The following is a 57,671-nucleotide window of genomic DNA, read 5'->3' on the forward strand; positions in this document are numbered from 1 at the left end:
CGACAACGGCGACCTGATCGTCAACGGCCGGCGCATCCGCCTGCTTAGCGAGCCGGACCCTACCCGGCTTCCCTGGCGCGAGCTCGACGTGGACCTGGTGGTGGAGTGTTCGGGCAGCTTCAAGGACCGCGCCACCGCTATGCAGCACATCGACGCCGGGGCCAAACAGCTGCTGTTTTCCCAGCCGGCGGAAAGCGACGTCGACGCAACCGTGGTATGGGGGATCAACCAGGACTCGCTGACGCTTGACCAGCCGGTGATCTCCGCCGCCTCCTGCACCACCAACTGCCTGGTGCCGCTTTTGACGGTGCTTAACGAAGCGCTGGGCGTAGAGCACGGCGTGACCACCACGATTCACTCGGCGATGAACGACCAGCCGGTGATCGACGCCTACCACCAGACCGACCTGCGCCTGACGCGCTCGGCGATGCAGTCCATTGTCCCCGTGGATACCGGCCTGGCCCGGGGCATCAGCCGGCTGATGCCGGACCTTGCCGGGCGCTTTGAGTGCCTGCACGTGCGGGTGCCCACCATCAACGTGTCGGCCATGGACCTGGCGCTGACGGTCAGCCGCAACACCCATGCCGCAGCGGTCAACGAACTGCTGCAAACGGCCGTGGCCAGCCGGCTCGGCGGCGTGCTGGGCTATACCGAGGAGCCCACCGCCTCCAGCGACTTCAACCACGACCCGCGCTCGGGGGTCATCGACGCCACCCAGACCCGGGTCGCCGGTGCACGGCTGGTCAAGCTTTTATGCTGGTTCGACAACGAATGGGGCTTTGCCAACCGCATGCTGGATATCACCCAACACCTGGCCCGGCTGCGCGGCGAAGCCCCGACTTTTCATGCCCAACGGCCCCACAGAAACGAGGACGCTTTGCCATGAGCGCGCACCCCCCGAATCTGCAAACCCCGAACGTACAAACCATGGAGGATCTTCCGCTTCACGGCCGGCGCGTCCTGATCCGTGAAGACCTGAACGTACCCATCCGCGAGGGACGGGTGGCAAGCGATGCCCGCCTGCGCGCGGTGCTGCCCACCATCCGCGCAGCCGCCGATGCCGGCGCCCAGGTGCTGCTGATGAGCCATCTGGGACGCCCGGTCGAGGGCGAGCCGGAAGACGAATTCTCCCTGGCCCCGGTGGCCACGCGCCTGGGCGAGCTGCTCGAGCGCCCGATTACGCTGGTCACCGACTACCTGGAAACCGCGCCCAGGCTTGGCAACGGCGAGATCGCCCTGCTGGAGAACGTGCGTTTCAACGCCGGCGAGAAGAAGGACGACGAAACGCTTGCCCGCCGCTACGCCGCGCTGTGCGACGTCTTTGTCATGGACGCCTTCGGCACCGCCCACCGCGCTCAGGCCTCTACCCACGGCGTCGCGCAGTTCGCCCCGAGCGCCTGCGCCGGCCCCTTGCTCGCCGCCGAGCTTGCCGCGCTGGAAACCGCGCTTGCCGCGCCCAGGCGTCCCATGGCGGCCATCGTCGGCGGCGCCAAGGTCTCGACCAAGCTCGAAGTCCTGACGGCACTGGCCGACAAGTGCGACCAGCTGATCGTCGGCGGCGGCATCGCCAACACCTTCATTGCCGCCGCCGGCCATAACGTCGGCCAGTCGCTTTACGAGGCGGCGCTTGTCGACCAGGCCCGCGCACTGATGGAAAAAGTCGACATCCCGCTGCCCACCGACGTCGTGGTGGCCACCGAGGTGTCCAAGGCCGCCACGGCCACGGTCAAGCCGGTGGAGCAAGTCGCCGACGACGAGATGATCCTCGACATCGGCCCGGCAAGCGCCGAGCACCTTGCCGACCTGCTCAAAAAGGCCGGCACCGTGCTGTGGAACGGTCCCGTGGGGGTTTTTGAAATCGACCAGTTTGGCGAAGGCACCCGGCGCCTGGCCCGGGCCATTGCCGACAGCGACGCTTTCTCGATCGCCGGCGGCGGTGATACCTTGGCCGCCATCGATAAGTACGCCATGGCCGACCGGGTGTCGTATATCTCCACTGGCGGCGGCGCCTTTCTGGAATACGTCGAAGGCAAAACGCTGCCTGCCGTCAGCGCGCTGGAAGCGGCAGCGAGATAGGCCGGCGCTTGTAACAGGCGTCTTGTTGAGACATGATCTCAACCAGCGCCAACAACACCGAGCTTTGCCGCCCTGCCTGGCAAAGCTCGGTGTCCACTTTATCTCCGCTACCGATATTAAGGTGACTTCATGGCATTAATCAGCATGCGCCAGATGCTGGATCACGCCGCCGAACACGGCTACGGCATCCCCGCCTTCAACGTCAACAACCTCGAGCAAATGCGCGCCATCATGGAAGCCGCCGATCGGACCGACTCGCCGGTGATCATCCAGGCGTCCGCCGGCGCGCGCAAATACGCCGGCGCGCCCTTTCTGCGCCATCTGATCCTGGCGGCGGTCGAAGAGTTTCCGCATATTCCGGTGGCCATGCACCAGGATCACGGCACCAGCCCCGCGGTGTGCCAGCGCTCCATTCAGCTGGGCTTTTCCTCGGTGATGATGGACGGCTCCCTGGGCGAAGACGGCAAAACGCCGATGGACTATGACTACAACGTCGACGTCACCCGGCGCACCGTGGAAATGGCCCACGCCTGCGGCGTATCCGTGGAAGGCGAGCTGGGCTGTTTGGGCAGCCTGGAAACCGGCATGGCCGGCGAGGAAGACGGCGTTGGCGCCGAGGGCAAGCTCGACCGCGAGCAGCTGCTGACCGACCCCGAAGAGGCGGCCGAATTCGTCAAGGCCACCCACGTGGACGCTCTGGCCATTGCCATCGGCACCAGCCACGGCGCCTACAAGTTCACCCGGCCGCCCACCGGCGATACGCTCTCCATCCAGCGTATCAAGGAAATCCACGCGCGCATCCCGGATACCCACCTGGTGATGCACGGCTCCTCCTCGGTTCCCCAGGAGTGGCTCGACGTGATCAACCAGTACGGCGGGGAGATTCCCGAAACCTACGGCGTGCCGGTTTCAGAAATCGTCGAAGGCATCAAGCACGGCGTGCGCAAGGTCAACGTCGATACCGACCTGCGTCTGGCCTCCACCGGTGCGGTGCGCCGCTTTCTGGCGCAGAACCCGGCCGAGTTCGATCCGCGCAAGTTCCTCAAGGAAACCGTCAGCGCCATGCGCGACGTGTGCATCAACCGCTACGAATCCTTTGGCGCCGCGGGCAACGCCAGCAAGATCAAGCCGATTAGCCTGGAAGACATGTACCAGCGCTACGAGCGCGGCGAGATGGCGCCCAAGGTCAAATAAGCATGGACCCGGCGCGTCCTCAGCCGGGCAGGCAACGTGAATACCACAGGCGGCCCCGGGCCGCCTTTTTCATGCCCCGGCGCCGCGGCATCGGCGTGGCCCCGGACGGGACCTAAGCCAGTAGCCGGGTCAGGGGCTTTGTGACACACTGAGGCGTCATCCGCTGCAAGGAATCGCCATGTTTCTGCCCCTTCTGCTGTTTGATTGCGACGGTACCCTGGTCGATAGCGAACCGCTGCTGGCAGAAGAAATGGCCGCGGGGCTCAACGCGGTAGGCCTGCCGTTTGACACCGCGACCTATCTGACCGAGTTCCGCGGCGTACGCTTTCGCCATATCGCCCAACGGCTGCAGAAGCGGCACGGCCAGGTGCCTGCCCACAGGCTCAAGCGTATGGAAAACGCCATGCGCGCCAATCTGGCCAAACGCCTCGCCACCGAGCTTGTGCCCCTGGCCGGCGCCCGGGAGGCGCTTGAGCAGCTCATCGCCTACCCCCGGGCGGTGGTCTCCAACGGCGCGGCGGCAAAAATTCGCACGGCCCTTGCCACCACCCGGCTTGACGGCTATTTCCAAACCGCCCTGTTCAGCGGCTATAGCGTCAACTGCTGGAAGCCCGAACCCTGCCTGCACCTTCATGCCGCGCGCGCCATGGGGTTTGCCCCCGGCGACTGCATCGCCATCGACGATGCCCTGGTCGGCGTAGAGGCCGCGCTTGCCGCCGGCATGACGGTGATTCACCTCAATCGCTTTCCCGACACCGAGACGACGCCGGAAAATGCCATTATGATACGCCACATGGGAGAGCTTCCCCGCGTGGTGGCGAAGCTCTCCCGGGGGCGCGAACCTGCTCCCACAGCCGGTGGAACGCCCGCAACGCCAACACCTCAGGCATCCACAGGAGGACGCTAATGGCATCGCTGCGCGACCAGCTCGGCGGACTGGTCTACTCAACGGAACAGGGCGACACCTGCCCTCACTGCCGCGAAGCCCTGGATCAGTGCCGCTGCGAGGCAATCGCCGAAGAACAGCGCCTCGCGGCGCTGGACGGCACCGTGCGCATCCGCCGTGAGACCAGCGGGCGCAAAGGCAAGGGGGTTACGACGCTTGCCGGTATCAAGCTGCCCGCCGATGAGCTGAAACAGCTGGCCAAGCGGCTGAAAAAGCGCTGCGGTACCGGCGGGGCGGTGAAAAACGGCGTCATCGAAATCCAGGGCGACCACCGCGATACGCTTTACCAGGCGCTGGTCGAGCTGGGCTATACGGTCAAACACGCCGGCGGCTAAGCTACGGGCAAGCCGCAGCGCCTTACAAAATCACGGCAAGGGACCCCCATGGTCTGGCTGGAATATCTGTTACCGCTCATCTTTCTCTTTCCCATGGCCGCCCTCGGCGCCGTGGTGCTGGCCCTGCGCAGTCTTCACGACGCCAGCGTGCGCTCGCCGTTTGATGCCGGCCTGCTGCGCGGGCCCGGCCAGGCGCTGCGCACGCGGCTGGACCAGGCCTTTTCCACGCTCTTTCTCAACGGCTCGCTGGGCCCGCTGGCAAGCCTCGCGCCGCTGGTCTACGGTATGGGCCGCATGCTCTTTGCCCAGCGGCAGTTCTGGGTCGAGTGGGCGCTTTACGGCCTGCTGAGCACCGTACTGGTGCTGATTTTTTCCCTGCTGCTGGTGCGCGACTACCAGCGTATCCGCCGCCTCAAGCTGGGCCTTGCCTGCGAGCTTGCCGTCGGTCAGGAGCTGGGGCGGCTGATCCACCCCGAAGCACACCCCTACGCCGTCTTCCATGACGTGCCTGCCGGGCGCTTTACCATTGACCACGTGGTCGTCACGCCAAACGGCGTTTTCGTTGTGGAAACCCGCGCTCGGGCTCTGGGCGTCGACAGCCGCGCGCTGAATCGGGTGTATGTAGAGCACGAGCGGCTGCGCTTTCCCCACTGGCAGGAGCGCCGGCCGCTGTATAAAACTCGCCAGGCCGTCAGCTGGCTGGATGAGTGGCTGGAGCGCCAATGCGGCGTGGCGGTCCCCGTACGCGGTGTTCTGGTGCTCCCCGGCTGGGAGATCGATACCCGGGAAGCCGCCAGCGACATCACGGTTGTCAGCGGCGAAAGGCTGGCCGCCGGGCTAACCGACATGGCCCCTGGCGAACTCGACAAGGCCGTTCACGACAAGGTGATCTCCCTGCTGCTAAAGCGCTCACAGCAGTCGGACAAACACCTGCGGCAGCCCTCGGCCTGATTCAGCCGTCGCCCCTGAGCCTGCCGCCCATCTCCTGGGCCAGGTCCACCGCGTAGTGATCGGTCATGCCCCCGATAAAATCCAGCATCCGTCGATAGCTATCGTATAGCGGCCAGTCCTGGCGGGGCGTATTCTCGCCGATCAGCGCGAGTACCCGCTGGTGCTTGAACGACAGCTCGCCGTAGTGGTGCAGCTCGTGGGCCGCGCCGATAAACGCCTCCAGCAGGATACCCAGCGTCGTATAGGCGCCGATCTCAAGCTTGGCCTTGCGCTCGTTCTGGAAAATGCGTTCCCGGGCAAGCGCCTTGGCCGCGCTCACCCCGCCGCTCAGGTCCGCATGGCAAAGGGACAGCAGATCCTGCTGCTGGCGTCCGCTCAGCAGAGCCGTTTCATGACGTACAAACACCTCGCCCACTTCGTTCACCGCGCGCTCCATGGCGGCCCCTCGCAGCAGGGCAATGCGGCGGCGCTGGGAAGCGCCGCGCCGCTGCATATCGGCATATTCCGGCGGCGTCTCACCGGCGATGCGCCGCAAAATATCCGCCACTTCTGCGTAACCCAGAATGCCCATTTCCAGGCCGTCTTCCAGATCCAGCAGGGCATAGCAGATATCGTCGGCGGCCTCCACCAGCCACGCCAGCGGATGGCGACACCAGCGATCTTTTCCCTGGGCGAGCAAGCCCAGACTTTCCGCCACTTCGCGCAGCAGGGGAAGCTCCGACTGATAGGCGCCGAACTTGCCGTCTGTACCTTTGTGGGTCACCGCCCAGGGATATTTGAGCAGCGTACCCAGCGTCGCCGCCGTCATGCGCATGCCGCCGTTAAACTGGTTGTATTCGATCTGGGTAATCACTCGAAAGCCCTGGGCGTTGCCCTCGTAGGTGAGCAAGTCATTGCGCTCGGCGGCGGTCAGGCCGTCGAGCAAACCGGCCTTGGCCGCCCGCTTGAACCAGTCGCGTATGGCATACTCCCCGGCGTGGCCAAAAGGCGGATTGCCGATGTCATGGCCGAGACAAGCGGTTTGTACGATCACCCCCAGATCTGCCGGGGCGATGCTGTCCGGCAGCCGATCCTGTAGCAGCTCGCCTACGATCATACCCAGCGAACGGCCCACGCAGCCCACCTCCAGCGAGTGTGTCAAGCGGGTGTGGATGTGGTCGTTTTCCGTGAGCGGATGCACCTGTGTCTTGCGACCCAGGCGGCGAAAGGAGCCGGAGAAGACAATCCGGTCGTGGTCCTTGTGGAACGGCGTGCGCCCGATTTCGTGAGAAATATCGAGACGCTTGTCGTGCAAACGCCGGGGGGACAGCAGCCGCTCCCAGCTCATCATCGTCATTGAGTTCGTCTCCGTGAACGCCGCGTATGGCGAAGGTAAGCCCCTGATACAGCCCATACTACATCAACTGCCCGCCTGCGAGCCGAGCGCCGATAGCAGGCAGCCCAAGGCGCCCATTGATATGGCAGGGTGTTCGTAGGAGGCCGGCTACGCCGGGCGAAAGCAGGCCGCAGGCCTGCCGGGGTTGGGTGGGCGTGCCCGTGCAGTGCCAACAGCAGACAAATCCGGGCGCCTGGCGGCACCGGGTTCGCCACTGCGCCCGCTATCGTGTCATCACGAGCGCAAGCGAAGTGATCTCCTTGCCTTGCCGTCGCCAGCAACCCCGAGATGGCGTCGCTGCGCTCGCCATGACGCAGTGGCGGTGGGCCGGCACGTTCTTTCTACGTGGTGGGAGCGCCTGTTAATGTCTTCAAATTCCGCGCACACAAAAAACCCGGCGCGGGGCCGGGTTCTCTGTGTATCAGTGCCTGACGATGTCCTACTCTCGCATGGGGAGGCCCCACACTACCATCGGCGCTGAGCGGTTTCACTGCTGAGTTCGGCATGGGATCAGGTGGTTCCCGCTCGCTATGGCCGTCAGGCGTAACCGGTGACATATCATGCCGAGGGTGATCGTCTCGTGTCGTATCCGACGACTTTACTGTCTCATCGTTGTCGCGACCCGACCCCTTGGGCGTTATAGGGTCAAGCCTCACGGGCGCATTAGTACCGGTTAGCTCAACGCCTTGCAGCGCTTCCACACCCGGCCTATCAACCAGCTCGTCTTGCTGGGCCCTTCAGGAGGCTCACGGCCTCGGGGATGTCTCATCTTGAAGGGGGCTTCCCGCTTAGATGCTTTCAGCGGTTATCCCGTCCGCACTTAGCTACCCGGCAGTGCCACTGGCGTGACAACCGGAACACCAGAGGTGCGTCCACTCCGGTCCTCTCGTACTAGGAGCAGCCCTTCTCAAACATCCGACGCCCACGGCAGATAGGGACCGAACTGTCTCACGACGTTCTAAACCCAGCTCGCGTACCACTTTAAATGGCGAACAGCCATACCCTTGGGACCGACTTCAGCCCCAGGATGTGATGAGCCGACATCGAGGTGCCAAACACCGCCGTCGATGTGAACTCTTGGGCGGTATCAGCCTGTTATCCCCGGAGTACCTTTTATCCGTTGAGCGATGGCCCTTCCATACAGAACCACCGGATCACTAGAACCTGCTTTCGCACCTGCTCGACGTGTCTGTCTCGCAGTCAAGCACCCTTGTGCTCTTGCACTCACTGCACGATGTCCAACCGTGCTGAGGGTACCTTCGTGCTCCTCCGTTACACTTTGGGAGGAGACCGCCCCAGTCAAACTACCCACCACACACGGTCCTCGATCCGGATCACGGATCGGAGTGAGAACGCCAATGATGCCAGGCTGGTATTTCAAGGGTGGCTCCCCCCGGTCTGGCGACCGGGGTTCCAGGCCTCCCAGCTATCCTACACAAGCAACATCGGCGTCCAGTGTGAAGCTATAGTAAAGGTTCACGGGGTCTTTCCGTCTGGCCGCGGGTACACCGCATCTTCACGGCGATTTCAATTTCACTGAGTCTCGGGTGGAGACAGCGTGGCCATCATTACGCCATTCGTGCAGGTCGGAACTTACCCGACAAGGAATTTCGCTACCTTAGGACCGTTATAGTTACGGCCGCCGTTTACCGGGGCTTCGATCAAGCGCTTCGCCGGAGCTAACGCCATCACTTAACCTTCCGGCACCGGGCAGGCGTCACACCCTATACGTCCGCTTGCGCGTTGGCAGAGTGCTGTGTTTTTAGTAAACAGTTGTAGCCACCTGGTATCTTCGACCGCCTTCCGCTCCGTCCGCGAGGGACTTCACGTACCGGCGGCGTGCCTTCTCCCGAAGTTACGGCACCATTTTGCCTAGTTCCTTCACCCGAGTTTTCTCAAGCGCCTGGGGATTCTCACCCTGACCACCTGTGTTGGTTTGGGGTACGGTCCCACCGTATCTGAGGCTTAGAGGCTTTTCCTGGAAGCGTGGCATCGATGACTTCCAGCCCGTGGGCTGTTCGTCTCGTCTCTCGGCCTTGAACCACCGGATTTCCCTGATGGTTCGGCCTACGGACTTTCACCGGGACGACCGTCGCCCGGCTCACCTAGCCTTCTTCGTCCCCCCGTCGCAATACTGTGAGGTACGGGAATATTGACCCGTTTCCCATCGACTACGCCTTTCGGCCTCGCCTTAGGGGCCGACTCACTCTGCTCCGATTAGCGTCGAACAGAAACCCTTGGTCTTCCGGCGAGGGCGTTTTTCACGCCCTTTATCGTTACTCATGTCAGCATTCGCACTCGTGATACCTCCAGCAAGCCTTTCGACTCACCTTCATCGGCTTACACGACGCTCCTCTACCACGTCTCCCGAAGGATACGTCCGTAGCTTCGGTACCTGATTTAGCCCCGTTACATCTTCCGCGCAGGCCGATTCGACCAGTGAGCTATTACGCTTTCTTTCAAGGATGGCTGCTTCTAAGCCAACCTCCTGGCTGTCTAAACCTTCCCACATCGTTTCCCACTCAATCAGGATTTGGGGACCTTAGCTGACGGTCTGGGTTGTTGCCCTTTCCACAATGGACGTTAGCACCCACTGTGTGTCTCCCACGCTGGCACTCACCGGTATTCGGAGTTTGCCTCGGGTTGGTAAGTCGGGATGACCCCCTAGCCGAAACAGTGCTCTACCCCCGGTGGCGATACGTGAGGCGCTACCTAAATAGCTTTCGAGGAGAACCAGCTATCTCCGGGCTTGATTAGCCTTTCACTCCGACCCACAGCTCATCCCCGCATTTTTCAACATACGTGGGTTCGAGCCTCCAGTTGATGTTACTCAACCTTCACTCTGGCCATGGGTAGATCGCCCGGTTTCGGGTCTATTCCCCGCAACTTGTCGCCCGGTTAAGACTCGCTTTCGCTACGCCTCCCCTAATCGGTTAAGCTCGCTACGGAAAATAAGTCGCTGACCCATTATACAAAAGGTACGCGGTCACCGAACGAGTCGGCTCCCACTGCTTGTACGCACACGGTTTCAGGATCTGTTTCACTCCCCTCACTGGGGTTCTTTTCGCCTTTCCCTCACGGTACTGGTTCACTATCGGTCAGCCAGGAGTATTTAGCCTTGGAGGATGGTCCCCCCGTCTTCAGTCAGGGTTACACGTGCCCCGACCTACTCGATTTCACGCGATCGGACTTTCGACTACGGGGCTGTCACCCACTATGGCGGCCCTTCCCAGGGCCTTCGTCTAGTCGTTCACGCGCTTAAGGGCTGCTCCCCGTTCGCTCGCCGCTACTGGGGGAATCTCGGTTGATGTCTGTTCCTCGGGGTACTGAGATGTTTCAGTTCCCCCGGTTCGCCTCGTCTCCCTATGGATTCAGGAGACGATACTCACCTTGTGGTGAGTGGGTTTCCCCATTCAGAGATCGCCGGGTCAAAGGTTGTTTGCCACCTCGCCGACGCTTATCGCAGGCTGCCACGTCTTTCGTCGCCTCTGGCTGCCAAGGCATCCACCGTGTGCGCTTCATTGCTTGACCCTATAACCCCAAGGGGTCGGTGTCGCAATGACAACGATTGCCGGATACGCTTGAGACGTATCACATGATCTTCTTGCGAAGATCGTTTTGTCAGCATGATATATCTTGTTAAAGAGCACTGCCTGAAAGCAGTCATAAGCGTCGTGACGGTTCACGGGGCTTATGACTGCTCAGGGGCACAGCGATCAGGCAATTCATTGTGGGCACTTGCCGGGCGGATGACGCATCGGTTAAGGAGGTGATCCAGCCGCAGGTTCCCCTACGGCTACCTTGTTACGACTTCACCCCAGTCATGAACCACACCGTGGTGATCGCCTTCCGAAGTTAGGCTAACCACTTCTGGTGCAGTCCACTTCCATGGTGTGACGGGCGGTGTGTACAAGGCCCGGGAACGTATTCACCGTGCCATTCTGATGCACGATTACTAGCGATTCCGACTTCACGGAGTCGAGTTGCAGACTCCGATCCGGACTGAGACCGGCTTTACGGGATTCGCTGACTCTCGCGAGCTCGCCGCCCTTTGTGCCGGCCATTGTAGCACGTGTGTAGCCCTACCCGTGAGGGCCATGATGACTTGACGTCGTCCCCACCTTCCTCCGGTTTGTCACCGGCAGTCTCCCTGGAGTTCCCGACCGAATCGCTGGCAAAGAGGGACGAGGGTTTCGCTCGTTACGGGACTTAACCCAACATTTCACAACACGAGCTGACGACAGCCATGCAGCACCTGTCACTGCGTTCCCGAAGGCACCCCGAGATCTCTCTCGGGTTCGCAGGATGTCAAGGGTAGGTAAGGTTCTTCGCGTTGCATCGAATTAAACCACATGCTCCACCGCTTGTGCGGGCCCCCGTCAATTCATTTGAGTTTTAACCTTGCGGCCGTACTCCCCAGGCGGTCGACTTATCGCGTTAACTTCGCCACAAGGGTCTCAAGGACCCCAACGGCTGGTCGACATCGTTTACGGCATGGACTACCAGGGTATCTAATCCTGTTTGCTACCCATGCTTTCGCCCCTCAGCGTCAGTGTCAGTCCAGAAGGCCGCCTTCGCCACTGGTATTCCTCCCGATATCTACGCATTTCACCGCTACACCGGGAATTCCACCTTCCTCTCCTGCACTCTAGCGCGACAGTTCCGGATGCCATTCCCAGGTTGAGCCCGGGGCTTTCACAACCGGCTGATCGCGCCGCCTACGCGCGCTTTACGCCCAGTAATTCCGATTAACGCTTGCACCCTCCGTATTACCGCGGCTGCTGGCACGGAGTTAGCCGGTGCTTCTTCTGTGAGTGATGTCGTTCCTGGCGGGTATTAGCCGCCAGGCCTTCTTCCTCACTGAAAGTGCTTTACAACCCGAGGGCCTTCTTCACACACGCGGCATGGCTGGATCAGGCTTTCGCCCATTGTCCAATATTCCCCACTGCTGCCTCCCGTAGGAGTCCGGGCCGTGTCTCAGTCCCGGTGTGGCTGATCATCCTCTCAAACCAGCTACGGATCGTCGCCCTGGTGAGCCGTTACCCCACCAGCTGGCTAATCCGACATAGGCTCATCCGATGGCGGGAGCCTGAGCCCCCTTTCTCCCGTAGGACGTATGCGGTATTAGCCCGAGTTTCCCCGGGTTATCCCCCACCACCGGGCAGATTCCTATGCGTTACTCACCCGTCCGCCGCTCGACGCCCAGGAGCAAGCTCCTGTCGTTTCCGCTCGACTTGCATGTGTTAAGCCTGCCGCCAGCGTTCAATCTGAGCCATGATCAAACTCTTCGGTTTCAATCATATAGTCCGTTGAGCGGACCAAACTTGGCTCAAGGTATCAAACGTCTCAAACGAGACCCGAAGGTCTCTGACGAGTCGCTTGCCTTGATGATTGGTGATTTGTCACCCACCCAGGCAAGCGCCCACATGAATTACCTGATCAACTTGTTAAAGAGCGTCTCGCGTTTTGCTGCGAGGAGGGCGTATTCTACACGCCTTTGAGCGGCTGTCAACGGCGATTGTTTCGAATCGCGTAACTCGCTGAAACCACCGGCCTTTTGGGGCCTTTCGCCGCCGGTGACGGCTTGGCGTCGTCGGCAGCGGATGCGTACTGTACGGCCTGAAAAGCGTTTACGCAAGGGACCGCGAGAAATAAATCGTGAGCTTTTCATCGACGAGAAGCGAAAAGCCTGTCGGCTTGGGGGATGCTTGCGAGTAAACTGGGCCCGCCGCTCACTCATACATATGCGCAGGCCCGCTCGGGGCTAGCGTCTGCCTTAGGGAGTCCCCTGATGAACCCGCACCTGCTTTCCATTGACTCGCTGGACCGGGGCCGCGTCGACCACCTGCTGCACGTGGCCGGCCGCATGGAGCCCATTGCCAGCCGCCGCCAGGTCACCCGGATACTGGAAGGGGCGGTACTTGGCAACCTGTTTTTCGAGGCCAGCACCCGCACCCGCGTCAGCTTCAACGCCGCCTTCTGCCGCCTGGGCGGCAGCGTCTGCGACACCACCGGCTTTACCTTCTCCTCCATGGCCAAGGGCGAGTCGCTTTACGACACCAGCCGGGTCATGAGCGGCTACTGCGATGCCATCGTCATGCGCCACCCCGAGCAGGGCTCGGTGGCCGAGTTTGCCAACGCCACCAACGTGCCCGTGGTCAACGGCGGCGACGGGGCGGGCGAGCACCCCAGCCAGGCGCTTCTGGACCTTTATACCATTGACAAGGAGTTTACCCGGCGAGGAAAAACGCTGCCCGGCGCGCATATTCTGCTCACCGGGGACCTCCTCCACGGCCGCACGGTGCATTCGCTGATCAAGCTGTTGTCGCTGTATCCGCCGATGCGCATCACCCTGGTTGCCCCGCCCGGGCTTGCCATGCCCCCGGCGCTGGTGGAGCTGGTGGCCTCTCGCGGGCATCACGTGGAGCAGCGCGACAGCCTGGCCAGCGACTTTGGCGACCTGGACGTGGTGTATACCACGCGCATCCAAAAGGAGCGCTTTACCAGCGAGCTGAGCGAAACCTTCAACGGCGTATCTGCCGACTTTTTGGTCAACAAGGGCTTCATGGATCGGCGCTGCACCGCGGACACCATCGTGATGCATCCGCTGCCCCGGGACAGCCGCCCCGACGCCAACGATCTGGACGTGGATCTGAACGGCGACCCCAGGCTGGCGATCTTCCGCCAGACCGACAACGGCATCCCCATGCGCATGGCGATTTTTGCCACGCTGCTGCAGGTGGAAGACCTGGTGGAAAAGGACATGCGCCCGGTGCGCTGGTTTGTGCCCGAGCGGCTGGGTACCCGGGACGACTGAGGCTGCCTGCAGCGGCCAGGTATCAGCCGGAATCGCGCCCGCCGGGCAGACCTTCCCGGTGGGCAAACCAGCCTTCCAGAATCAGCACGGCGGCAATGCCGTCGACGCTGTCGTGACGATAGTCGCCCTTGTGACCGGCGTCCCGGGCAATCCGCTTGGCCTCCCGGGTGGAGCCGCGCTCGTCCACCATCCGGCACGGCTTGCCGTAGCGCCCGTGAAGGCGATTGCCGAACTTGCGCGCCCGCACGCTCATCTCGGATTCGCTGCCGTCCATGTGCAGCGGCAGGCCCACCACCAGCAGGTCGGGCTGCCACTCATCGAGCAGCCGGGATACCTGATGCCAGTCGGGAATGCCGTCCCGGGCGGCAAGCGGCTCCAGTTCGCGTGCGCTTTGCAGCATCTCATGGCCGACCGCCACGCCGATCCGCCGGGCGCCAAAATCAAACGCCAGCACCAGCCGCCGGCCTTCAGCGGCCATCAGGCGTGCCCGGCATCGGGGGTCATGAGGTTAAGATCAACGCCGAGGATGCCGGCGGCGGCCCCCAGGCGTTCGGCCGGCGGCGTTTCAAACAGTACGCTGGGCTCCCCTTCGACGATCAGCCAGGCGTTGTCCTTGATCTCGTCTTCCAGCTGGCCCACGTCCCAGCCGGAACAGCCCAGGCAGACGATGAAGCGCTCGGGGCCTTCGTTGTTGGCCAGCGCCTGCAGCATGTCCATGGAAGTCGTCAGCGCCAGCTCGTCGGTTACCTGAACGCTCGAGTCCCAGTCGTCGCTTTTGCCGTGGTGCAGGATGAAGCCGCGATCCTTGTGCATGGGGCCGCCGTAGTATACCGGCGCGCTGCGGTGCAGGCTCTGACCGCCGCCCAGCTCCAGCTGCTCGAAAAGCGCGTCGAGGGTAATGTCCAGCGGCCGGTTGGCGATGACTCCCATGCTGCCGTTGTCGTCGTGGTCGCAGAGATATACCAGACTGCCGGCGAAGTGGGACTCGTCCATATGCGGCATGGCCAACAGGAAATGATTCTTCAGGCTTTGCATGGGTCTCCTAGTGCCGCCGGGCGCGCCGGCGGCTAATCGTTTGTCGATGGCCGGGCGATAGGCTCAGCGCAGCGCGTCCAGACGCCTGGCGACTGCGTCCAGCAGCTGGTCGGCGATGCGGGTGCCGCGCTGATCGTCGATTTCGCGCACGCAGGTGGGGCTGGTGACGTTGATTTCGGTGATGTAGTCGCCGATGACGTCGAGGCCGACAAACAGCAGCCCCAGCTTTTTAATCGTGGGTTTGACTTGTTCGACCAGCCAGCGGTCGCGGTCGGTCAGCTCACGGCTTTCACCGCGCCCGCCGGCGGCCAGGTTGCCCCGGGTTTCCCCTGCCAGGGGCAGGCGCGCCAGGCCATAGGGCACCGGCTCGCCGTCGACCAGCAGAATGCGCGTGTCGCCGTCCCTGATCGCGGGCAGGTAGCGCTGGGCCATGACCTGGCGCGTGCCGTCCAGGGTCAGCTGCTCGATCACCGAGCCCAGGTTACGGCCGTCCGGGGCGATATGAAAAATCCCGCTGCCGCCCATGCCGTCGAGCGGCTTGAAGATGACGTCTCCGTGCTCGGCGTGGAAGGCCCGCAGGACGTTGTCCCGGGCGGAAACCAGCGTCGGCGCGCAGCACTGGGGAAACTGCTGGGCAAACAACTTCTCGTTGCAGGTCAAAACCGCCTGGGTGGGATTGACCACCACCACGCCCTCGCGCTCGGCAAAGCCCAGCAGATGTACCGCGTGGGTGAAATCGGCGTCGACCGGCGGATCCTTGCGCATGAAAATGACGTCGAGCTCGGCCAGCGGCCGGGAGTCGGCTTCGCCCAGGTCAAACCAGTGGTCGGGGTCGCGATACACCGTCAGCGGACGCATCCGCGCATAGGCCTGCCCGGCGTTGAGAAACAGGTCTTCCTGCTCCATGTAGTGAAGCTGATAACCACGGTCCTGAGCGGCCCACAGAATGGCCATGGTGGTATCTTTCTTGTAGGCAACGTCGATGATGGGATCCATCACCACACCCAGATGCAGGTTTGACTGGCTCATCGCAACCACCGTTCGGAATGGAGCGCGCCGGGTCCGGCGCGCCCGGGGAAAAATAACAGGCCTGCAGTATGCCTGACGCCGCGCGCGGCACCAAGCCAGCCCGGATCAGTCCAGCGCGCCGGGGACCAGGCGTACGGCGTGGGGTTCAAGGGTGATCAGCTGGCGCTTGTACAGCCGGCCAATGGCCTGCTTGTAGGCGCTTTTGCTCACGCCCAGCCGCGCCTTGATGTCCGCAGCGGCGCTTTTATCGCCCAGCGGCAGGTAGCCGCCGCTTTCGCGCAGCGCCTTTAGCACCCTGTCGCCGACCACGTCCAGCCGCGCGCTGCCCGGCGGCAGCAGGGAAATATCCACCCGGCCGTCGTCCCGGCGCTGCTTGACGAAGCCGGGCAGCGTCTGCCCCCGGCGCAGGGGCTGGCTGATGTCGTCGGCGTAGATCAGCCCCCAGTAGCGGTGGTTGACCACCACCTTCATGCCCAGGTCGGTGCGCTCGGCGACCACCAGGGTCACCGCCTCGCCGCTCTGAAGCGCCCAGGCGTCGTCGCTCAGAAAGTGCTCGAGGCGCATGGACGCCACCGGCCGCCCCTGGTCATCCTCATACAGCATGACCAGCACGCGCTTGCCCGGATCAGGGCGGAACAGCTGCTCGCTAAACGGCAGCAGCACGTCCTTGGGCTGCCCCCAGCGCAAAAACGCACCCACCTGAGTGACCGCCGTTACCGGCAGATAGGCCACCTCGCCAATGCGGGCGGCGGTATCCCCGGCGCGACAAGAGGGGCCAGGAGTCTCGTTGGTCATGGCAAAAACGTCCTTCTCAAAGGTCGCCGAAGCAGTACTGCAACAGCGCAAGCGCCGCCACGGGCGCGGTTTCGGTACGCAGAATGCGCGGCCCCAGCGTCAGCGGCGCAAACCGCGCCGCCTCTGCCGCCGCGACATCCTCGGCCGAAAGCCCGCCCTCGGGGCCGATCAGCAGCGCCGCCGTCGCGGGGGCTTCAGCCGCCGCAAGCGCGCTGCCCGTCGCCGGGTGCAGCATCAGCCGCAGCGGCTCGTCGCGCGCTTCAAGCCAGTCGCCCAGCCGCTGGGGCGGGTGTACCGGCGGCAGCGTCGCCCGCCCGCACTGCTCGCAGGCGCTGGCGGCCACGGCCTGCCAGTGGGCCAGTTTTTTGGCCTCGCGTTCGCCCTTCAGGCGGACATCGCCCCGGGGGGTGTAAAGCGGGGTAATCGCCGCGACGCCAAGCTCGACGGCTTTCTGGATAGCGTAATCCATGCGGTCGCCCTTGGAGATCGCCTGGCCCAGATGCACGGCCAGCGGCGACTCGAAGCGCCCCGGCCACACGGCCTCCACGCGCACCCGAGTCTGCTTGCGCGCGGCCTCAACCAGCCGCGCGCCGGCTTCCGCGCCCTCACCGTCGAACAGCACCAGCGGCGCGCCCGGGCCCAGGCGCAGCACCCGGGTCAGGTGGCGCGCCGAGCCCTCGGGCAGCGTCAGCTCTGCCCCCGACTCAAGCCTTGCCGGCACGTAAAGGCGCGGCATCCGGCCGTGGGCGGCGTACCAGTCGGCGGCCTGCACGGCTTACTCGGCGCTTTGTGCCTGGGCCTCGCGCTGCTTGCGCTGGGCGTACATGGCGTCAAAGTTGACCGGCGCAAGCATCAGCGGCGGGAAACCACCGCGGTTGACCAGGCTGTCCACGCACTCCCGGGCATAGGGGAACAAAAGGTTGGGGCAAAAGGCGCCCAGGGTCTGATCCAGCTGCTCGCCTTCAATGCCGGCAATGCGGAAAAGCCCGGCCTGCTCGACTTCGGCCAAAAAGGAGGTGGTGCCGGTTTCGCTGTCGTTGACCTGGGCGGTCACCTTGATCGTGACCTCGTACTGGTCCTCGGCCGTCTGCGCGCTGGTGGTGTTCAGATCCAGGTTGACCTTGGGCTTGAACGGCTGCTTGAACACCTCGGGCGAGTTGGGCGCTTCGAAGGAAATATCCTTGACGTAAATACGCTGCAGCGAAAACGTCAGCTTCTGCTTGTTCTCGTCCGCCGCGCCGGCCTGCTGGGGGTTGCTGTCTTCTTCCGCCATGTGAAACTCCTGAAAGGGTCGATCTACGAAGGTTGTGCGGCGCCTGCTTCTGCGTCGCAGTCAATGTCGTGCCGGCCATGCCGGCGCGCTTATTTTTTCACCACCGGAAGGCCGTCGGCCTGCCACTGTCCCATGCCGCCCTTGAGCTTCAACGCCCGCTCGAAACCGGCCTTGGCAAGTTTGGCCTGGGCAACGCCCGAGCTCTGGCCGTGCTTGCAGACAATGATTACCGGCTTGCTCTTGGCCTTGTCCAGCTCGTTCATGCGGTCATCCAGCTTGCTCTGAGGGATATGCCGGGCCCCGGCGATGTGGCCGGCCTTGAACTCCTTGTCCTCGCGAATGTCCAGCACCACGGCATCTTCGCGGTTGATCAGCTGCGTGGCCTCGCTGGAGGTCACGCCGTTGCCGGCAGCGCGACGCGTTTCGTAAAAAATCCAGGCCAGCAACACCAGCAAAAAGGCCCCCACCAGCAGCAGGTGGTTTTGGGAGAACTCCAGTAGCCGTTCGATTATCTCCGACATCGCGCGCTCAATCTCTAGGTCAATAGTGGGTCAACGAACCGTAAAAAAACATATCGCCGGCAGCGGCCTTGCCGCCGACAAGCGCCCCAGTATACACACCCCGACGCGACACGAGCAGGCCCCGCCATGACGACAGCGGTACCCCTGCGTTATGATGCGGGCAGCTTGCATCCGCCGCGACGTTGAGCCACGCCTGCGCTCGGCCTAATGACGAGAGGTTTTCATGGACACGACCCCCACGCCGCGCCCGGTGGCGCTGATCATCCTCGACGGCTACGGCCACAACCCGGACAGCCGGCATAACGCCATTGCCGGGGCACACACGCCGAACATGGATCGTTTGTGGAACGACCGCCCCCGGGCTTTCGTCCATACCGACGGCCACCACGTCGGGCTTCCCGACGGCCAGATGGGCAACTCCGAAGTCGGCCACATGAACCTCGGCGCCGGGCGCATCGTGTTTCAGGATTTTACCCGGATTACCCAGGCCGTGGAAAACGGCGACCTGGACCTCAACACGGCGCTGACCACCCCCATCGACGACGCCGTCGAGAACGGCCGTGCCGTTCACCTCATGGGGCTTTTGTCCCCCGGCGGCGTGCACAGCCACGAAGACCACATCATCGCCCTTGCCGAGCTTGCCGCTCGCCGCGGCGCCCGGCGCATTTATCTTCACGCCTTTCTCGACGGCCGCGACATGCCGCCCCAAAGCGCCATGGCGTCGCTCGAGCGGGCCAACGCCCGGCTTTCCGAGCTGGTCGGCCCCGACAACGGCTTTATCGCCTCCGTCATCGGACGCTTTTACGCGCTTGACCGCGACAACCGCTGGGAGCGGGTGGCCCAGGCCTATGAGCTGCTGACCGAGGGCAAGGCCGACTTTACCGCCATCGGCGCCGAAACCGCCCTGCGCGAGGCCTACGCCCGGGGCGAAACCGACGAGTTCGTCTCCGCTACCAGCATGCGGGTCCACGGCGCCCCGGTGGTGATCGAGGACGGCGACGCGGCGATCTTTGCCAACTTCCGCGCCGACCGCGCCCGGGAGCTGGCGCGGGCCTTTGCCGAGCCCGATTTCGACGGCTTTGCGCGCACCTCGCGCCCGATACTCGCCGGCGAAGGCCTGGTGATGATGACCGAGTACGCCGACGACATCCCCGCTCCCATCGCCTTCCCCCCGGAGCACCTGGCCGACACCCTGGGCGAGGTGGTCTCCCGGCGCGGCCTCAAACAGCTGCGCATCGCCGAGACGGAAAAATACCCCCACGTGACGTTCTTCTTCTCCGGCGGCCGCGAGGAGGCGTTCGACGGCGAAACCCGCATTCTTCAGCCTTCGCCCCAGGACGTACGCACCTACGACGAAAAGCCGGAAATGAGCGCCCATGAAGTGACCGACAACCTGGTCAGCGCCATCGACGACGACAGCTACGACCTGATCGTCTGCAACTACGCCAACGGCGACATGGTGGGCCACACCGGCGACTACCAGGCCGCCGTCCAGGCCATCGAAACCGTCGACCACTGCGTCGGCCGCGTGGTCGAGGCCATCGAGCGCGCCGGCGGCGCCTGCCTGGTCACCGCCGACCACGGCAACGCCGAGCAGATGGTGCATCCGGTCACCGGCGCCCCCCAGACCGCCCACACCACCTTTCCCGTGCCGCTGGTCTACGTGGGCAAGCGTCAGGGCGAGCTGGAAGACGGCCGGCTGTGCGACCTGGCCCCGACCCTGCTTACCCTGATGAACCAGGAGATTCCTCAGGCGATGACCGGCAAGCCGCTGATCCGGCTGCGCTGAGTGCCCTTTCGGCCAGCTCGAGGGCGCCTTGCCGTTGGCGCGCTGGCGCTGCTGTTCGCCGTTTCCCTGCCGGCTCACGGGCGCTCCGACGAAAACGCCGCCCTGGAAAAGCTCGACGCCCTGGGCGAGGAAATCCAGGCAGCGTCAGAGCGCCTGGAGGCGACCGGCGAAGCGCGAAGCGAGGCCGAAGACAGGCTGCGCCAGGTGGAAAAGGCGCTGGCCGACATTCATGCCCGGCTGGATGACGTCCAGGCCAGGCGCCGCCGGCTCAGCGAAGAAAACCGGGCGCTGAAAAAGCGCCGCGCCCGCCTGGAAGCGACCCGCCAGGCGCAGGTAGAGGCGCTGGGCGAGCAGCTGGCCGCGCTGTACCGCCTGGGCGAGGCGCCGCAGCTGAAGCTGCTGCTCAACCAGGGCGATCCGGCCCGGGTTGACCGCATGCAGGCCTACCTCAACCGCCTGACCCAAGCGAGAAAACAGCGCCTTGCCGACATCGCCCGGCTGGACGAAGCGCTGAGCGAAAACGCCGCCGAGCTTGACCAGCGCCAAAAGCGCCTGGAGGCGGCCAACGAAGAGCTGAAGAAAGAAAGCGCGACGCTTGCCAAGCGCACCGCCAAACGCCGCGAGATTCTGGCCGACATCGGCCGGCGCGAGGAAAGCCAGAGCCACCACCTGGCCAGGCTTGAGGGCGACCGCGAAGAGGCCGAAGCGCGCCTGCGCGAGATCCGCGAGCAGATGGCCCGGCTGTCGACCCCCACGCCTAGCACCCGCATGGCCGAGACTCGGGGCGACCTGCCCTGGCCCGTTCAGGGCACGCTGCGCACCGGCTTCAAGCGCCGGGACGGCGTGCACCACAACGGCATCATCATCGGCGCGAAAGCCGGCAAGCCGGTCACGGCCGTCCATGCCGGCCGGGTGGTCTTCGCCGACTGGATGCGCGGCTTTGGCAACCTGCTGATCATCGACCACGGCGACCACATCATGACGCTTTACGCCCATCTCCAGCGCTTTGAGCAGCAAACCGGCGCCCGGGTGGAAAGCGGCCAGACCATCGGCCGAGTGGGCAATACCGGCGGCCAGCCCCGAGCCGCGCTATACTTTGAAGTCCGCCGCAACGGCAAGCCCATCGACCCCGGACGTTGGATTGCACGTCGCTGAGGGGATAAGCTTGCGCCACTGACGTTTTTCCCGGCGGACCCCGCCGCCTTTCGCCCTGCGGAGCCACCATGACGCCATTTGCCTTCCCGCTACTGCCCACTTTCCGGCGCTTTCTGGCCGCTTTACTGCCTGCCGCCATGCTGGCCCTGCCGCCGTCGGCCGCGGCCGCGCCGGAGGCAGACCCCGGGAGCGACGGGCTGCCGCTGGAAGACATCCAGACCTTTGCCGAAGTGTTCGAGCACATCAAGCGCGCCTACGTCAAGGACGTCGACGATCGCACCCTGCTGCGCAACGCCATGCGCGGCATGCTCAACGAGCTCGACCCGCACTCCGCCTACCTCGACGAAGAGCAGTATAAAAGCCTGCGCGAAACCACCGAAGGCGAATTTGGCGGCATCGGCATCGAGGTCGGCATGGAAAACGATCGGGTCACGGTGATCACGCCCATCGACGACACCCCCGCCTCCCGGGCGGGGATTGAATCCCGGGACGTGATCATGCGCATCGACGGCACCTCGACCGACGGCCTGTCCCTGCACGAGGCGGTCAATCTGATGCGCGGCGAGCCGGATACCGAAATCGAGATTACCGTGCTGCGCGAGGGCGAGGACAGCCCGCGCCGGCTCACCCTGACCCGGGAAAACATCCGCACCGAAAGCGTCAAGCACGAGCTGCTGGCGCCGGGCTACGGCTATCTGCGCATCAGCCAGTTCCAGACGCGTACCGCCGAACAGGCGCTTGACGCCATCGACGACATGCAGCGGCAAAGCGACGGCCGCTCTCTGGACGGCCTGGTGCTGGACCTGCGCAACAACCCCGGCGGCGTGCTGCAAAGCGCAGTCGACATCGCCGATTTGTTTCTCGACCACGGCCGGGTGGTGTACACCGAAGGCCGCCTGGACAACAGCGAGATGTCGTTTTCTGCCACCCCGACCGCCCCCGCCGGCGACGTGCCGCTGGTGGTACTGATCAACGGCGGCAGCGCCTCGGCCGCGGAAATCGTTGCCGGCGCTCTTCAGGATCAGCGCCGCGGCGTGATCATGGGCACCGAAAGCTTCGGCAAGGGCTCGGTACAGCAGGTCATGCCCCTGGGCGAGAATGAAGGCCTCAAGCTCACCACTGCGCTTTACTACACCCCCGACGGCCGTTCGATCCAGGCCCAGGGCATCGAGCCCGACGTCAAGGTGGTGCGCGGGCGGCTGGAAATCGCCGACAGCCCTTTCGAGCTGCGCGAAGCCGACCTCGAAGGCCACCTGAACGCCCCGAACGGCACCGGCGACGCCGACGCCGCCAGCTCCTCGCGCCTGCGCGACGACTATCAGCTCGGCGAGGCGCTCAACCTGCTCAAGGCGCTCAACGTCGTCGACCGCCGGGGGCGCTAGCGGCAGCTCGCGGGCAGGCGACCGCGCTCGCCGGTAGCCTGGCGCATGATCGCGCGCTTGAGCGGCACCAGCCGGTCGAGGCCGCTCATGCCGAGGTTGCGCGCCAGCAGCGCACCGGGGTGGCGGGTGCCAAACAGAGTCTTGAAGCCCTTCATCAGCTTAAGCATCGCGGCGTTATCCGCCCGGCGGCGGCGCTCGAAGCGCGCCAGCAGGCTAGCGTCCCCCCAGGGCGCGCCGCGCTTGAAGGCGGCGACCACCTCCTCGGCGAGCACGGCGGCGTCCATCAGTCCCAGGTTGACCCCCTGCCCCGCCAGCGGGTGAATGCTGTGCGCGGCGTCGCCCACCAGGGCAAAGTTGGGCGCCGTATAGCGCCGGGCATGGCGCTGCACCAGCGGCAATCGATACGCCCTGTCGCAGACCTCGACCGCGCCCAGGCGGTGCTCAAGCGCCGCCCCCAGCGTCTCGCCCAGCGCGTCGGGCGTCATGGCCTCAAGCTCCCGAGCCCGCTCGGGGGCCACCGACCAGACAATCGAGCAGTAGCGCTCGTCGCCCCCTAACGTCAGCGGCAGAAACGCCAGCGGCTGACCATTCACGAACGCCTGCCGCGCGGTCGCCCCGTGGGGGCGCTCGCAGCGCACGGTGGTGACCACCGCGTGCTGGTGCATGTCGTCTTCGGCGACGTCGATCTCCGCCATGTCGCGCAGCGCCGAGCGCGCGCCGTCGGCGGCAATCACCAGCGGCGCGCCAAGCGTGTCCCCGTCGTCAAGTTTTAGCCAGCGCCCGGTCGCGGAGGTCTGCAGCGCATCAACGCGCCTGCCGTAAAACGTCGTCACGCCGAGGTGGTCGAGCACCCGGGCGTTCAGCGCCGCCGTGGTCAGGCTGTTTTCGACAATGTAGCCAAGCGCGGCTACGCCGGCCTCGTCGGCGCTGAAGGCAATTTCCCCGCTACCGTCGGCGTCCCAGACGCGCATATGGCGATAGGGCGTCACCCGCCTCTCCTTCATCGCCGGCCAGGCCCCCAGATGCTCCAGCAGCCGCACGGAGACCGGCGACAGCGCGCTGACCCGGGGTGCCGGCGCCTCGCCGAGCGCCTCCAGAGTCAGCGGCCGGGGCTGCGCTTCGACCAGCCCGACGCGCATGCCGGCGTCCGCCAGCAGCGCGCAAAGCGCCGTCCCCACCATACCGTTGCCCACGATCAAAGCGTCGAAGGTCGTGGCCGGCGAGCCGTTGGCCGTCGTGGTTTGCGTTGTCGTCACTTGCGTTGCCTCGTCATCAGGGCGCCCGTTTCCGGGCGCAAAGGGAAATTCAGCGCTCCAGCCCCATGGCCCGGCGGGCCAGGTCGCGGCGCAGCGGCCCGGCCAGGTTGAGCCCGGCAAGGCCCGCGGCCCGTACCTGGGGCAAAAGCGGGAAGCGCGCGCCGAACAGGCGAATCAGCCCGTCGCTGAAACGCACCACGCCGCGCCGGTCTCGGGCGCGTTTGCGGTCAAAGGCGCCCAGGGTCGCCATGTCGCCGATGGCAGTCCCGGCTGCCAGGCTGTCGGCCAGGGTTTCCACCAGGTCCACCACCCCGCGCAGCGCCAGGTTGAAGCCCTGGCCGGCTACCGGGTGCAGCGCGTGGGCGGCGTTGCCCAGTACCGCCAGCCCCGGGCGCACGGTCTCTTCCGCCGTCACCAGGCTCAGCGGATAGGCATAGCGCTGGCCCACCCGGGTAAAGCGCCCGGCGCGGTCGCCGAACGCCCGCTGCAGCGCGGCGAGAAAGTCGCCGTCGGCGAGCGCCATGCGCGCCTTTTCCTCACCGGCCGGGTGCGTCCATACCAGCTCCATGGCGTTACCCGGCAGCGGCAGCAGCGCCATCGGCCCCTCGGCGGTAAACCGCTCGTAGGCGATTCCGCGGTGGGGCTCGCTGATCGCCACGTTGGCAATCAGCGCCGTCTGATCATAGTCGGCCGCGCGGCTGGGTATACCCAGCTGCTCCTTCAGCCCCGAGCGCCCGCCGTCGGCCAGCACCGTCAGCCCGGCGGTGAGCGTGCTGCCGTCGGACAGCGCCAGCCGGTGGCCCGCGGGCGTCGGCGCTATGCGCTCCACCCTCGCCGGGCAGTGCCAGTCAAGCGTCAGCCCGGCAAGCTTGCGGTGCAGCACCTGCCCCATCCAGGCGTTGGGGATGACATGGCCCAGCGCCTGGACGTTGACGTCGTCGGCATCGAGCCGCGTCACCCCCAGCCGCCCGCGCTCGCTGATGTGGATATGGCGGATCGGCTCGGCCTCCCGGCGCATGGCCTGCCACACCCCCAGGCGACGAAAGCGCTCCGCCGAGCCCTCGGCAATGGCGCTGGCCCGGGCGTCGAAGCTGGGCTGCCACTCGGCTGGCTGCGGCGCCGCCGGCAGCGGCGCGGCTTCGATGATCGCCACCCGAAGGCCGTGGCGCTCGATCAGCGGGGCCAGCGCACAGCCCAGGCTGGCTCCTACCAGGCCGCCGCCCACAATGACGATATCGTGGGTGAGCGGTTGCGCGGGTGTCTCCATGGAAGCCTCCTGAACGGCTGGTTTCTCTCTTGCCTGCCAACTATCGCTTGCCTGCTATCGCCTGCCAACTATTGCCTGCCAAGGCGCACAACGGAAAGAAAGACCATCCGTAACGTAAATTACGTAACCAATTTTTTGCTGATGCCGGTCCGGTTACTTGTTGGCCATCAGCGCCTCAATATCAGCCATTTGCTTGGGCACGCCGGCGGTGAGCACTTCGTGGCCCTCGGCGGTGACGGCGACGTCGTCCTCGATGCGGATGCCCATCCCCCGGTAGGCCTCGGGAATATCCGCCTCGTCGGGAATATAAAGGCCGGGTTCCACGGTGAGCACCATGCCGGCGGCAAGCGGCACCGGCGTGCCGTCGGCCCGGCGGTAGTCGCCGACGTCGTGCACGTCGAGCCCCAGCCAGTGCGAGGTCGAATGCAGGTAGAAGCGCCGGTAGGCCGCGTCGGCGACACGTTCCTCGACGCTGCCTTCAAGCAGCCCCAGCTCGATGAGCCCCGCGGTCAGGTCGCGCACCACGCCCCGGTGAATGTCGATCACCGTGGCACCGGGGCGAATCGCCGCCACGGCGTTTTCCTGGGCGGTGAGCACGGCCTGGTACAGCCGGCGCTGGGCGGCGCTGAAGGTGCCGTTAACGGGGAAGGTGCGGGTAATATCGCCGGCGTAGAGGTCAAACTCGGCGCCGGCGTCGATCAGCACCAGGTCGCCGTCGCTGAGCGGGGCGCTGTTTTCCACGTAGTGCAGCACGCAGGCGTTGGCGCCGCCGCCGACAATGGTGCTGTAGGCCGGGGCGTTGCCGCCCTGCCAGACGAACTCGTGCTCCAGCTCGGCCTGGAGCTGATACTCGAAAAGCCCCGGGCGGCCGGCGCGCATGGCTCGGCAGTGGGCCCTGGCAGATATCTCGGCGGCGTGGCGCATCAGCTCAAGCTCTTCCGCCGCCTTGAGCTGGCGCATGGCGTGAAGGCGCGGGCTGACGTCGTGAAAGCCGCGCACCGGCGCGGCGCCTCGGCGACGATTGACGGCCGCCTCGGCGTAGACCTGCTCCGCCAGCGCCCTGGCCTCGGAATCCTCAAAAGGCAGGTAAAGCTGCTCGCGGCCGGCCAGCAGCGCGCTGAGCTGGCCTTCGCGCTCGTCGTTTTCAAACGCTTCGTCCACGCCGTGCTCGGCGACCATGCCGGACGCTCCCAGGCGCCGCCCCGTCCAGGCCTCGAGCGTGGGATCGCGATCCTGGCAGAACACCACCGTTTCGCCGGCCTCGCGTCCGGGCAGCAGCAGCAGCAGCGCGTCGGGCTCGACAATGCCGGTCAGGTAGTAGAAGTCGCTGTTCTGACGAAAGGCAAACTCGCTGTCCCGGGAGCGAGTGACAAGGCCCGCACCGGGCACCAGCACGGCAGCGCCGGCGGGCAGCTCGGCCATCAGCGCGGCGCGGCGCGCGGCGTAGGCATCGGGGGAAATCGCCGCCGGACGCGGCAGGGACTCGGGTAGCATAAAGGCTCCTGGTGAGTGAAAGGGGAGATGTCCGAGCGCAAGACGCTAGTGCAGCGTCGCGTCGCTCTGTTCGACCTGGGGCTGGCCGGGGTGCTGCTCGGTATACAGCATCATGGCGGCCATTCGCGCGTGCTCGGTGAGCGCGAACAGGTCGTTTTCGTTTTCCGGGCTGTCGTCGATGTCGGTTTCCATCTGCGCCAGCGCCGGCAAATCGTCGAGCGCCTCGCGCAGAGCGGAGGACCACTGCCGGCGCAAATCATCGTCGACGACTTCCTCCAGCACTTCGCAAAAGCCCAGCGTCCACTCCTGCAAGCCCCGGGCCTGCTCGGCCAGAGAAAACAGCTCGTCGGGCAGCAGCGGCTCGTAGTTCATCTCGCTGGCGCCCAGGGCCTCGAGGGTCTGCCGGCGCCAGCCCAGAAGCCGCTCGGCGCTGGCCGAGTCCCGGGGCTGCTCGACCCCCAGACTCGAGCACACTTCGTCCAGCCAGGCCTCGGCGCTGACGTCCTTGAGCGCCAGCAGCGCGCATAGCCGGCCGTCGAGAAAAGCCGGCGACTGCATGCTTCCATGCAGCAGATACACGTCGGCAATAGCGGAAAAATCCTGGCGTTCGTCGATCAGGGACATAAAGGGCAATCCGTTGAAACAGTCATTGACACAGAGTAAGACAAAGGCGATACGGCAAGCGCGTTGGTCGGGGGCGCGTTGACCCCGGCGCGCAGGCTCTCTTATAGTTGAGCAGTTTATAGCGTCCGATACCGGCCTCGCGCCGGCCCCGGACCAAGCCTCGCTTTACCTGCCCACAGGGGCATGTTAACGCATAGATCCCTTGATGGCCTGCGCTGGAGCAACGGATGAGTGACGCCAAGCGTCCAACCACAGAAATCACCCTGCTGGGGCGGTATTACACCATCGCCTGCGACCCGGGGACTGAAGACAAGCTGGAACGCGCCGCGCGCTATCTGGATCGCGCCATGCACGGCATCCAGTCGCAAAGCGCTGCCCTGAGCAACGATCGGGTCACGGTCATGGCCGCGCTCAACATCACCCACGAGCTACTGGAAACCCTGGACGAGCAGCGCGACCGCGAGGCCGAGCTCACTCGCCTGAGCGAGCGTCTGGACGAGGCGCTGAAGAAAGATCGGGATTGACCCCCGGCCCTCTCCTGACAAGACGCCAAAGATAATCGACCTGCCCGCTCTTTGGCCTGAGCGCGGGCCTCTGGTAGGATAGAGATGTTCTCTGGGGTGTGCGCCAGTCGTTGTAGTCCCTCGAGCCTATGCGTAATACCCAGGGAGGCCAAACGCTAGCCGAGCCCGTGTGCATGTCCGCGCGACGGAAAGCCTGACGGCTCGGCTGCGGCCACCCACCTGAACCCCAGGGTTCAGGGCCAAAACGACAGCGGCACTCTGGAGAACCCTTGCCAATCCTCATCAGGGCCATGACGCATCGTGCCACACCCTGACGCTCCCGAATCGTTGCCCTTACCGGCAAAAAACACCCTGCGCCGCGAGCTGAGACGCCGCCGCCGCGCCCTTACTGCCCGCGAACAGCGCGCTGCCTCAACTGCCCTCTGCCGCCGGCTGAAAACGCTGCCCGAGCTGCTTCGCGCCCGCCGCGTTAGCCTTTATCTGCCCGCGGGCGGCGAAATCGACCCGCTACCCCTGCTTCCCTGGCTGTATCGACGCGGGGTCAGCGTCTATCTGCCGGTGCTGCGCCCGCTTTCCGCCAACTCGCTGTGGTTCGTGGCCTACCGTCCGGGTACGCCCATGGTGAAAAACCGCTTCGGCATTCGCGAGCCCGCCGTCGCCTTCGGCGCCCGCCGCGCCAATCGCTTGCCGGCCTGGGCGCTGGACACCCTGATCGTCCCGCTGGTGGGCTTCGACGAACACGCCAACCGCATGGGCATGGGCGGCGGCTTTTATGACCGCACCCTGGCCTTCATGCGCCGCCGGGGGCCGAAACCGACGCTGATCGGCGTGGCCCACGCCTGCCAGCAGGCCAGCGAGCTTCCCGTGGAGCCCTGGGACATCCCGTTGACCACCATCGCCACCGACACCGCCGTGGTGCGCCCGCGCAAGCGCCAAGCCGCTGACTGAAGCCAGCTCCCACCAGGACGGATATGGCGATGAAGCGGCATTCAGGGTGGGAACTCAATTTATTGAGCGAAAGCAGGCCGCAGGACCTGCCGGAGGATGGCGGCCTTGCCACGCGCCTAACAAAACGGGCTGCGCCATGACGGCGCAGCCCGCTTATGGATCAGGGCCCCGGGCGGCTGTGATCAGCCGCCGGCCAGCGCCTGGGCATACCCCGTAATGAGAACGCCCAGAGCAAAGACGAGGGTGAGGGCCGTGATCATGTCCGGCTTTTTACGACGCATACCGCTTCTCCCAAAAGACACGCGCCCGGGACTCCGCCCGGGCGATAACAGCGCCGGGATCTGAAAACGCCGCATCAGCGTTTTTAGTGACGCTTTTCATTCTCGACCCGGGGACTATAAGGCGCGACGCCGGCGCTTGACAACAGAACAGGCGGCCATCCCCTCTATTTTCCGACAAAAGGCGCAGAGCCGCTCACGCCATGAACAGCCGATAGGCCGGATTATCGCTTTCCTCCCAGTAGCGGTAGCCAATGGCATCCAGGTGCTCTTCCACGTGGTCGCTGTCGCCGTTGGGCACCTGGATACCCACCAGCACCCGACCGTAGGCGGCGCCGTGGTTGCGGTAATGGAACAGGGAAATGTTCCAGTCGTGGGGCAGCCGGGTCAAAAAGTTCATCAGGGCCCCCGGGCGCTCGGGGAATTCGAAGCGGTACAGCGCCTCGGCCACGTTGGCGCTCGGCCGCCCGCCGCTCAGATGGCGAATATGCACCTTGGCCAGCTCGTTGTCGGTCAGGTCTTCCACCTGGTAGCCGGCATCGCGCAGCTTGTCGATCACCGCCTGGCGGTCGTCGCCGCCGGGCTTCACCTGCACGCCGACAAAGATGTGGGCGTTGCTGTCGTCGGCGTAGCGGTAGCTGAACTCGGTCACCATGCGCTTGCCCAGGGTGCGGCAGAATTTCTTGAAGCTGCCGGGCTTTTCGGCAATGGTCACCGCCAGAATGGCCTCGCGCTGCTCGCCCAGAGAGGTGCGCTCGGCGATGTGCTGGAGGCGGTCAAAATTGGTGTTGGCCCCGGAGTTGATGCACATCAGCGTCTCGCCCTCGGCGCCGGTCTGCTGAACGTATTTTTTCAGCCCGGCCAGCGACAGCGCCCCGGAGGTTTCGGACACCGCCCGGGTATCCTCGAAGATGTCCTTCACCGCCGCGCACATTTCATCCGCGGTGACGGTAATCACCTCGTCCACCAGCCCCTGCATCAGCTTGAACGGCACCTCGCCGGTGCGCGCCACGGCCACGCCCTCGGCAAACACGCCGACTTCGTCCAGGGTCACCCGCTCGCCGGCGGCAAGCGCCGCCTTGAGGCTGGCGCTGTCTTCGGACTCCACGCCGATCACCTTGATATCCGGGCGCAGATACTTGACGTAGGCCGCCACGCCGGCAATCAGCCCGCCGCCGCCCACGGGCACGAAGATGGCGTTCAGCGGCCCGCTGTGCTGGCGCAGCATTTCCACCGCCACGGTGCCCTGACCGGCGATGACGTCGATGTCGTCGAAGGGGGGAATGTAGGCGTAGCCGTGCTCTTCCACCAGCGTCTGGGCATGTTCTGCCGCCTCGCTGAAGGCGTCGCCCCTGAGCACCACCCTGGCGCCCCGGGCACGCACCGCCGCCACCTTGATTTCCGGGGTGATCCGCGGCATCACGATGGTCGCTTTCACGCCCATTTGCGTCGCCGCCATGGCCAGCCCCTGGGCATGGTTGCCCGCCGAGGCGGCGATCACGCCCTTGGCCTTCTGCTCGTCGCTCAGCTGCGCCATCTTGTTGTAGGCGCCGCGAATCTTGAAGGAATAGACCGGCTGCAGGTCTTCGCGCTTGATCAGAATGGTGTTGTTGAAGCGGCGTGACAGAAAAGGGGCGGGGGAAATCGGGGTCTCACAGGCGGCATCGTAAACGCGGGCCTGGAGGATCTTCTTCACGGTAGCTTCAAGCATTCTGGTATCTCACGGGAAAGGGCCGCACGCCGGCGGATAAAAAATCACAGCTCGCTTTGCGCAACAAAATATGGGCAACCCGATATTGTTAGCAGATCGGCCCCCGGCGCGTCCAGAAATTGATAGCAGCGTGCAGGGCTATCGCAGCTGAGCGCATTGACGAATGGAGGCTCACTAAATAGTCGTCATTCCAGCCTGTTTGCTTTCGCTCTCACCGGCCTGGCAACTAACCCCATACCTCAATCAAAGACATCCCCGTCATCGGCCAGCTCAAACTTGCCATCGTAGGCTTGGGCCATCTCGTCGACCAGGGTATTTTCCGACGCACCCAGGAAGAGGGGGTGGATCATCACCAGTAACTCGGGATCAATTTGCCTGGCGATATCGGCAAGCTGTCCGGTAGTGGTATGGGCTTCTTTCATGTAACCCTGCCACTTTTGTGGCAACCCTTCCAGACCGGTCTGAGACATGACTTCATGAAGCAGAATATCAGCGCCCTGCGCGTGCTCGATCAGGTTGGGAGTCGGGCGGGTATCACCAGAGATAACAATGGTTTTATCCGGTGCTTCAATGCGATAGCCGAAAGCCTCACCCGCCTCCCAGGTTCCGTGGTTCACGTTAAAGGCCGTGACGGTAACGTAACGATCCTGATAAACAACGCCAGGCTCCGAACCAAACTCCTCGACGATTCCGGTATAGGGAGCCTCCTGACCAATCGGTAGGCTATCCAAGCGGTGCTGAATATCGGGCTGATAGGCTTCGACAACGCCATCGACAACGGTTTGGGTGCCTTCTGGCCCCCAGACGCTAACTGGCTGGTTACGCTCAAGCACCCACCCACGCAGTAGTAGCTCGGGGATGCCGAGAATATGATCGGAATCCAGATGGGTCAGAAAAAGCTTATCAAGAAAGGTTGGATACATGAACGTTGGATAGGAGGGCGATACGGGAAAGATTCCACGCTTATCTTCATCCTGGAACTCAGCCAGTGTCTCCATGAAGCCGGCACCAGCATCAAAAAGGTAGACTTCATCATGGTTGACGATAACCGCAGTGGCAGTTCCGGCGCGGCCCTGGATGATATTAGGCGTGCCAGTGCCAAGGGTAACCACCTGCGTTGGGCTGACCAGATCTTCGACCGCGACACGTGCCTCTGATGTCGCAGTCGAAGCCGGCTTGCTTGCTGAGGCTGCACTGCTCATTGACAGTACAACTGCCATGATGGTGCCCGTGATGGGGAAGAGGAAACGTGTCGTGCGGTTGATAGTATATGACATGATAGCCTCCTTTCATTACCTGGATTCAAACAATAAGCGCAGCACCTGCGGTAACCAGGGCACCCGAGTATCCGTCCAGAAACACTTGCACCGGTGCCTGATAGCCAAGCCGTTTTCGTGGACGGTCATTCAGCTTCCTGATTATCCTGCGTCGCTCAATATTCAGTGCCCCGACGGAAAATCGGTTTTCTTGAGAGGATATTGTCGTTTCACGCCACGGGTATTCTCGTTGCCCCCCCCCCCACTGTCACGCTAGTTGGAGTTTCAGCGGCTGTTAGGGGGCGTTAACAATTAGGCCAGCCATATGGCGGCTGACACGAGGCAGAGGAGTGACTGGTAGTTTCTTGCCAGTCGCTCATAGCGTGTAGATAACCGCCGGAACTTCTTGATTTTCTGAAAGAACCTCTCCACCAGATTGCGATCTTGGTAACAGTGCCAGTCTACTTCAATGCGCGCCAAACGATTCTTTTTCGGAGGAATCACCGGCTCGGCACCTGCGGCCTGAATCATGTCCCGCAGAGCAGTGGAGTCATACCCCTTGTCGCCCAGCACTGCTTGCGGGGAAAAACCTTCCAGTAGAGCGGGAGCAGCACCATACTCCGACGCCTGGCCCGGTGTGAGAACCAATCGTACTGGGTTACCTAACGCATCGACTGCGGCATGAATTTTGGTGCTCAATCCGCCTCGAGATTTGCCCATGGCTTCGACGTCTTGCGTGTTTTTTTTGACGCTCCATGCTGGTGCACCCTGACGATGCTACCGTCGATCATCAGCTGCTCTAGATCGGGATCGTCGGCTACTGTGTCAAAAATACGCTGCCAAACGCCCTTTCGTGACCAACGGTTATACCGCATGTAGACGGTGTGCCAGCGCCCAAAAGATTCGGGAAGATCACGCCACGGGGCGCCGGTCCGAGCGATCCAGAGCACGGCTTCCACGAACAGGCGATTGTCCTTGGCAGTTACCCCACAGTCTGAGGCTTTGCCGGGGAGCAGGTGCTCGATTCGCTCCCACTGATCATCGCGTAACTTCAACCGACTCATGGCCCACCAAAATCTATGAATACTAAATCAGTTTAAACGAAACTAATGATTGTTAACACACCCTAGACTCTGAACCATATGGGGCGTGATGAGGTTCCGATGAAGTACTCCGACGAGCGCCGGGAAGCCATCCTCAAGAAGCTGCTCCCACCGCACAACCGCACGGTGGCAGAAGTGGCCCAGGAAGAAGGCATCTCCGCTGCGACACTGTACAACTGGCGCAAGAAGGCTCGACAAGCAGGCCGTTTGCTACCTGACCAGAGCGATGATCCCGAAGGCTGGAGCTCGCAGGACAAGTTCCACGCCGTTCTGGAGACGGCGGCCCTCAGCGAGGCTGAGCGTGCCGAATACTGCCGGCAGCGTGGCCTCTATCCCGAGCAGGTCCAGCGCTGGCGTGCGAGCTGTGAAGGCGCTAACGACCGAAGCGATGCCGCCACCAAGCAGCAGAGTGAGGCACGCAAGGCGGAGCGCCAGGAGAACAAGGCACTCAAGCGCGAGCTCCGCCGCAAGGAGGCCGCGCTGGCGGAAACCGCTGCACTACTGACATTGCGAAAAAAGGCACGAGCGATCTGGGGGGACGAGGACGAATGATCAGCACTTCAGATCGCCAGGACGCCATACAGCTGATCGATGAGGCCCTCGCCGAAGGAGCCCGCCTGCAAGCCGCGTGTGCAGAGCTCGGCATCGGTACCAACACGTATCGCCGCTGGGTGCGGGGTGATCAGGATCGCCGGCCTAAAGCGGTGAGGCCTGTCCCGCGCCATGCCCTATCGCCGGAGGAACGTCAGCAGGTGCTGGAGATTTGCCATCGTCCTGAGTTCGCCAGCCTGCCGCCCGGACAGATCGTGCCGCGGCTGCTGGACGAAGAAGGCCGCTACGTGGCGTCAGAGTCCAGCTACTACCGCATCCTCCGGGAGCATGGTGAGCAGCACCACCGTGGCCGCGCTCGCGCTCCACGTCCCAAGGGCGACCCACAGCGACACCGGGTGACACGCCCCAATGCTTGCTGGAGCTGGGACGTGACCTACTTACCGACCCAGGTGCGTGGGCAGTTCTACTACCTGTACATGATCATCGACATCTACAGCCGCAAAATCGTCGATGCCGAGGTCTTCGACCAGGAATCCATGGCCAACAGCAGCGAGGTAATCCAGCGTGCCGTACTGCGGGAAGGCTGCATCAACCAGCCACTGGTATTGCACGCCGATAATGGCTCCGCCATGAAAGGCTCGACGCTTCAGGCGACGCTGCAGCGGTTAAACATCACCCCATCGTACAGCCGCCCTCGGGTCTCCAATGACTGTCAGTCTTTATACGTCGGATTCATAATCGATCCGGAAGACCTGGTCTTGGTGGCTTGACTCTTGCAATGATTGGCCGTTGCATGCCTTGGCGTTGATCTGTCAGCTCCGGACCGGGCACCTGATCCAGTATGGCGAAGCTGTGACTTAATAGGAGCCTGAAGGCATATACTCTCATGACAGTCCTGTCCACTTGGCCGATTCTGGAGACCATAACTCGACATACTCAGAGGCTGACATGACGGCTTTACAGTTACCTGATATCGCACCTTCCGGCCATATCGTCGTTGGGGTGGATACGCATAAGCATATCCATGTTGCTGCCGTTGTAGATACAACCGCTGGCCTACGATCAACGCTTTCAGTTACGGCGGACCGTGACGGCTTTGAAAAGCTGCTGGCCTGGGCACGCTCTTTTGGTCGAATCCTGGCCTTTGGTGTGGAAGGCACCGGTTCCTACGGCGCCGCTCTGACTTCCTTCATTCGCCGGCATGACACGTTGGTCATCGAGGTGAGTCGCCCCAATCGCCGTCTCAGGCGGCTGAATGGAAAATCCGATACCCTAGACGCCGAGAATGCCGCCCGTGCTGTTCTGTCCAGAACGGCAACCGCTATACCCAAGGTGACCGATGGCACTGCTGAAATGGTTCGGCAGCTGAAGGTGGCTTATGATACGGCCGTCAAAGCCCGTACAGCGGCCATGGTGACCCTGAAGGCCATGCTGGTTCATGCACCAGACGATGTCCGGGCTAGCGCTGAAGCGAAAACGCCATTGGCGCTTGCACACAAATTTTCCAGGCTACGTCCCAGCTTGTTGGAGAATACGACAGATAGCATTAAACATACGCTTCGTTCCCTGTCTCGGCGCTGGATTTCTCTGGATGAGGAAGCCGGTGCATTGAATAAAATGATCTATGACCTTGTCCAAGAAGCCGTACCGCAGCTGGTCGAGTCGTATGGCATCAGCACTCACACGGCAGCAGAAATACTGATTGTTGTGGGAGATAATCCTGAAAGGATCAAATCCGAGGCGGCATTGGCAAAGCTGGCCGGCATTAGCCCTATTCCCGCCTCATCAGGCATGACATCAGGCCGATATAGAATCAACAGGGGTGGACACAGACAGCTCAATGCTGCCATCTATCGCGCGGCGATTGTGCGAATGCGAGGCCACGAGCCAACTAAGGTGTACGTTGCGCGAAGGACCGCAGAAGGCAAGACGAAACGTGACATTGTCAGGTGCCTCAAGCGTTACATCATTCGTGAGGTTTATCGTCTCCTACGGTATGGCCCCAAAGTAGCTGAATACGCGACTTGACAGATATAGGAGCATCAACGCCTTCTCGGAGTCGCTGTTCAGGACCTGCAAGTACCGGCCCGACTACCCGATGGACGGCTACGAGAGCCTGTTAGCGGCGCAGCAGTGGGTGACGCGCTTCGTGCACTGGTACAACCACGAACACCGCCACAGCGCCATACGGTTCGTCACCCCGGGTGAGCGGCATGCCGGCCTGGATAACGAGGTGCTGGCAAGGCGAGGCGCCATCTATGCCGAGGCGAAACGGCAACATCCCGGGCGGTGGAGCAGTGCCACCCGCAACTGGACACCGCGCCGGACAGTCTGGCTGAACCCCGACCAGGAAGACCCGCTGGTTCAACAGGATCAGCGATTAGAAGCCGCCTGATTCCAGGGTCGAGTAGCCCGAGGGAACCGCCCCCTCAGGCTCTCACAGAACCGTACGTGAACCTCTCGATTCATACGGCTCCTCCTATCCAACCTTCTTCGAGTAGACGAACTCCCAGTGCGCAAAGAGAGTTGGCTGTGCTTCACGGACCTTCTTTACCCAAGCCCATGACCGGCGCTTGTGCCCTCTCAAACGCTTGTACTTGTTGCGTGCCCAACGGCCCAGACGGAGGTCGATCTTCACCAGCGCTCGTTCCAGAGGCTGCGGATAGAACTTTCCATAATATGTCACCCAACCTCGCACCATGGGGTTGAGCCAATCCGCCAGTTGACGAAGGTCTGCCCATGTCGCTCGATTGATATTCATACGTCGGAGCGTTTCATGTATCCGCTTAAGTGCCTTGCGGCTCACCCCGGGGTTGAACCCAGTAAATAGATTTCCCTGCTTGTCCTGCACGGTTCTAGCGTGGAAGCTGAACCCCAGAAAATCAAAGCGAGTATGCGGGTGACCACCCTTTCGGCGGCCGTCTTTGCAGTACACCACTTTAGTCTTCTCAGGATGCAATTCCAGGCGGCATTCGCTCATTCTGTAATGCAAGGCGGTCAGCAGCGCCTCTGCCTCCTCCTTTGTCCGACAGTGGCAGACCACATCATCGGCGTACCTTTCAAAGGGAAGATGAGGAAACGTGCGTGCCATCCAGGCATCAAAGGCATAATGCAGGAAAAGGTTCGCCAATATTGGTGAAATGACACCGCCTTGCGGCGTGCCTCTATCCCTCTCTACTTTCGACCCATCTTCCTGCATCACTGGGGCTTTTAGCCATCTGCGAATATAAAGGCGAATCCAGGGCTCAGGCACATGCTTCTCCACCGCTTTCATCAGTAGATCATGGTCGATGGTATCGAAGAATGCCTTCATATCCAGATCTACCACCCAGTCATATCGCCAGCAGTTTCGACGTGCTTGCATCACCGCCTGGTGTGCACCACGCCCTGGGCGATAGCCGAATGACGACGTGTGGAAGAGTCTTTCGAGCCTGGGCTCCAGGATCATCTTTACTGCCATCTGCGCAACCCTGTCGCCGACCGTAGGAATCCCCAGCGGCCTGAACTGCCCATCACCTTTCGGTATCAGAACTTGGCGAACAGGTGCAGGATGATAGCTGCCCGAACTCATGCGGTTCCACAACTTGTACAGATTGGGACCAAGCTTATCCTGAAAGGCTGGGATGCTCTCCTTGTCGACGCCCGGCGCACCTTTGTTGGCCGCCACGCGTTTCCAGGCCTCCCAGAGCGTCCGCTTGGGTATCTCGAAGGGTTTTGCCATCACACGAAGGTCATCCTGCCTCATGACAGTTGCCTCCTTGCTCAGGCTGGATAGGGCCGTGCCTTCGCTCCAAGGCCATTACAGCCTTTTCATCGCTACTACGCACGACTCCGCCCCTGTACGTCGCATTGGTACTCAGATTCTCTCAGGGTTTCTGATTGAATCGCTCCCTTGGCATCGACGTGACAGGTTCCCCTGTTCCGTATCTGCGCCTGAATAACGGTCACGCCACCTCTATGCCGGATACCGCCAGGCCCACGTTCAGGTTGCCGCCTGACTTGTCCTGGGGCATTGGAAAGACCCCAGTTTTGATATCGGTTGCAATTATCGACACTTCGTCGGTGGTTCACTTTCGTTCGTCTCCGCTATTCACACCTGACAAGGTCTCGCCTTGCCTTTTCCACTGACGCTCACCACCGACGCTCTTGACGCCAGCAGCTCAGGGTGGTTTGGACACACCGCCTGATCGGCGTATCCGAGGGGCCCGCCCTCATCACAGATACAGCATGACTGGCACGTTACTCATGCTCAGCCTTCAGCCCGGCTTATTCATGAGGCCGGCCTGAAAACGAAGATAGCGGATGGTATTCTCTTGAAAATTCAGTGTGTTCCGCCAAGAACCTGAACCAAGAGAGCCATCCGCTATGGGTGAAAGCCTATCCACCTGGACGCCCTCATGCAACGGCGCTGTCCGTGTTGAGCTGAGCGGCCAGCGCACCACCAGCGACAGCGGCGCTCTGCTGTTGCGTGAGGCCCTCGACAACAGCGGCGTGATCGAGGCGCTGGAAGACAATCTGGTCGATCGACGCCACCCGCTGCGCATCCGTCATTCGCTGGCCAGCCAGTTGCGTACCCTGGTGCTGCAGCGTGCGATGGGCTGGATCGATCTCAGCGATACCGACACGCTGCGCCGTGACCCGCTTTGGCAGTTGGCCTGCAGCGATGCGCGCGGCATGACGCCCTTGGTCCAGGACCGGCCGTCTCAAGCCACGCTGTCGCGGCTGCTGAGCTGCCTCGGTCGTAACGACAATATCGATGCCGTGCACGAAGGCCTGTTGCGGCTGGTGGTCTGGCGCCTGACCTCGCTGCAGAACGGTGAACGTCCCAAACAGCTGACGCTGGACATCGACGGCCTGCCGATCGAGGTGCATGGCCACCAGGGCGGGTCGGCCTATCATGGCCTTTACGGGGCCCGCATCTACTCGCCGCTGGTCGCCTCGCTGGCCGAGACCGGTGACATGGTGGGCGGCCTGCTGCGCGAGGGCAACGCCGGCCCGGCCGAGAACGCCGACACCTGGATCCCGCATCTGGTGCGGCGACTCAACGAGAGCACCGGGGCTCAGGTTCGCGTGCGCATCGACGCCGGTTTCACCGACAACGCGACGCTGGCGGCCCTGGAAGAGCGTGACATCGAGTACCTGGGCCGGCTGCGCAGTCACACCGGTCTGCAGAAGCTGGCGGCACCGCACCTGAAGCGGCCACCCGGCCGGCCACCCGAGCAGCCTCGCGAGTGGTGCCATGACCTGGAGTATCAAGCGGGCTCTTGGTCGGCACCGCGTCGCGTGGTGCTGGTGGTGCAGGAACGCCCCGATGACCTGCTGCTGCATGCCTTCTTCCTAGTCACCAACCTCGGCAAGTTCGACTGGCCGCCGGAGAAGGTCCTGGCGCTCTACCGCAAGCGCGGCAGCGCCGAGGCGCACATGGGCGAGGTGAAGTCGGCGCTCGACGTGCACCTCTCGTCGACCGATCGCGGCGCCTCCACCGTTCAGGACGTGATGGCACGCAACGAGGTGAGCCTGCTGCTCAGCCTCTACGCCTACCAGGTCCTGCATGGCCTGCGCTGCCTGCTGGAGCGGCAGACCCGGCAAGGCTGGAGCCTCAGCCGGATGCGCGAGCAGGTGCTGAAGGTCGCCGCCACGCTGAGGCTGCACGCTCGGCGAATCACCGTTCATCTGGGTGCCGCCGCCGACAAGTGGTGGCCGACGCTGCTGAAGGGGCTGCCGAAGCTGACCGCACTGAGCTGACGCTCCTGCGAGACCACCACAGCATCAGAAAGCGAGCGACCGGAGCGGCGGGCGGCGATCACGGCTGCTTGGACGGTCGCAATTGATTCCAAAGAGCTATAAGAAAGCGGGAAAATTTCAGCGTTTTGGCATTACTCAACGGCCATTCGCACTGAAGAAGCCGATCCTGATAAGCGATGCCACCAGTCAGTACCTTCAGACCGCTCAATCAGCACCCTCGTGAATGAGGCGGGTTCAGGGCACACTTCCAACAAGCTTGACAGTCATCGCCCCCAAGCAGCTCCAAGCAGTAAGCATTCCAGAAGTACATCGCTGCGGTCACTGCCTTGGCTACGGCCTGGTGTTCATAAAATGCCGAGCCATTGTCCAGCCTTATGGTTTTTAATGCCCCTCGACGAGGCTTCAGCAGAGCGGATCGTAGCTGCTTTCGTCAGCTCCGCCGAGAACTCTATGCAGCTGTGCTGCCAGTAGCTAACCGCGACGCCGCTCTACCAGCGTAGCCAGACCCGATTGTGTTTGGCCCTGAACACGGTCCCCCCTTCCCAATGGCCGATGTAGTGTCGACCTTCAACCGTTGTATCCGGGTCAGCTTCCGGTATCTCATGCTCTGCTTAACTTTGGTAGGTAAAGCAGGACAGGTACCGGTGCTGACCTTCCTGCCTCTACCTCGTGGTCCAAAATGATACAGTTATTCTATAAGCCCAGGTCCAAAGTGTTGCCATTTCTCTATGGATTTTGGAAATTATAGCATCCATATGACATAATTCTTTTTTAACATTGCCAAATTATTTTGCATGCATGCCAACCTTTTTTTCCATCTTGACAGCCACCAGCACCATCTTACATCCTATCTAGCATAAGCAGTTTTATATAGGCATTGAAACACCTCTTTTCCAAAAATAGAAAAACCAATTAGATATATTTAGCTTCAAAGTTATCCATAAAACTTTATTCATACACAACTAATATAGAAAAATACAAAACCCTCACCCAGCAGAGACGCTTTATGTATAACGTTGAAAACGAAACTTATTATACTGCTACGAAAAAATATGATATTAACTTCCCTTCTCTGGAGGAAGACATTGAGGCAGATGTAGTTGTCATTGGAGGTGGTTTTTCCGGCATTAACACAGCACTGGAGCTTGCAGAACAAGGTATTACTAACATAGCAGTACTGGAAGGACGTTATCTTGGTTTTGGCGGTACCGGTCGTAATGGTGGTCAAATCATGGCTGGTATTGGTCATGATCTCGACGCGATCCAGAAGGATGTCGGCGATGCTGGTATGAAAACTATCTTTGAGCTCTCCGATGCTGGTGCCAATATTATAAAGTCACGCATCGAAAAATATGGTATCGATGCCGACTTTGAATATGGCTATGGCTATATGGGTTTCAACCACCGTCAGGAAAAAACGCTGCGCGGATGGGAGAAAGCTTTTAAGGAAGTTGCCCCAGATGAACATATCGAGCTGTTCACCGGCTCAGACGTAAAGAAAATTGTTGGCTCGGATGCCTATTCCTGCGGCCTGCTGCACATGGGCGCCGGTCACGTGCATTCGCTCAACCTACTGCTGGGAGAAGCCAAAGCACTCCAAGACCATGGCGCTCGCATCTACGAATATAGCCCAGCCTTGGAAGTCGAATATGGTGACCGAATCAAAGTTCGCACTGCCAAAGGATCTGTAACGGCCAGCAAGATGCTCTGGGCCTGCAATGCTTTTCTCAACGGCATGGAGCATAACCTGCATCAAACCACCATTAATACTCATGCCTTCCAAATAGTAACAGAGCCCTTATCAGACGAGCTTATCGAGCGCATAAGTCCGATCCGGGGCGCCTATAGTGATATTCGCCCCGTCATCGATTACTACCGTGTAACCAATGAAAATCGTCTACTTTTTGGCTCTGCTACCAGCCTTGTAGAACATATCCCACGCAACCTGAAAGAGTGGAACCGCAACCTAATGCTCAAGATTTTCCCATACCTGAAGGATGTGAAAATCGATCTGGCCTGGGGTGGCCCCATGGCCTGCGGGGCCAACCTGTTTCCACAAATCGGTTCGCTGGAACAACACCCTAATGTTTATTTCGTTCAAGGATACGCCGGGTTTGGCGTTACGCCCAGTCACATCATCTGCAAGGTGCTGGCCGAAGGCATGAATAAAGGATCGGAACGTTACGACTTAATCAGCTCGATCAGACGGACAAAGATTCCAGCCAAGGACTCAATGAGCAACGCCATTCTGACAGCCGCTAAATTTTGGCATCAAACCTCAGGCTACTGGACAGGCCGGCGCTGACTTTTCTTTCGCCGGTAAGATATAAGCCAATTAGTTCCGGAAATCATCAACATCCAAAGAGCAGGAGTGTAAAAATGACCCCAATCGAGCCAAGAAAACTGACTGACTTGGATCACATTGGTACTGTAGAACTGCTAGGCGCAACTATCGTTGCTGGCAAAGCCAATGCCTATCTGCAACCCACTATTGGTTCACCTGAAGAAGGCAACCATGCCGCCTATTTCGGAGTAGATCAATCGACTTTTCGCATGCACTACCCATTCACAGAACATGCATGTGTCGTTGCCGGTGAGGTCATCCTAACGGATGAAAACACCGGCCAGAAAAGACATTACAAGCCTGGCGATAGCTGGCTAATTAAAAAAGGCACTCCCGTACTATGGGAAGTTCAGACGGAAGAATTCGTCAAGCATTACTTAGCTCAAGTCTAGCTATTTAAAGACCCCCAAAAAAAGCCCGGGAACATCATAATCCCGGGCTCTTCTATATTATCTAGACTATTTGTCACAACACGCTTGCTGACCCAAAGATCTTCAGAGTGAAATCAGCATCAACGACAATGACGGCAGTATCACCAATAGCGCGATACGTAAGGCATCAGCACATAGAAAAGGCAAGATACCTCGGGCTACTCGGCTCAGTGGTGTTCCGCTAGATTTATGCACGATAAATAGGTTCATACCCACGGGCGGTGTGATCAGACCAATTTCCACCACCATCAGGGCAATGATGCCGAACCAGATAGTTACCTGTTCTTGTGTCAAGTCAAAGAATGGCAAGCCCGTAACAATCGGATAGAAGATCGGAATAGTCAAAAAGATCATGGACAGGGAATCCATGACGCACCCCAGTATCAGATAAATGAGCAAAATGGCAGTGATTACTAACATGGGTTGCAGTCCAATGTCCTGCACCCACTGCGCAAGTTCTGCGGGCATATGCGTTAACGCTAGGCCGCTATTGAGCAAATCTGCGCCAACAACGATCAAATAAATCATAGCTGTGGTTTCAGCGGTACCGATTAAGCTCTTGTACAACCCGTGGCTTCTCATGCCTCCACGCAGCCAGGCATATAGGCCACAAGCGGCTGCCCCAATAGAAGCAGCCTCAGTTAGATTAGCCCAGCCACCATAGATACCATAGATCACCACCACGAAGACCAGCGCCACCGGCATGACTTCCAACAGCGACTGTAAACGTGTCGCCCAGCTGGCTTTGGGGATGGTCGGCATATCTTTCATGGTGCGTGAAGCCACAACCCAAATAACAGCCCAATAACCCAGCATAGCGATAATGCCTGGAATAATGGCTGCCATGAACAACTTCCCAATGGAAGCCTGAACTAGTACTGCATAGACGATCAATGGCACTGATGGTGGAATCAGAATACCCAACGTACCGCCCGCGGCAATAGTACCAGCGGACAAACCTTTCGGATAATGATGCCTATCCAATTCGGGCATAGCTATCTGGCTCATGGTGGCGGCCGTAGCCAGCGATGACCCACAAATAGCGCCAAAGCCGGCACAAGCGCCGGTGGTAGCCATAGCCATGCCCCCACGCCAGTGCCCAATAAAAGCAGAAGCAGCATTAAACAATGAGCGTGACAAACCGCCGTAAATGGCGAATTGCCCCATAAGCAAAAAAAGCGGTATTACGGCAAGATCATAATCTGACATCCGTGCATATACCAGCTTATTGAGGGTAAACATCAAGGCATTGGTATCACCATTATAGACAATGAGGTAACAGACAATGCCACCCAGAAACATGCCAATACCAATATGGATACGAAGTGCTAGAAGGCCCAGCACCACCGCCAATGCGATCAGGCCAATTGCAATGCCACTCATGATTGAACCTCTTCCAATGTGTCATCAATATCAGATGACGCTGTCTCAGGCTCAACAAGAGAGCGCCCTGCTCGATAGAGCGCACACAATACCAACAGCGCTAAACTGGGCACCATTAGAGCCTGGGGTATCCAAAGAGGTACGGCTAACATAGTTGAACTCGACTCATAGTTTAAGCTGCTACTCACTAACAGGAGTGTGCGCCAGGTTACTAATATACCAACACTAGCCAGTAAACCATGACCAATGCATAGCAGTATGCGGTTAACCACGGCCGGAAAAAAGCCAGCCAAGAAATCCACTCGAATATGGTTACCATTGAGCTCACACAGCGGTAAAAAAGCTGTAACTGCTACGGCAATAGCCATTTCCAGCATTTCGATATCGCCAGGAATAGGGGAGGAGAAAATCTTTCGCCCCACAAGTGATACTAGCGACATAGCAATGAGTGCTAACACGATCATGCCGCCAATCAAAGCCAACGCCGTAGCTAGATATTTTAAAGATTTTCCAATCATAATCAGCTCCTCCATTGGAGCTCCCGATGCATTGGCTATGCATCGGGATTAACACTGAGTATCAACTGATTAATTTTCGATACCGGATGCGTATTCACTAACAGTATCTTTCAAATGATCCAGCATTTCCTGGCGATCAAAGTCACCCTTGTTGGAAGCAAGCCATTCTTCGGTAACTTTACCGGAAGCCTCAAGCATATTTTCATAAACTTTATCGTCTACACGAATAATTTCCTGATCCGGCTGTGTTCCAATATCATCACGATACTCTTGTATTTTATCATCCCACGCCTTGCCGAAACGCACCGATAGTGCTTCACCACTGTACTTATCAAGAATCTTTTTCAGATCCTCCGGCATATTTTGATACTTTCTTTTGTTCATCAGTACTGCCAGCGTAGTAACGGTGCTGGTAGCGCGCTCAGGCTCGGCGTTCGGGTCGTAGGATGAGACCTCAGTATGATAGAAGGTAGTCTCATCCATTTTGGTAGGCGGAACAACCTCCCAGACAGCTAAAGCACCATCTATAACGCCCTTTGACAAAGTGTTTGCGATCTGACTAGGAGGCATACTTACCGGTGTAGCACCTAGCGAGTCAAGCAACTTTGAAGCCATGCGCGTAGAGGCTCTGAGGCGCAATCCATCTAGATCATCCAGATCGTGAACAGCTTTGCTGGTAGTGTGAATTGCGCCACCACCGTCACTATAAACAGCCAGCACTTTATAATCTTCGAAATCTTCCTGGGCATATCGCTGGCTATAATCCCAAACGATACGGCTGGCCGTTTCACCACCGGCGGGCAATATAAATGGCAGCTCAAGTGCCTCACTACGCCGGAATCGACCTGGAGAATATCCCAGTGCTGTCCAAGCTACGTCTATCACGTTATTCCGAACCATATCTACCAGCTGACTAGGTTCACCTCCCAACTGCATGGATGGATAGATATCACATTCTATGCGTCCATCTGACTCCTCATTCAGATCTTCACACCAAGGTTCGATAACATTCTTCTGGGCATTGGAATTTGCCGGCAGAAAATGTTCGAAACGCAAATTCACTTCCGCTGAGTAAGCATTATTAGCAGCAATAAAAAAACCAGCAGCCACAGCAGCTACCATCTTATTTACTCTCATCATCTATCTCCTGTATTTATTAAACTTATTAAATAATATGTTAAATTTAATTTTACTAGTCAAGATTTATATCCTTGACTAATAGTCTCTAGTAAAGTTAAATGCTATTAGTACCAATAGCTCTTCGAGTATATAAAACAGCAAGGTAGCTAGGCGGAAGCATAACCTATTCTTTACTTGTGATGAAGCTCAGTCAGCTCATTAAGCATGCTTATTAACAGCTCAATACGCTCCCCGCCTCCTAACTCCTCCTCTAGTTTGGCATATATTGACAGGCTTTCCGGCGCTATCTGGTCAATAATGTCATGACCTTCTTCAGTTAGGCGAATCAAGGTAAGCCGGGCATCATCAACACTTTTAAGACGAACGACCAAACCGTGCTTTTCCAATGTCTTGAGGATGCGTGACAAGCTGGAAGCAAAAATATTGGCTTGTTCAGAGATAGCCATAGCAGTGAGCACGTCATTTTCGGACAGAACACGCATAACGCGCCACTGCTGCTCGGTAATGCCATGCTCATGCAGAACCGGACGAAATCGCGACATAACCGACTCGCGCGCTTGCAACAATGCCATCGGCAAGGCACGCCGCGTGGCCGGTGGTTGTGGTCGCTCCGTCGCCTCAGATAACTTCTCTATTTGATTTGCTTCCATCTCTTTCACTTTAATATCTATCCATGCTTGCAGTGGGGCGCTTGATTTATAACACCCCTTTTTCATTATTTAACTGCCATCTGGAACGCTCTGCAGTTCAATATACTCCATTAGTCCGGCATAACCGCCTTCATAACCAATGCCCGACTTCAGCATACCGCCAAAAGGCGTATGTGCCGCCGGTCCGGTACCAGTATTGTAGCCACAGTGTCCATAGTGCAAATGGCGAATAAGTCGATCGGCTCGTACCGAATCGGCACTAAAAACATAAGCAGCTAAGCCAAATTCAGACTGGTTTCCCAATGTCAGCGCTTCTTCATCGGTTTCAAAGCGTACTAGCGGCACCAAGGGGCCAAAGGTTTCTTCTTGGCAACATAACATGTCCTGGGTCACATCAGTGAGAACGGTGGGCGAGTATAGCAGACTTTTTTCTGCTTCCATTGCCTCCGGCTTTGGACCTTGTACTAACTGGGCACCATTTTGTAGCGCATCAGTGACATGCGCCTTAACCTTATCGAAACCGGCAGCATTGATTAACGGACCAACATTAACGCCGGATGTCATTCCGTCACCCACCTTTAGCGCCTGCGCGCGGGCCACGACCTTTTCAGCAAAGGCACTATAAACTGCCGACTGTACATATACCCGGTTAGCACAAACACAAGTCTGGCCACCACCTCGAAATTTGTTGGCAATTAGGTGGTCGGCCGCGGCATCCAGATCAGCGTCGTCCAGCACAATGAATGGAGCATTACCACCCAATTCCAAGCCCAATCTTTTGACTTGATTATTTGATTGTTCCAGAAGTAGCTGCCCCACTTCAGTAGAGCCAGTAAACGATACCAGGTGCACGATCGGTGACGTCATCAACTCAGTACCAATGGCAGAAGACGAACCCATCACCAGATTGATCATGCCAGCGGGTATATCAAGCCTGTCAGCCATGAGCCTGAACAGTGCAATCATGGTCAAAGGTGTTTCACTAGCTGGCTTGACTACTACCGGACAACCCGCTGCCAGCGCCGGTGCCAGTTTCTTGGCAATCATGCCAATCGGGAAATTCCATGGTGTAATCAGTCCCGTGACCCCAATGGAACGCTTATAGACGGTCCACTTGCAGCCCTTGACCTGGTCTGGCATTACCTCAGGAGCCAGCGCATCCGTCATAATGTCAGCATAGTAGTCAAAAAAACTAGCTGCATACTCAACTTCATCACAGGCTTCGGGCAAGGGCTTACCATGCTCCATGCACAGGATACGACCAATTTCATCTTTTTCGGCGCGCAAAACTTCTGCGATGTCACGAAGCCAGCTCTGGCGGACATCTTCGCCAGGAACGTCCAGCTGCGACGATTCCGCAGCGTTGATGGCGCGCTGTGTCTCGGCAGCGCCCATATATGGTACCTCAGCCAATGTCTGGCCAGTGGCCGGGTTGGATACGGCAAAGGTTGCACCGGAATCCGCACTCAACCAGTGGCCATTGATATAGCCGGACAGTTCTTCAAGATAAAATGACTCAATCATAATTTTATGAACCTTGGAAATAACCGGCACCCAAGATGCCGGTGGGTAAATGACAAAGGGCTATAGCCTTACAGCTGATGGCCCATCTTGTATTCGCCCTTTTTCCAATCGGGCATATCATCTTGGTCATCCTTGCGGGTATAAGAAAAGCCGTCAGCACCCACGGTAACCTGCATCTCTGAAGAATCGGTACGCTCGACAACTGGCTGCACATTCCCAGACAAGTCAAGCACCCATGACGCATCAGTATACCAAGATGGCACTACCGGATTACCCCACCAGTCACGGCGCTGGTTATCATGCACATCCCAGGTAATCATGGGGTTATCCGGATCACCGGTATAATAATCCTGAGTGTAGATTTCCACTCGGTGCCCGTCGGGGTCACGCAGGTACAGATAAAAGGCATTGGATACACCGTGCCGCCCCGGACCACGCTCGATTTGATCAGACATCCGCAGCGCGCCCAGCGTGTCACATAGTGACAGAATATTGCCTCGCTCCGCCGCGGCAAAGGCAATGTGGTGCATACGCGGCCCATCGCCACCTGTCATGGCAGTATCATGCACCGTGGATTTACGCCGAACCCATGCGGCATAAACCGTGCCTTCGTCATCCTGAATATCTTCGGTGACCTTGAAACCAAGATCCTGCTGATAACGCGTGGCACGTGACACATCCGGCGTTACCTGGTTGAAATGATCCAAACGCAGGACAGTACCGGCAGTATACAGGTCATAACGCCAAGTCAAACGCTCCACATGCTCAACATCATGAAAATATTCCACCGGAAAGCCCAGCGGATCTTCCACCCGCACGGCATCACCAATGCCTTTGACAAAACCATCAGCACGGCGCTCTACCCGGCAACCCAGCTCCTTATAATAGGCTTCGGCGCGGTCCACGTCTTCGGGTGAACGCACGCGCCATGCGAAGGCTGCCACGGCCGGCGTATCGCCTTTGCGCAATACTAGATTGTGATGGGTAAATTCCTCCAATGAACGCAGGTAGAGCACGTTCTCTGTTTCTTCAGTGACCTGGAGGTTGAGTATGTCAACATAGAATTGGCGGGAGGCCGCCATATCTGTGACGATTAGCTCCATGTAGGCACAGCGCAGAATGTCAGGCGGTGGCGTCTGGGGCGTTGGAACCTTGTTGGCCGGCTGCAGCGACTTTTCCTGAGAAACGTAGAAGCCGGAAGAAGTCAGTGTCTTATCAGTCATGTCGTTTTATCTCCAAGCAATTGAACCACAGCTTTTATGTCACACTTTTATCATTTTTGAGGATACATGCACTGCTCAAAGAAGGAAGCCAGTAATTCAGGCTCCGCCAGCGGCAATACATGGGCTACATACTGATCGGGTCGAACTACGACCACAGCGCCAGCTGTGCGGTCGATACCGCGTTTTTCAAAGATATCACTAGCCTTTGCATCTACACTGAAAATATTCTCCAAATTGACCAGTTCAAAGGGCCCCACCAAGGGTTTGAACACGGCCGGAGCATCCATGACTTCAATCTGATCGTGGGTTTGTGGATAAATTGCCTTGACGTCAAAAACAGTATTGGCGTCTACCCCCTCGGGGGTATATAACTTAAGTGGCGAGTGCTCTGATTGCTCCATCCAATGCGCCCATTCCTGAAGTGCCTTATGGTTTTCATCAGCAAAAGCGTAAATACGCCAGCGACCATCGGCACTTGCCAAATGGCCCAGCTCCACAGGTGTTGCATCTGCCACACGCACTACCGGCGCTGAATGAAACCGTTTACCGATAGGAAAGCCGCTGGCCATGCCTTGGTAAGTGGTAGAGCCGGTGATCATAGATGGCTGGTATTGGGTCATGAAGCCAGCCGGAAATTCCCAAGTCTTGACGTAGAATTCTTCTAGCTCTTTCGGATCCTCAAAATCCTCACCTCGAGTGCCCATCAGGCGTGACCACTTTTGGTCAAAATCTATCAAGTTGCGGGCCACCTCTTTACGCTCTTCACTATAAGTATTGAGGATTGACGCCGGAGCCAGGCCAGAAGTCACGTGCCCCAACTTCCAGCCCAGGTTGAAGCCGTCCTGCAAGGAAACGTTCATACCCTGACCAGCCTTAGCACTGTGCGTGTGGCAGGCATCACCAGCGATCATTACTTTCGGCGTATGTGATGTCGTATCTTCGACATCGTCAAATTTGTCGGTCAAGCGGTGGCCGATTTCATAGACGGTATAGCGAGCTACATGCCTAACATCCAGTGAATATGGATGCATGATCTCATTGGCTTTAGCCAACGTCTGCTCGAATGTGGTCTTGCGCACCTCTTGACTTTCATCATCTGTAGGAACTTCACCCAAATCCACGTACATACGGAATAGGTGTCCACCTTCACGGGGGATGTGCAGGATGTTGCCCCCCGACTTGGACTGGATGATGGACTTGGTGCGAATATCCGGGAAATCAGTAACTGCCAGTACATCCATGACACCCCAGGCATGTGCTGCCTGCTTGCCTTCCATCTTCCGGCCGATTGCTTTGCGAACACGACTATGAGCACCATCGCAGCCAACTACATATTTGACCTTCAATATGCGCTCTTCACCTTCACGCTCACCAGCTGTATAGCGTACTCGTACATTGAGCGGATACTCTCCTTCCCTCGAGTCTTCCATACTGATGAATTCAATACCGTAATTGGGCTGCATACGTGCCGGTGAGTTGGCCATGAAATCGACCAAATGATCCTGTACACGCACCTGGTTGAGAATCAGGTGCGGAAACTCACTGATTCCAGATGGGTCATCTTCGGGTACCGAGGCACGTACGATGTTATCCGGTTGGTCATCATCGGGGCGCCAGACAGCCATTTCCGTTATTCGATAGGCTTCGTCCATAACAGCATTAGCAAAGCCAAAAGCCTGGAAAGTTTCCACGCTGCGAGCTTGAATGCCGTCGGCATTAGCTACTGCCAGACGTTCAGGACGGCTATCAATCAGCCGCGCTTCCACGTTCGGGAACTGCGCTAGCTGTGCTGCCGTAATCATACCGGCCGGACCGGCACCAATCACCAACACATCAATCTTATCGGGCAGTTCCTTCGTTCGGTCAATGCCGACGCCAGCTGCAGGCTCTATCTTTGGATCACCTGACACGTAGCCGTGATGATGAAACTGCATGATGATTCCTCCCGGGGCCGATAACATATCCGCCCGTTAATGTTCTAATTTTGACAAGTATGCTTTAACTATTCACTTATTAAACTCAGTGGCTAAACCACGAGCCGACTTAACCAGCAGACCAACATCACTGCCTACGGCCACAAAGGTTGCGCCCAGGTCCAAACAGCGTCGATCGAACTCATGGTTGGACGACAGCATACCGGCCGGTACACCGGCCGTCACAATCTTGCGAATAGCCTGCTCAACAGCAGCGATCACATCCGGATGATTAGGGTTGCCACGATGCCCCATGTCGGCAGCCAGGTCGGCCGGACCGATGAATACGCCATCGACACCGTCCACGTTCAAAATATCATCCAATGCTTGGATACCAGCTTGCGACTCCACTTGCAGCAGCAGACATATCTGCTCATCAGCTGTGTCCAGATAATCCGCGAAAGTGTTATAACCCGAGGCTCTTGCCAACGCTGCGCCGATACCGCGCTTACCAACCGGAGGATATTGAACCGAGGCAACAACCTCACGAGCCTGCTCGGCCGACTCTATCATGGGAACTAGAAGAGTCTGCGCGCCAATATCGAGCATCTGTTTTATATCGGCGCGACGATGATCCTTGATCCGAACCACAGGCTGGGACGTCGAGCCCACGGCTCGCAGCTGGTCCAGAACATCACGCAAGCCATTGGGACCGTGTTCACCGTCGATCACCAGCCAGTCGAAACCGGCGTATGCACAGATCTCGGCCACGGTCGGATCACCACTAGCGACCCACAGACCGATCTGCTGATGGCCCTTTACCAGCTGGGCTTTAAATTGATTAATAGGGGCTGCCATAGTGTTGACCTGCTATTCAAAATCGATGGCAATCCGGCCAAAATGGCCGAAGTCCGCGCGAATCTCGGTACCCGACGGGCATTCAATAGGACTAATGAAAGACCCTGCCAGCACCACCTGCCCGGCTTCCATACGCTGCCCATAGTCCTGCATACGTCTTGCCAGCCAGACTAATCCAGTCACCGGATCATCCAGTACACCGGCACCCAGGCCGGTCGCTACTGGATCGCCATTGCTCTTGACAATGGCACCCACCCAGCGGAGATCCAGAGCCTCAGGGCCGTGATGCTTATCGCCAAGCACAATGCCTGCATTGGCAGCGTTATCCGAGACCGTGTCGGTAATAAGGCGACGCTGGCCGGTATCAACATCGGTTCGCACAATGCGGGTATCAAGAATTTCAATGGCCGGAGCTACGTAGTCCGTGGCAGCCAATACATCTTCGCGTGTGACCTCACCTTCCAGCGGCGCTTTAAGCACGAAGGCAATTTCAACTTCGATGCGCGGCTGAATGAAACGTGCCTGCGGAACTACCGCTCCCGACTCGAACCACATGTCGTCATACAGCACGCCACTATCAGGAGTATCAATGCCTAATGCATCCTGCATAACCTTGGATGTCAGACCGATCTTCCAGCCAATGATGCGTCTACCTGCAGCACGCTTGTAATCCATCAGGCGAGTCTGAATCGCATAGGCATCATCCAACGTCATACCGGGATGACGCTGTGACAAAAGCCCGATCTGACGCCGCTCGGCCTCAGCCTGAATCAGATCAGCCGCAGCAGCGTCGATCTGGTCGGCGGTCAACGTCATTGCTCGTCCCCCACCGTGCACGCCAGCGTACCCAAGCCGTCGGCCTCAACCTCCACACGGTCACCGGGCTTGAGCCATACGGGTGGATCAAAGCGTGCACCGGCGCCAGTGGGCGTACCGGCAACGATGACATCGCCAGGCTTGAGTGTGGTAAACGTCGAGATGTAATTAATCAGGTACCGAAAATCGAACATCATATGGATGGTTCTATCATCCTGTCGGATTTCCCCATTGACGCGCGTGGTCAACCGAATATCGGCAATTTGACTCTCATCCTCGAATGGCACCAGCCAAGGCCCCATGGCACCCGTGTGATCAAAGTTCTTGCCCTGGGTAACATTGAACTTGGCGTGACGTACCCAATCACGGATAGTGCCTTCGTTAGCCAGCGTCAATGCCGATACATGATCGAGCGCATCTTCTCGCGGAATGCGACGGCCTTCTTTGCCGATGATCAGCACCACTTCGCCTTCATAGTCCAGCTGTTCGGATTCCGGAGGCCTCATGATCAACTTTTCGTGACCAACAAAACTTTCCGGAAAACGTATGAACAGCGACGGATAATCCGGCTGAGCCTGACCGTCCTTGTACTCGGCATTACGGTTAGGGTAGTTCACACCCACGCAGATGATCTTTCCCGGACGCGCAATGGGTAGCTGATATTCAATATCCGCCAGAGCGATATCAGGTGTGGCGTTACTACCGGCTTCGACCAGCTGGTCGAGACAGTCATCGGCCACCACATCGTCCAACGTAGGCCAGCGATCGGCAAACTGCTGCCCCAGATCCACAACACCCTGGTCAGTGATCAGGCCATAGCTGTGGCGGCCCTGGTACGTAAAACTTGCCACTCGCGGGCGGGTTACATTGCCCATATCTAGATGCCTCCTTGAAAAAATGACACAATTTCGAGATTGTTCAGCTATCCAGTTTAGGAATGCTGTGAGCATCCGTGGCAAAGGCAACGTTTTTGGTTTCCATATAGAAATCGAACGACCAATCACCCCCATCACGCCCCACGCCGGAGTACTTCACGCCGCCGAACGGTGCTGGCAAATGACGTACGTTCTGGGAGTTTATCCAGATCATCCCAGCTTCCATCTTGTCGGAGAATCGCAGTGCACGCGTAACATCCGAGGTCCAGACATACCCGGCCAAACCATATTCGACGGCATTGGAAAGAGCCAGCGCCTCGGCCTCATCCTTGAATGGAATAGCTGTCAGTACCGGTCCGAATATCTCTTCGCTGGCAATGCGCATTGACTGATTAGCGTTAGTAAACAGCGTTGGCCGCACATAGCAGCCTTTGCCAAGTTCACCGTCGGTGGCTTTTTCACCTCCCGTGGCAATGGTCGCGCCTTCTTCGCGGGCTATGTCGAAATAGGACAATACCTTTTCTTCGTGCGAGGGGTGAATCAGCGGACCGATCACTGTATCCGGATCTAACGGATGACCGATTTTGATATTGGCCGCGCGCTCGGCAACTTTAGCAGTAAACTCCTCATAGACTGACTCGGCCACCAGTAGACGACTGGACGAGGTACAGCGCTCGCCGTTGAGCGAGTAAATCATGAAAATAGCAGCGTCTGCGGCACGGTCCAGGTCCGCATCCTCAAACACCACCACAGCATTCTTGCCGCCCAGCTCGAAGTGAAAGCGCTTTAGCGTATCTGCTCCCTGCTTCTGAATGAGCTGGCCAGTACGGCTTTCGCCAACGAAACCAATCGCTTTGATATCCGGATGCTCGGTCAGTGCCTTGCCGGCGCCTTCACCGAAGCCATTAACGGTATTCCAAACCCCTTTAGGCAAACCGGCCTCTTCAGCAATCTCCACCAGCAGACGCGCGGTCAACGGCGAAAATTCAGCAGGCTTGTGCACGACCGTACAGCCGGCTGCCAATGCCGGTGCGATTTTCCAGGTAGACAGCATAAAGGGCGTATTCCAGGGCGTGATCAACCCCACCGGCCCGATTGGTGAACGCGAGGTCACGTTGAGCTGATTGGGCGCCTGCAGGGCTTGACCGTCTCGTGCCTGGGGGGCCCGATCGGCGAAGAAGCGAAAGTTTCCGGCGCCCCGCAGGGCTGCTTTTTCCATGAAACGCAGCGACTGACCAGTATCCATACATTCCGTGAACGCAATCTGTTCTGCATGCGCTTCAATAGCATCGGCCACGTTGTGTAAGATCTGCTTGCGCTTCTTGCCATCCATGTCGCGCCACTCGGCAAACGCATCCTTGGCGGCCTTCGCAGCTCGATCAATATCCTCAGCATCGCCATGGGCCACATCGGCCAGCGGCGCCATATCGATGGGCGAGACGCTTTCAAATGTCTTGCCACTGGCCGCGGGAACGGGTCTGCCATCAATGTAGTTGGACACCCCATCATTCTTGAAGCGTTCCAGGTAAGCATTTGCCTTGGCAAGATTCTGTTCAAGTGTGGACATGACTGCTCCTTCATATAACTGATGTATTCAATGAAATAGTTTCTGCTTTCACTGAAGATTTACGGGAATTCTCAAGCCTTCAGCGACGAGGAAATACTCGCAATTTCAAATAGCTAGCTAGGGCTATCGGTACAGCTTTTTTCCGGCAATAGCCAAGCAGCAGCACTCGCAACGCATGGCCTGAACAAACGACGCAAGCTATAACCTAGCCGGTACCCAAAAGCCTGTCACCCAATGCACTGCACAGGCAATCCATATCGATGCTGGCTGAATGTTCGTGGTCAAGTGCGACATACAAATACTTTTGTGATTTTGTCAATTTACTTATCATGTTAAACAGATAAACGAATGTCAATGATTAACGTGTTAAACAAAAGTCGTATATCAATCCTCCCTCTTCCCTGCCCTGATGTAGTTACAATGCTTGATCCGGTCTGAGAAATGGCCATAGCATAGCCCTCAAACCTTCATTAGCACGCTAAAAGGCATCGCCTGAATTCAGCGATGGGAGATAAACATGAGCGCCGAACAGAGTACTGAATACCTGTCACCCCGAGCCTTGAGGCAGCATTTCGACCTGCCTGAATGCGGCCGTGAAATTTGTGACCCAGCCACACAGGAAATTGTCGGCTGGGCGCCACAGCCGGACGCCAAAGACGTCGACCAGGCCGTTAGCGTTGCGCGTAACGCCCAGAAAAAATGGGCTGAGCGAGCCGGCAGCGAGCGGTGCGACATCCTTATGCAGATCGCCGATGCTATTGAGCAGCAAGCCGAATCGCTGGCCCAGCTGCTGTCACGCGAACAGGGCAAGCCCCTCAACGGCCCCAATGCTCGTTTTGAGGTCCAGGCGTGTATCGACTGGTTGCGTGCCACAGCCAGCTTTAAATTGGAGCCCGAAACGCTATTTGATGACGATTCTGGTAAGGCCGTTATGTACTACAGACCTGTGGGCGTAGTCGGCGCTATCGGCCCATGGAACTGGCCAATGATGATATCCATATGGCAGATCGCTCCCAGCCTGCGTATGGGCAACGCTGTCGTACTCAAACCCAGCGAGTACACGCCCCTATCGGTACTAGCGCTGGCTCATGTCATCAACTCAGTGCTGCCGGAAGGCTTATTGCAGGTAGTAGCCGGTGAACGTGAGGTCGGCGAAGCTATATCGACCCACTCGGGTATTGACAAGATCATGTTCACAGGCTCCACACAGACCGGCAAAGCCATTATCAAAGCGGCTGCCAGCACGCTCAAGCTCACTACCATGGAGCTAGGCGGCAATGATCCCGGCATTGTATTGGATGACGCTAACCCGACCGCAATCGCTGCTGACCTTTTCTGGGGCGCCTTCATCAATACCGGCCAGACCTGCGCCTGCCTAAAACGTCTATATGTGCACGATTCAATCTATGAGGACGTCTGCGAAGAGCTGAAAAGATTCGCCCAGACGATACCGATGGGTCCCGGGCTAAATGAAAGCAACCTCCTCGGCCCACTGCAAAACGCCCAGCAGCTGAACATCGTCAAACGGCTGGTCGAGGCGGCGAAGGATAGCGGCGCTCGCGTGCTTATGGGCGGCGAGCTACCACAAGATAACCAGGCAGGCTATTTCTATCCGACTACCCTCGTAGCCGACATCGACAATAACAATCCATTAGTAACCGAAGAGCAGTTTGGGCCAGTATTGCCCATCATCCGTTACCATACACTGGACCAGGCTATTGAATGGGCCAATAGCCTACCCGTGGGCTTGGGTTCCTCCGTCTGGACACCAGATCCTGAACGGGCACAGGCAGTGGCTCAACAGCTGGAAGCCGGTACCACCTGGATCAACAAGCATGGCCAGGTTGATCCACGAATGCCTTTTGGCGGCATTAAACAATCCGGCCAAGGTGTAGAGTTCGGCATCGAAGGCCTTAAACAGGTCGCTTTACAGCATGTAATTCATCATTAAGCATAAGTGGCTGCTCAGATATTTTGACGCATAATAGTAGGCCCACCGATCGCCTGGAAGCGTCTGTGGCTGTTCAAGTGCTACGTCAAGAAGGCACGATTAGTTATGAACAGCCACTTAGAAGTTCTCTTGCTATCAGAAGAGAGTGACTTCTATCATTTATTTGATCACCAAGGACCCTACAGCTAGATCACATAACGTTATAGGTACGGGATATGCAAACCACAGTCGGAGAATTTCTTTTTACACGTTTGCGTCAGGCTGGAGTGACTGAAGTAATTGGAATGCCTGGCGATTTCAACCTCAACCTGCTAGAACAACTCGAAGACATGGACGGGATCCGATTCGTCGGAGCATGCAATGAACTGAATGCTGCCTATGCCGCGGACGGTTATGCCCGGCGCCGCGGAATCGGCGCATTGATGACAACCTACGGCGTCGGAGAGCTCAGCGCGCTATGCGGTATTGCCGGGGCGAACTCCGAGCACTTGCCGGTTTTCTCGATCGGTGGCGCACCGCCCTTGTTTGCGACTCAGAATCGATTTCGGCTGCATCACTCGTTGGCGGACGGCGACTTCGACAACATGCTTTTGAGTATGGCGCCGTTCACCGTGACCGCTGTCCATATCGACTCGACAAACGCGGTCGAGGAAATCGACCGCGCACTGCATTTATGCCTGCGCAAGCAGCGCCCAGTGCATATCCAGATCCCGTCCGACGTATCGCACCTAAAGATCGAGGCGCCAGATACGCCGTTTGACGTGCGCATGCCGGCCAGCGATCCCGAGCGGCTCGCAGCGGCACTTGCTCATGTGCAAGAGAAACTCGCGTCTGCAAAACGTCCCGCAATTCTCACTGACATGGACGCAGATCGTCACGACCTGATCGAGGGTTTGCGTGTACTCGCCGATCGCGCCGGCATTCCCTATGCGCAGTTGCCGACGGCCAAGGCGCTGCTCGATGAGAACGGCCCCTTGTTTCTTGGCACCTACGCGGGTGAGGCCTCTTTTGCCGACGTTCGCGAGCGTATTGAGTCTGCGGATTTTC

47 protein-coding genes, 3 rRNA genes, 1 other RNA gene and 3 pseudogenes (2 of these 54 cut by a window edge) are annotated in these 57,671 nt (G+C 59.5%); 22 read left to right on the forward strand and 32 right to left on the reverse strand.

Translation table 11 applies throughout. The annotated features are described in order from the left end of the window. The 6 genes from P1P91_RS14645 to P1P91_RS14670 form a co-directional block, all read left to right on the forward strand. Positions 1 to 886, forward strand: the 3' portion of a protein-coding gene (locus tag P1P91_RS14645) for a type I glyceraldehyde-3-phosphate dehydrogenase (RefSeq protein WP_311883562.1). It extends 230 nt beyond the left edge of the window; the window shows 886 of its 1,116 coding nt (coding positions 231-1,116); its start codon lies off the left edge, out of view; its stop codon occupies positions 884 to 886. Continuing rightward, on the forward strand, positions 883 to 2,076 hold the full coding sequence (locus P1P91_RS14650; protein ID WP_311883563.1) for a phosphoglycerate kinase: 1,194 nt from the start codon (positions 883 to 885) through the stop codon (positions 2,074 to 2,076). The genes P1P91_RS14645 and P1P91_RS14650 overlap by 4 nt, the downstream gene beginning before the upstream one ends. A gap of 129 nt (positions 2,077 to 2,205) precedes the next feature. Further along, positions 2,206 to 3,270 carry a class II fructose-bisphosphate aldolase gene (gene fba, locus P1P91_RS14655; RefSeq protein WP_311883565.1) on the forward strand — a complete coding sequence of 355 codons (1,065 nt, stop codon included), beginning with the start codon at positions 2,206 to 2,208 and terminating at the stop codon, positions 3,268 to 3,270. 178 nt (positions 3,271 to 3,448) lie between these two features. Continuing rightward, the gene (locus P1P91_RS14660) at positions 3,449 to 4,177 is read left to right on the forward strand and encodes an HAD family hydrolase (protein WP_311883567.1); all 729 of its coding nucleotides are present in this window, start codon (positions 3,449 to 3,451) and stop codon (positions 4,175 to 4,177) included. After that, positions 4,177 to 4,551 (forward strand): translation initiation factor Sui1, encoded by a 375-nt coding sequence (locus tag P1P91_RS14665; RefSeq protein ID WP_311883568.1) that lies wholly within the window; start codon positions 4,177 to 4,179, stop codon positions 4,549 to 4,551. Before P1P91_RS14660 ends, P1P91_RS14665 begins: the two co-directional genes overlap by 1 nt. Before the next feature lie 48 nt (positions 4,552 to 4,599). Beyond that, a complete protein-coding gene (locus P1P91_RS14670; RefSeq protein ID WP_311883569.1) occupies positions 4,600 to 5,502 on the forward strand; it encodes a nuclease-related domain-containing protein in 903 nt (300 codons plus the stop codon). 1 nt (position 5,503) lies between these two features. Here the strand turns inward: P1P91_RS14670 and P1P91_RS14675 are convergent, their stop codons facing one another. The 4 genes from P1P91_RS14675 to P1P91_RS14690 form a co-directional block, all read right to left on the reverse strand. Then, positions 5,504 to 6,838, reverse strand: a complete 1,335-nt coding sequence (locus P1P91_RS14675; protein WP_311883571.1) for a deoxyguanosinetriphosphate triphosphohydrolase — start codon at positions 6,836 to 6,838, stop codon at positions 5,504 to 5,506. Positions 6,839 to 7,303: 465 nt separating this feature from the next. After that, positions 7,304 to 7,419 (reverse strand): 5S ribosomal RNA (gene rrf, locus P1P91_RS14680). 99 nt (positions 7,420 to 7,518) lie between these two features. Beyond that, a 23S ribosomal RNA gene (locus P1P91_RS14685) occupies positions 7,519 to 10,408 on the reverse strand. 231 nt (positions 10,409 to 10,639) lie between these two features. Next, a 16S ribosomal RNA gene (locus P1P91_RS14690) occupies positions 10,640 to 12,171 on the reverse strand. Together the 16S, 23S and 5S rRNA genes form the textbook arrangement of a ribosomal RNA operon. A gap of 497 nt (positions 12,172 to 12,668) precedes the next feature. Here P1P91_RS14690 and pyrB point away from each other — a divergent pair. Further along, positions 12,669 to 13,694 (forward strand): aspartate carbamoyltransferase, encoded by a 1,026-nt coding sequence (gene pyrB / locus P1P91_RS14695; protein ID WP_311883572.1) that lies wholly within the window; start codon positions 12,669 to 12,671, stop codon positions 13,692 to 13,694. Positions 13,695 to 13,716: 22 nt separating this feature from the next. Here the strand turns inward: pyrB and ruvX are convergent, their stop codons facing one another. The 7 genes from ruvX to P1P91_RS14730 form a co-directional block, all read right to left on the reverse strand. Next, the gene (gene ruvX, locus P1P91_RS14700; RefSeq protein WP_311883574.1) at positions 13,717 to 14,172 is read right to left on the reverse strand and encodes a Holliday junction resolvase RuvX; all 456 of its coding nucleotides are present in this window, start codon (positions 14,170 to 14,172) and stop codon (positions 13,717 to 13,719) included. Then, positions 14,172 to 14,729 (reverse strand): YqgE/AlgH family protein, encoded by a 558-nt coding sequence (locus P1P91_RS14705; protein ID WP_311883576.1) that lies wholly within the window; start codon positions 14,727 to 14,729, stop codon positions 14,172 to 14,174. Before P1P91_RS14705 ends, ruvX begins: the two co-directional genes overlap by 1 nt. 63 nt (positions 14,730 to 14,792) lie before the next feature. Beyond that, on the reverse strand, positions 14,793 to 15,758 hold the full coding sequence (gshB, locus tag P1P91_RS14710) for a glutathione synthase (protein WP_311883577.1): 966 nt from the start codon (positions 15,756 to 15,758) through the stop codon (positions 14,793 to 14,795). Between the two features lie 105 nt (positions 15,759 to 15,863). Continuing rightward, positions 15,864 to 16,553: a CvfB family protein gene (locus tag P1P91_RS14715; protein WP_311883579.1), complete on the reverse strand. Its 690-nt coding sequence runs from the start codon at positions 16,551 to 16,553 to the stop codon at positions 15,864 to 15,866. A gap of 16 nt (positions 16,554 to 16,569) precedes the next feature. Further along, positions 16,570 to 17,289: a 16S rRNA (uracil(1498)-N(3))-methyltransferase gene (locus P1P91_RS14720; protein ID WP_311885813.1), complete on the reverse strand. Its 720-nt coding sequence runs from the start codon at positions 17,287 to 17,289 to the stop codon at positions 16,570 to 16,572. 39 nt (positions 17,290 to 17,328) lie between these two features. Then, complete coding sequence (gene secB / locus P1P91_RS14725; RefSeq protein WP_311883580.1) at positions 17,329 to 17,826, reverse strand: protein-export chaperone SecB; 498 nt, start codon at positions 17,824 to 17,826, stop codon at positions 17,329 to 17,331. 89 nt (positions 17,827 to 17,915) lie between these two features. Then, on the reverse strand, positions 17,916 to 18,338 hold the full coding sequence (locus P1P91_RS14730) for a rhodanese-like domain-containing protein (protein ID WP_311885814.1): 423 nt from the start codon (positions 18,336 to 18,338) through the stop codon (positions 17,916 to 17,918). Positions 18,339 to 18,570: 232 nt separating this feature from the next. On the opposite strand from P1P91_RS14730, the gene gpmI reads away from it, so the two are divergent. From gpmI to P1P91_RS14745, 3 genes are all read left to right on the forward strand, one after another. After that, positions 18,571 to 20,136 carry a 2,3-bisphosphoglycerate-independent phosphoglycerate mutase gene (gpmI, locus tag P1P91_RS14735; RefSeq protein ID WP_311883582.1) on the forward strand — a complete coding sequence of 522 codons (1,566 nt, stop codon included), beginning with the start codon at positions 18,571 to 18,573 and terminating at the stop codon, positions 20,134 to 20,136. Further along, positions 20,137 to 21,291 carry a murein hydrolase activator EnvC family protein gene (locus P1P91_RS14740; protein WP_311883584.1) on the forward strand — a complete coding sequence of 385 codons (1,155 nt, stop codon included), beginning with the start codon at positions 20,137 to 20,139 and terminating at the stop codon, positions 21,289 to 21,291. A gap of 68 nt (positions 21,292 to 21,359) precedes the next feature. Further along, positions 21,360 to 22,673 carry a S41 family peptidase gene (locus P1P91_RS14745; protein WP_311883586.1) on the forward strand — a complete coding sequence of 438 codons (1,314 nt, stop codon included), beginning with the start codon at positions 21,360 to 21,362 and terminating at the stop codon, positions 22,671 to 22,673. Here P1P91_RS14745 and P1P91_RS14750 read toward each other — a convergent pair. The 4 genes from P1P91_RS14750 to P1P91_RS14765 all read right to left on the reverse strand — a co-directional run bounded on the left by P1P91_RS14750 (position 22,670) and on the right by P1P91_RS14765 (position 27,314). After that, positions 22,670 to 23,854, reverse strand: coding sequence for a UbiH/UbiF/VisC/COQ6 family ubiquinone biosynthesis hydroxylase (locus P1P91_RS14750; RefSeq protein WP_311885815.1), 1,185 nt, complete (start codon positions 23,852 to 23,854; stop codon positions 22,670 to 22,672). The two genes, P1P91_RS14745 and P1P91_RS14750, sit on opposite strands and share 4 nt — an antisense overlap. A 124-nt stretch (positions 23,855 to 23,978) precedes the next feature. After that, the gene (gene ubiH / locus P1P91_RS14755) at positions 23,979 to 25,196 is read right to left on the reverse strand and encodes a 2-octaprenyl-6-methoxyphenyl hydroxylase (RefSeq protein WP_311883587.1); all 1,218 of its coding nucleotides are present in this window, start codon (positions 25,194 to 25,196) and stop codon (positions 23,979 to 23,981) included. A gap of 153 nt (positions 25,197 to 25,349) precedes the next feature. Then, a complete protein-coding gene (pepP, locus tag P1P91_RS14760; protein WP_311883589.1) occupies positions 25,350 to 26,690 on the reverse strand; it encodes a Xaa-Pro aminopeptidase in 1,341 nt (446 codons plus the stop codon). A gap of 45 nt (positions 26,691 to 26,735) precedes the next feature. Continuing rightward, positions 26,736 to 27,314: a UPF0149 family protein gene (locus tag P1P91_RS14765; RefSeq protein ID WP_311883591.1), complete on the reverse strand. Its 579-nt coding sequence runs from the start codon at positions 27,312 to 27,314 to the stop codon at positions 26,736 to 26,738. A 227-nt stretch (positions 27,315 to 27,541) separates the two neighbouring features. Here P1P91_RS14765 and P1P91_RS14770 point away from each other — a divergent pair, with 227 nt between their 5' ends. The 3 genes from P1P91_RS14770 (at position 27,542) to P1P91_RS14780 (ending at position 28,786) form a co-directional block, all read left to right on the forward strand. After that, the gene (locus tag P1P91_RS14770; RefSeq protein WP_311883592.1) at positions 27,542 to 27,838 is read left to right on the forward strand and encodes a cell division protein ZapA; all 297 of its coding nucleotides are present in this window, start codon (positions 27,542 to 27,544) and stop codon (positions 27,836 to 27,838) included. A gap of 85 nt (positions 27,839 to 27,923) precedes the next feature. Then, a non-coding RNA gene (ssrS, locus tag P1P91_RS14775) (6S RNA) lies at positions 27,924 to 28,107 on the forward strand. Between the two features lie 31 nt (positions 28,108 to 28,138). After that, the gene (locus tag P1P91_RS14780; RefSeq protein ID WP_311883593.1) at positions 28,139 to 28,786 is read left to right on the forward strand and encodes a 5-formyltetrahydrofolate cyclo-ligase; all 648 of its coding nucleotides are present in this window, start codon (positions 28,139 to 28,141) and stop codon (positions 28,784 to 28,786) included. A gap of 474 nt (positions 28,787 to 29,260) precedes the next feature. On the opposite strand, the gene ilvA is transcribed toward P1P91_RS14780, so the two are convergent. The 4 genes and pseudogenes from ilvA to P1P91_RS14795 all read right to left on the reverse strand — a co-directional run bounded on the left by ilvA (position 29,261) and on the right by P1P91_RS14795 (position 33,095). Next, entirely contained in the window at positions 29,261 to 30,775 is a 1,515-nt protein-coding gene (gene ilvA / locus P1P91_RS14785; RefSeq protein ID WP_311883594.1) for a threonine ammonia-lyase, biosynthetic, read from the reverse strand. Between the two features lie 239 nt (positions 30,776 to 31,014). Next, entirely contained in the window at positions 31,015 to 32,052 is a 1,038-nt protein-coding gene (locus P1P91_RS14790; protein WP_311883595.1) for an MBL fold metallo-hydrolase, read from the reverse strand. Positions 32,053 to 32,077: 25 nt separating this feature from the next. Further along, positions 32,078 to 32,289 (reverse strand): annotated as a pseudogene (locus P1P91_RS15210) (IS30 family transposase); the annotation flags it as partial. A 54-nt stretch (positions 32,290 to 32,343) separates the two neighbouring features. Then, positions 32,344 to 33,095, reverse strand: a protein-coding gene (locus tag P1P91_RS14795; protein ID WP_407650536.1) for an IS5 family transposase whose coding sequence is annotated in 2 segments (ribosomal slippage) — positions 32,344 to 32,780 and positions 32,780 to 33,095 — 753 coding nt in all. Because the reading frame shifts where the segments join, the coding sequence is not laid out codon by codon here. A gap of 99 nt (positions 33,096 to 33,194) precedes the next feature. On the opposite strand from P1P91_RS14795, the gene P1P91_RS14800 reads away from it, so the two are divergent. The 4 genes and pseudogenes from P1P91_RS14800 to P1P91_RS14815 form a co-directional block, all read left to right on the forward strand. Continuing rightward, positions 33,195 to 33,686 (forward strand): transposase, encoded by a 492-nt coding sequence (locus P1P91_RS14800; RefSeq protein WP_311881896.1) that lies wholly within the window; start codon positions 33,195 to 33,197, stop codon positions 33,684 to 33,686. Then, positions 33,683 to 34,456, forward strand: coding sequence for a DDE-type integrase/transposase/recombinase (locus P1P91_RS14805; RefSeq protein ID WP_311883596.1), 774 nt, complete (start codon positions 33,683 to 33,685; stop codon positions 34,454 to 34,456). The genes P1P91_RS14800 and P1P91_RS14805 overlap by 4 nt, the downstream gene beginning before the upstream one ends. 178 nt (positions 34,457 to 34,634) lie before the next feature. Beyond that, positions 34,635 to 35,714, forward strand: coding sequence for an IS110 family RNA-guided transposase (locus tag P1P91_RS14810; RefSeq protein ID WP_311881886.1), 1,080 nt, complete (start codon positions 34,635 to 34,637; stop codon positions 35,712 to 35,714). 16 nt (positions 35,715 to 35,730) lie between these two features. Next, positions 35,731 to 36,081: pseudogene (locus P1P91_RS14815) on the forward strand (integrase core domain-containing protein); the annotation flags it as partial. Between the two features lie 84 nt (positions 36,082 to 36,165). Here the strand turns inward: P1P91_RS14815 and ltrA are convergent. Next, a complete protein-coding gene (ltrA, locus tag P1P91_RS14820; protein ID WP_311883597.1) occupies positions 36,166 to 37,431 on the reverse strand; it encodes a group II intron reverse transcriptase/maturase in 1,266 nt (421 codons plus the stop codon). A 620-nt stretch (positions 37,432 to 38,051) separates the two neighbouring features. Here ltrA and P1P91_RS14825 point away from each other — a divergent pair. Next, positions 38,052 to 39,431: an IS1380-like element ISPsp9 family transposase gene (locus tag P1P91_RS14825; RefSeq protein ID WP_376717215.1), complete on the forward strand. Its 1,380-nt coding sequence runs from the start codon at positions 38,052 to 38,054 to the stop codon at positions 39,429 to 39,431. A gap of 262 nt (positions 39,432 to 39,693) precedes the next feature. Here P1P91_RS14825 and P1P91_RS15215 read toward each other — a convergent pair. Beyond that, a pseudogene (locus P1P91_RS15215) lies at positions 39,694 to 40,003 on the reverse strand (IS30 family transposase); the annotation flags it as partial. A gap of 434 nt (positions 40,004 to 40,437) precedes the next feature. Between P1P91_RS15215 and P1P91_RS14830 the strand changes: the two are divergent. Further along, complete coding sequence (locus P1P91_RS14830) at positions 40,438 to 41,736, forward strand: NAD(P)/FAD-dependent oxidoreductase (protein WP_311883598.1); 1,299 nt, start codon at positions 40,438 to 40,440, stop codon at positions 41,734 to 41,736. A gap of 74 nt (positions 41,737 to 41,810) precedes the next feature. Then, the gene (locus tag P1P91_RS14835; RefSeq protein ID WP_311883599.1) at positions 41,811 to 42,167 is read left to right on the forward strand and encodes a cupin domain-containing protein; all 357 of its coding nucleotides are present in this window, start codon (positions 41,811 to 41,813) and stop codon (positions 42,165 to 42,167) included. A 102-nt stretch (positions 42,168 to 42,269) separates the two neighbouring features. Here P1P91_RS14835 and P1P91_RS14840 read toward each other — a convergent pair whose 3' ends face one another. The 11 genes from P1P91_RS14840 to hpaE form a co-directional block, all read right to left on the reverse strand. Further along, entirely contained in the window at positions 42,270 to 43,589 is a 1,320-nt protein-coding gene (locus P1P91_RS14840) for a TRAP transporter large permease (protein ID WP_311883600.1), read from the reverse strand. Continuing rightward, positions 43,586 to 44,122 (reverse strand): TRAP transporter small permease, encoded by a 537-nt coding sequence (locus P1P91_RS14845; protein ID WP_311883601.1) that lies wholly within the window; start codon positions 44,120 to 44,122, stop codon positions 43,586 to 43,588. The genes P1P91_RS14840 and P1P91_RS14845 overlap by 4 nt, the downstream gene beginning before the upstream one ends. 54 nt (positions 44,123 to 44,176) lie before the next feature. Next, positions 44,177 to 45,247: a TRAP transporter substrate-binding protein gene (locus tag P1P91_RS14850; RefSeq protein ID WP_311883602.1), complete on the reverse strand. Its 1,071-nt coding sequence runs from the start codon at positions 45,245 to 45,247 to the stop codon at positions 44,177 to 44,179. 170 nt (positions 45,248 to 45,417) lie between these two features. Beyond that, positions 45,418 to 45,897, reverse strand: a complete 480-nt coding sequence (hpaR, locus tag P1P91_RS14855; RefSeq protein ID WP_311885816.1) for a homoprotocatechuate degradation operon regulator HpaR — start codon at positions 45,895 to 45,897, stop codon at positions 45,418 to 45,420. 69 nt (positions 45,898 to 45,966) lie between these two features. Next, positions 45,967 to 47,451 (reverse strand): NAD-dependent succinate-semialdehyde dehydrogenase, encoded by a 1,485-nt coding sequence (locus P1P91_RS14860; RefSeq protein ID WP_311883604.1) that lies wholly within the window; start codon positions 47,449 to 47,451, stop codon positions 45,967 to 45,969. Positions 47,452 to 47,489: 38 nt separating this feature from the next. Further along, entirely contained in the window at positions 47,490 to 48,644 is a 1,155-nt protein-coding gene (hpaD, locus tag P1P91_RS14865) for a 3,4-dihydroxyphenylacetate 2,3-dioxygenase (RefSeq protein ID WP_311883606.1), read from the reverse strand. A gap of 50 nt (positions 48,645 to 48,694) precedes the next feature. Beyond that, complete coding sequence (locus tag P1P91_RS14870; RefSeq protein ID WP_311883607.1) at positions 48,695 to 50,578, reverse strand: FAD-dependent monooxygenase; 1,884 nt, start codon at positions 50,576 to 50,578, stop codon at positions 48,695 to 48,697. 72 nt (positions 50,579 to 50,650) lie between these two features. Beyond that, positions 50,651 to 51,415, reverse strand: coding sequence for an HpcH/HpaI aldolase/citrate lyase family protein (locus tag P1P91_RS14875; protein WP_311883609.1), 765 nt, complete (start codon positions 51,413 to 51,415; stop codon positions 50,651 to 50,653). A 12-nt stretch (positions 51,416 to 51,427) separates the two neighbouring features. Then, positions 51,428 to 52,231 carry a 2-oxo-hept-4-ene-1,7-dioate hydratase gene (hpaH, locus tag P1P91_RS14880; protein WP_311883611.1) on the reverse strand — a complete coding sequence of 268 codons (804 nt, stop codon included), beginning with the start codon at positions 52,229 to 52,231 and terminating at the stop codon, positions 51,428 to 51,430. Beyond that, positions 52,228 to 53,106, reverse strand: a complete 879-nt coding sequence (locus tag P1P91_RS14885; RefSeq protein WP_311883613.1) for a fumarylacetoacetate hydrolase family protein — start codon at positions 53,104 to 53,106, stop codon at positions 52,228 to 52,230. The genes hpaH and P1P91_RS14885 overlap by 4 nt, the downstream gene beginning before the upstream one ends. A gap of 43 nt (positions 53,107 to 53,149) precedes the next feature. After that, on the reverse strand, positions 53,150 to 54,673 hold the full coding sequence (gene hpaE / locus P1P91_RS14890; protein WP_311883616.1) for a 5-carboxymethyl-2-hydroxymuconate semialdehyde dehydrogenase: 1,524 nt from the start codon (positions 54,671 to 54,673) through the stop codon (positions 53,150 to 53,152). A 517-nt stretch (positions 54,674 to 55,190) separates the two neighbouring features. Between hpaE and P1P91_RS14895 the strand changes: the two genes are divergently transcribed. Beyond that, positions 55,191 to 56,624: an aldehyde dehydrogenase family protein gene (locus P1P91_RS14895; protein WP_311883618.1), complete on the forward strand. Its 1,434-nt coding sequence runs from the start codon at positions 55,191 to 55,193 to the stop codon at positions 56,622 to 56,624. 215 nt (positions 56,625 to 56,839) lie between these two features. Then, a protein-coding gene (locus tag P1P91_RS14900) for an alpha-keto acid decarboxylase family protein (protein ID WP_311883619.1) crosses the window boundary here: on the forward strand, positions 56,840 to 57,671 show its start. The gene runs 854 nt beyond the window's last position; only the first 832 of its 1,686 coding nucleotides appear in the window; its start codon is at positions 56,840 to 56,842; its stop codon lies off the right edge, out of view.

The organism is Halomonas piscis (assembly GCF_031886125.1).
Taxonomy (GTDB): domain Bacteria; phylum Pseudomonadota; class Gammaproteobacteria; order Pseudomonadales; family Halomonadaceae; genus Vreelandella; species Vreelandella piscis.

Coding starts and splice junctions, on each gene's coding strand:
- P1P91_RS14650 (WP_311883563.1), top strand. CDS start 883: ATGAGCGCGCACCCCCCGAATCTGCAAACCCCGAACGTACAAACCATG.
- fba (WP_311883565.1), top strand. CDS start 2,206: ATGGCATTAATCAGCATGCGCCAGATGCTGGATCACGCCGCCGAACAC.
- P1P91_RS14660 (WP_311883567.1), top strand. CDS start 3,449: ATGTTTCTGCCCCTTCTGCTGTTTGATTGCGACGGTACCCTGGTCGAT.
- P1P91_RS14665 (WP_311883568.1), top strand. CDS start 4,177: ATGGCATCGCTGCGCGACCAGCTCGGCGGACTGGTCTACTCAACGGAA.
- P1P91_RS14670 (WP_311883569.1), top strand. CDS start 4,600: ATGGTCTGGCTGGAATATCTGTTACCGCTCATCTTTCTCTTTCCCATG.
- P1P91_RS14675 (WP_311883571.1), bottom strand. CDS start 6,838: ATGACGATGATGAGCTGGGAGCGGCTGCTGTCCCCCCGGCGTTTGCAC.
- pyrB (WP_311883572.1), top strand. CDS start 12,669: ATGAACCCGCACCTGCTTTCCATTGACTCGCTGGACCGGGGCCGCGTC.
- ruvX (WP_311883574.1), bottom strand. CDS start 14,172: ATGGCCGCTGAAGGCCGGCGGCTGGTGCTGGCGTTTGATTTTGGCGCC.
- P1P91_RS14705 (WP_311883576.1), bottom strand. CDS start 14,729: ATGCAAAGCCTGAAGAATCATTTCCTGTTGGCCATGCCGCATATGGAC.
- gshB (WP_311883577.1), bottom strand. CDS start 15,758: ATGAGCCAGTCAAACCTGCATCTGGGTGTGGTGATGGATCCCATCATC.
- P1P91_RS14715 (WP_311883579.1), bottom strand. CDS start 16,553: ATGACCAACGAGACTCCTGGCCCCTCTTGTCGCGCCGGGGATACCGCC.
- P1P91_RS14720 (WP_311885813.1), bottom strand. CDS start 17,289: ATGCCGCGCCTTTACGTGCCGGCAAGGCTTGAGTCGGGGGCAGAGCTG.
- secB (WP_311883580.1), bottom strand. CDS start 17,826: ATGGCGGAAGAAGACAGCAACCCCCAGCAGGCCGGCGCGGCGGACGAG.
- gpmI (WP_311883582.1), top strand. CDS start 18,571: ATGGACACGACCCCCACGCCGCGCCCGGTGGCGCTGATCATCCTCGAC.
- P1P91_RS14745 (WP_311883586.1), top strand. CDS start 21,360: ATGACGCCATTTGCCTTCCCGCTACTGCCCACTTTCCGGCGCTTTCTG.
- P1P91_RS14750 (WP_311885815.1), bottom strand. CDS start 23,854: ATGGTGGGGACGGCGCTTTGCGCGCTGCTGGCGGACGCCGGCATGCGC.
- ubiH (WP_311883587.1), bottom strand. CDS start 25,196: ATGGAGACACCCGCGCAACCGCTCACCCACGATATCGTCATTGTGGGC.
- pepP (WP_311883589.1), bottom strand. CDS start 26,690: ATGCTACCCGAGTCCCTGCCGCGTCCGGCGGCGATTTCCCCCGATGCC.
- P1P91_RS14765 (WP_311883591.1), bottom strand. CDS start 27,314: ATGTCCCTGATCGACGAACGCCAGGATTTTTCCGCTATTGCCGACGTG.
- P1P91_RS14770 (WP_311883592.1), top strand. CDS start 27,542: ATGAGTGACGCCAAGCGTCCAACCACAGAAATCACCCTGCTGGGGCGG.
- ilvA (WP_311883594.1), bottom strand. CDS start 30,775: ATGCTTGAAGCTACCGTGAAGAAGATCCTCCAGGCCCGCGTTTACGAT.
- P1P91_RS14790 (WP_311883595.1), bottom strand. CDS start 32,052: ATGTCATATACTATCAACCGCACGACACGTTTCCTCTTCCCCATCACG.
- P1P91_RS14800 (WP_311881896.1), top strand. CDS start 33,195: ATGAAGTACTCCGACGAGCGCCGGGAAGCCATCCTCAAGAAGCTGCTC.
- P1P91_RS14805 (WP_311883596.1), top strand. CDS start 33,683: ATGATCAGCACTTCAGATCGCCAGGACGCCATACAGCTGATCGATGAG.
- P1P91_RS14810 (WP_311881886.1), top strand. CDS start 34,635: ATGACGGCTTTACAGTTACCTGATATCGCACCTTCCGGCCATATCGTC.
- ltrA (WP_311883597.1), bottom strand. CDS start 37,431: ATGAGGCAGGATGACCTTCGTGTGATGGCAAAACCCTTCGAGATACCC.
- P1P91_RS14825 (WP_376717215.1), top strand. CDS start 38,052: ATGGGTGAAAGCCTATCCACCTGGACGCCCTCATGCAACGGCGCTGTC.
- P1P91_RS14830 (WP_311883598.1), top strand. CDS start 40,438: ATGTATAACGTTGAAAACGAAACTTATTATACTGCTACGAAAAAATAT.
- P1P91_RS14835 (WP_311883599.1), top strand. CDS start 41,811: ATGACCCCAATCGAGCCAAGAAAACTGACTGACTTGGATCACATTGGT.
- P1P91_RS14840 (WP_311883600.1), bottom strand. CDS start 43,589: ATGAGTGGCATTGCAATTGGCCTGATCGCATTGGCGGTGGTGCTGGGC.
- P1P91_RS14845 (WP_311883601.1), bottom strand. CDS start 44,122: ATGGAGGAGCTGATTATGATTGGAAAATCTTTAAAATATCTAGCTACG.
- P1P91_RS14850 (WP_311883602.1), bottom strand. CDS start 45,247: ATGATGAGAGTAAATAAGATGGTAGCTGCTGTGGCTGCTGGTTTTTTT.
- hpaR (WP_311885816.1), bottom strand. CDS start 45,897: ATGGAAGCAAATCAAATAGAGAAGTTATCTGAGGCGACGGAGCGACCA.
- hpaD (WP_311883606.1), bottom strand. CDS start 48,644: ATGACTGATAAGACACTGACTTCTTCCGGCTTCTACGTTTCTCAGGAA.
- P1P91_RS14870 (WP_311883607.1), bottom strand. CDS start 50,578: ATGCAGTTTCATCATCACGGCTACGTGTCAGGTGATCCAAAGATAGAG.
- P1P91_RS14875 (WP_311883609.1), bottom strand. CDS start 51,415: ATGGCAGCCCCTATTAATCAATTTAAAGCCCAGCTGGTAAAGGGCCAT.
- hpaH (WP_311883611.1), bottom strand. CDS start 52,231: ATGACGTTGACCGCCGACCAGATCGACGCTGCTGCGGCTGATCTGATT.
- P1P91_RS14885 (WP_311883613.1), bottom strand. CDS start 53,106: ATGGGCAATGTAACCCGCCCGCGAGTGGCAAGTTTTACGTACCAGGGC.
- hpaE (WP_311883616.1), bottom strand. CDS start 54,673: ATGTCCACACTTGAACAGAATCTTGCCAAGGCAAATGCTTACCTGGAA.
- P1P91_RS14895 (WP_311883618.1), top strand. CDS start 55,191: ATGAGCGCCGAACAGAGTACTGAATACCTGTCACCCCGAGCCTTGAGG.